The 41,851-nt window shown below is 48.4% G+C and carries 38 protein-coding genes and 2 other annotated features (1 of these 40 cut by a window edge); all 38 genes read right to left on the bottom strand.

Annotated elements, in window-relative coordinates:
- Nucleotides 1–508: 508 nt before the first annotated feature.
- Nucleotides 509–2,173, bottom strand: coding sequence for a LysM peptidoglycan-binding domain-containing protein (locus tag JO375_RS04285; protein WP_229523288.1), 1,665 nt, complete (start codon nucleotides 2,171–2,173; stop codon nucleotides 509–511).
- A 158-nt stretch (nucleotides 2,174–2,331) separates the two neighbouring features.
- Nucleotides 2,332–3,216, bottom strand: a complete 885-nt coding sequence (gene ilvE / locus JO375_RS04280; RefSeq protein WP_229523287.1) for a branched-chain-amino-acid transaminase — start codon at nucleotides 3,214–3,216, stop codon at nucleotides 2,332–2,334.
- 17 nt (nucleotides 3,217–3,233) lie between these two features.
- Nucleotides 3,234–4,133, bottom strand: coding sequence for a prephenate dehydratase (gene pheA / locus JO375_RS04275; protein WP_229523286.1), 900 nt, complete (start codon nucleotides 4,131–4,133; stop codon nucleotides 3,234–3,236).
- On the bottom strand, nucleotides 4,130–5,098 hold the full coding sequence (gene thrB, locus JO375_RS04270) for a homoserine kinase (protein WP_229523285.1): 969 nt from the start codon (nucleotides 5,096–5,098) through the stop codon (nucleotides 4,130–4,132). Before thrB ends, pheA begins: the two co-directional genes overlap by 4 nt.
- 27 nt (nucleotides 5,099–5,125) lie before the next feature.
- Nucleotides 5,126–6,412 carry a homoserine dehydrogenase gene (locus tag JO375_RS04265; RefSeq protein WP_229523284.1) on the bottom strand — a complete coding sequence of 429 codons (1,287 nt, stop codon included), beginning with the start codon at nucleotides 6,410–6,412 and terminating at the stop codon, nucleotides 5,126–5,128.
- A gap of 43 nt (nucleotides 6,413–6,455) precedes the next feature.
- Nucleotides 6,456–6,893 carry an ACT domain-containing protein gene (locus JO375_RS04260; RefSeq protein ID WP_229523283.1) on the bottom strand — a complete coding sequence of 146 codons (438 nt, stop codon included), beginning with the start codon at nucleotides 6,891–6,893 and terminating at the stop codon, nucleotides 6,456–6,458.
- Nucleotides 6,894–7,050: 157 nt separating this feature from the next.
- Nucleotides 7,051–8,361 carry a GTPase ObgE gene (gene obgE / locus JO375_RS04255; protein ID WP_229523282.1) on the bottom strand — a complete coding sequence of 437 codons (1,311 nt, stop codon included), beginning with the start codon at nucleotides 8,359–8,361 and terminating at the stop codon, nucleotides 7,051–7,053.
- A gap of 13 nt (nucleotides 8,362–8,374) precedes the next feature.
- A complete protein-coding gene (locus JO375_RS04250; RefSeq protein ID WP_229523281.1) occupies nucleotides 8,375–9,133 on the bottom strand; it encodes a Spo0B domain-containing protein in 759 nt (252 codons plus the stop codon).
- A gap of 126 nt (nucleotides 9,134–9,259) precedes the next feature.
- Entirely contained in the window at nucleotides 9,260–9,577 is a 318-nt protein-coding gene (gene rpmA / locus JO375_RS04245; RefSeq protein WP_229523280.1) for a 50S ribosomal protein L27, read from the bottom strand.
- A gap of 17 nt (nucleotides 9,578–9,594) precedes the next feature.
- Nucleotides 9,595–9,921 (bottom strand): ribosomal-processing cysteine protease Prp, encoded by a 327-nt coding sequence (locus tag JO375_RS04240; protein ID WP_229523279.1) that lies wholly within the window; start codon nucleotides 9,919–9,921, stop codon nucleotides 9,595–9,597.
- A 13-nt stretch (nucleotides 9,922–9,934) separates the two neighbouring features.
- Entirely contained in the window at nucleotides 9,935–10,246 is a 312-nt protein-coding gene (gene rplU, locus JO375_RS04235; protein WP_007431690.1) for a 50S ribosomal protein L21, read from the bottom strand.
- 13 nt (nucleotides 10,247–10,259) lie between these two features.
- Nucleotides 10,260–10,347, bottom strand: a sequence feature (ribosomal protein L21 leader region).
- Between the two features lie 98 nt (nucleotides 10,348–10,445).
- Nucleotides 10,446–11,630 (bottom strand): Rne/Rng family ribonuclease, encoded by a 1,185-nt coding sequence (locus JO375_RS04230; protein WP_229523278.1) that lies wholly within the window; start codon nucleotides 11,628–11,630, stop codon nucleotides 10,446–10,448.
- A gap of 50 nt (nucleotides 11,631–11,680) precedes the next feature.
- A complete protein-coding gene (locus JO375_RS04225; RefSeq protein ID WP_229523277.1) occupies nucleotides 11,681–12,559 on the bottom strand; it encodes a M50 family metallopeptidase in 879 nt (292 codons plus the stop codon).
- Nucleotides 12,552–13,397 (bottom strand): peptidoglycan DD-metalloendopeptidase family protein, encoded by an 846-nt coding sequence (locus JO375_RS04220; RefSeq protein WP_229523276.1) that lies wholly within the window; start codon nucleotides 13,395–13,397, stop codon nucleotides 12,552–12,554. Before JO375_RS04220 ends, JO375_RS04225 begins: the two co-directional genes overlap by 8 nt.
- Before the next feature lie 203 nt (nucleotides 13,398–13,600).
- Nucleotides 13,601–14,398, bottom strand: coding sequence for a septum site-determining protein MinD (minD, locus tag JO375_RS04215; RefSeq protein WP_229523275.1), 798 nt, complete (start codon nucleotides 14,396–14,398; stop codon nucleotides 13,601–13,603).
- Between the two features lie 3 nt (nucleotides 14,399–14,401).
- A complete protein-coding gene (minC, locus tag JO375_RS04210; RefSeq protein ID WP_229523274.1) occupies nucleotides 14,402–15,064 on the bottom strand; it encodes a septum site-determining protein MinC in 663 nt (220 codons plus the stop codon).
- An 82-nt stretch (nucleotides 15,065–15,146) separates the two neighbouring features.
- The gene (gene mreD / locus JO375_RS04205) at nucleotides 15,147–15,677 is read right to left on the bottom strand and encodes a rod shape-determining protein MreD (protein ID WP_229523273.1); all 531 of its coding nucleotides are present in this window, start codon (nucleotides 15,675–15,677) and stop codon (nucleotides 15,147–15,149) included.
- Nucleotides 15,677–16,495, bottom strand: a complete 819-nt coding sequence (gene mreC, locus JO375_RS04200; RefSeq protein WP_322098692.1) for a rod shape-determining protein MreC — start codon at nucleotides 16,493–16,495, stop codon at nucleotides 15,677–15,679. Before mreC ends, mreD begins: the two co-directional genes overlap by 1 nt.
- A 55-nt stretch (nucleotides 16,496–16,550) precedes the next feature.
- Entirely contained in the window at nucleotides 16,551–17,585 is a 1,035-nt protein-coding gene (locus JO375_RS04195) for a rod shape-determining protein (protein WP_229523272.1), read from the bottom strand.
- 113 nt (nucleotides 17,586–17,698) lie between these two features.
- Nucleotides 17,699–18,391, bottom strand: a complete 693-nt coding sequence (radC, locus tag JO375_RS04190; protein WP_229523271.1) for a RadC family protein — start codon at nucleotides 18,389–18,391, stop codon at nucleotides 17,699–17,701.
- A gap of 13 nt (nucleotides 18,392–18,404) precedes the next feature.
- Nucleotides 18,405–19,013 (bottom strand): Maf family protein, encoded by a 609-nt coding sequence (locus JO375_RS04185; RefSeq protein ID WP_229523270.1) that lies wholly within the window; start codon nucleotides 19,011–19,013, stop codon nucleotides 18,405–18,407.
- A 22-nt stretch (nucleotides 19,014–19,035) separates the two neighbouring features.
- Nucleotides 19,036–19,278, bottom strand: coding sequence for a DUF4321 domain-containing protein (locus JO375_RS04180; RefSeq protein WP_229523269.1), 243 nt, complete (start codon nucleotides 19,276–19,278; stop codon nucleotides 19,036–19,038).
- A 121-nt stretch (nucleotides 19,279–19,399) separates the two neighbouring features.
- The gene (locus JO375_RS04175; RefSeq protein ID WP_229523268.1) at nucleotides 19,400–20,608 is read right to left on the bottom strand and encodes an SPOR domain-containing protein; all 1,209 of its coding nucleotides are present in this window, start codon (nucleotides 20,606–20,608) and stop codon (nucleotides 19,400–19,402) included.
- 180 nt (nucleotides 20,609–20,788) lie between these two features.
- Nucleotides 20,789–22,156, bottom strand: a complete 1,368-nt coding sequence (gene murC / locus JO375_RS04170) for a UDP-N-acetylmuramate--L-alanine ligase (protein WP_229523301.1) — start codon at nucleotides 22,154–22,156, stop codon at nucleotides 20,789–20,791.
- Between the two features lie 6 nt (nucleotides 22,157–22,162).
- A complete protein-coding gene (locus JO375_RS04165; protein WP_229523267.1) occupies nucleotides 22,163–23,539 on the bottom strand; it encodes a bifunctional folylpolyglutamate synthase/dihydrofolate synthase in 1,377 nt (458 codons plus the stop codon).
- 36 nt (nucleotides 23,540–23,575) lie between these two features.
- Entirely contained in the window at nucleotides 23,576–26,242 is a 2,667-nt protein-coding gene (locus JO375_RS04160) for a valine--tRNA ligase (protein WP_229523266.1), read from the bottom strand.
- 53 nt (nucleotides 26,243–26,295) lie between these two features.
- Nucleotides 26,296–26,582, bottom strand: a binding site (T-box leader).
- A 99-nt stretch (nucleotides 26,583–26,681) separates the two neighbouring features.
- Complete coding sequence (locus JO375_RS04155; protein ID WP_322098691.1) at nucleotides 26,682–28,004, bottom strand: LysM peptidoglycan-binding domain-containing protein; 1,323 nt, start codon at nucleotides 28,002–28,004, stop codon at nucleotides 26,682–26,684.
- Between the two features lie 125 nt (nucleotides 28,005–28,129).
- Nucleotides 28,130–29,044: an RluA family pseudouridine synthase gene (locus JO375_RS04150; RefSeq protein ID WP_229523264.1), complete on the bottom strand. Its 915-nt coding sequence runs from the start codon at nucleotides 29,042–29,044 to the stop codon at nucleotides 28,130–28,132.
- A complete protein-coding gene (hemL, locus tag JO375_RS04145; protein WP_229523263.1) occupies nucleotides 29,041–30,345 on the bottom strand; it encodes a glutamate-1-semialdehyde 2,1-aminomutase in 1,305 nt (434 codons plus the stop codon). Before hemL ends, JO375_RS04150 begins: the two co-directional genes overlap by 4 nt.
- Nucleotides 30,346–30,376: 31 nt before the next feature.
- Complete coding sequence (gene hemB, locus JO375_RS04140; RefSeq protein ID WP_229523262.1) at nucleotides 30,377–31,375, bottom strand: porphobilinogen synthase; 999 nt, start codon at nucleotides 31,373–31,375, stop codon at nucleotides 30,377–30,379.
- A gap of 42 nt (nucleotides 31,376–31,417) precedes the next feature.
- A complete protein-coding gene (cobA, locus tag JO375_RS04135; protein ID WP_229523261.1) occupies nucleotides 31,418–32,974 on the bottom strand; it encodes a uroporphyrinogen-III C-methyltransferase in 1,557 nt (518 codons plus the stop codon).
- Between the two features lie 4 nt (nucleotides 32,975–32,978).
- Nucleotides 32,979–33,905 carry a hydroxymethylbilane synthase gene (gene hemC, locus JO375_RS04130; RefSeq protein WP_229523260.1) on the bottom strand — a complete coding sequence of 309 codons (927 nt, stop codon included), beginning with the start codon at nucleotides 33,903–33,905 and terminating at the stop codon, nucleotides 32,979–32,981.
- A 1-nt stretch (nucleotide 33,906) separates the two neighbouring features.
- A complete protein-coding gene (locus JO375_RS04125; RefSeq protein WP_322098694.1) occupies nucleotides 33,907–34,554 on the bottom strand; it encodes a precorrin-2 dehydrogenase/sirohydrochlorin ferrochelatase family protein in 648 nt (215 codons plus the stop codon).
- Nucleotides 34,555–34,562: 8 nt separating this feature from the next.
- Nucleotides 34,563–35,390: a cytochrome c biogenesis protein CcsA gene (gene ccsA / locus JO375_RS04120; protein ID WP_229523258.1), complete on the bottom strand. Its 828-nt coding sequence runs from the start codon at nucleotides 35,388–35,390 to the stop codon at nucleotides 34,563–34,565.
- Nucleotides 35,391–35,406: 16 nt separating this feature from the next.
- Nucleotides 35,407–36,801, bottom strand: coding sequence for a glutamyl-tRNA reductase (gene hemA / locus JO375_RS04115; protein ID WP_229523257.1), 1,395 nt, complete (start codon nucleotides 36,799–36,801; stop codon nucleotides 35,407–35,409).
- A gap of 604 nt (nucleotides 36,802–37,405) precedes the next feature.
- Nucleotides 37,406–38,017 (bottom strand): ribosome biogenesis GTP-binding protein YihA/YsxC, encoded by a 612-nt coding sequence (yihA, locus tag JO375_RS04110; RefSeq protein ID WP_229523256.1) that lies wholly within the window; start codon nucleotides 38,015–38,017, stop codon nucleotides 37,406–37,408.
- Between the two features lie 18 nt (nucleotides 38,018–38,035).
- Nucleotides 38,036–40,372, bottom strand: a complete 2,337-nt coding sequence (gene lon, locus JO375_RS04105) for an endopeptidase La (RefSeq protein ID WP_229523255.1) — start codon at nucleotides 40,370–40,372, stop codon at nucleotides 38,036–38,038.
- Between the two features lie 110 nt (nucleotides 40,373–40,482).
- Nucleotides 40,483–41,851: the 3' portion of an ATP-dependent protease LonB gene (gene lonB / locus JO375_RS04100; protein WP_229523254.1), read on the bottom strand. It continues 359 nt past the right edge of the window; only the last 1,369 of its 1,728 coding nucleotides appear in the window; its start codon lies off the right edge, out of view; it ends in the stop codon at nucleotides 40,483–40,485.

The following is a 41,851-nucleotide window of genomic DNA, read 5'->3' as shown; positions in this document are numbered from 1 at the left end:
CTCTCCATTAAAGACCGGCCGAAGCCGGTTTATTGAAAGAGCGATTAGCTCATGTTGAATCTGACGAGATAAAATATCTCATAATGGATTTCGCGAACAAAATCCATACTCACTCGTTGTTCAGTTTTCAAAGATCAAACATTCATAATTTCTTGTTTTGTTCCAGTTTGTTTCATCGTCGCATCTCAGCGGCGACTTAAATAATATATCATGTTTTTAAAATCTTTGCAACACTTTTTTTTGAAGAATAATTTTCGAAGTATTCAACTTTATAATGTGCAGCTTGCTATCTCGTAAAAGACAGCTTTAAGAATATATCACACAAACATACTTGTGAGCAATACCTTATTTCAATTTATTTTTCACTCTATATTTACAGTTAAATAAAGAGACCATCATCCCCCCAAACTGAATAATGGTCTCCTTAACATTTACTCTTTTGATTTTGGACTTCATTAAACTAGGGAATTGCTAAGCAGTTCTTACCCTCTTTTATTTAGGTTGATTGTCAGTCCCTAATCCATGGGTTTCTGCGCGAGCGGGCATTATAGGATGAAGAACGAGATGCTGCTGCCGACTTGCGCTTTTTTTGCTTCGCTGCAGCGCCATTTTTACCAGATACTTTTGCTTTAGACTTTTCTTCTCTCGCAGTCGAGGCATCTTTTATTTTATCTTTACGCCCGTTGCCCTCTTTTGATTTGGTAGAAGAGACAACTTCATTCTGGGAGGCAATAGTCACATTGTTTGCATTCTCCTGTGCTCCCGGAGATGCTGGTGCAAAGTTGGCATTTCCCTCCCTGCCATCATAGTCTGGCATAAACATGTAGGGTGTTGTATATCCCTCTAATGGATATGCAGGAGTATTCCCATGTACGAACGGTTGATAGGGAGAGTTGGCTGACTGTTGTCCTTGTAATTGGCTGTAGTCGGGCATGTATCCACCCGAATGCGAGCTATATTGAGGGGCTCCCCATGAATGGCCCCATTGGCTTCCCTGGACTGCACTCTCATAATGCTGGTTCGAGTAATCTTGATGCATGTAAGAAGGATAGACAGGATAAGATGAATTTTCGTACGCTTCATGACTCATGTAGTATCCTGGGTGACAGCATTCTGAATAGGCAGGATACGGTGTTGGATAAGCATTGATCGGAGCTGTTTGCATGGGTCCCCAATCCCATGAGTGATCACAGTCATGATAATAGCCCTTATTTGGAGCTGCAGAAGGTGAAACATTTTCTGCAAAGGAGGTATTTACAGAAGCACTTCCCCAAGACTGAGGAGACTCAATGCCCGGATACCATGAGTTCGGCATTGTATTTAGATGTGAGCTGTTGTCAAATGTCGACTGTTGTACTGGCCATGGGGAATTCATCATGGGCTTCGTGATCGTGCAACCGCAGGATTTTTCTGCTACAGGCTGCTTCTCCATTTTTACCGGAAGCTGAGGCTGAGGCTGGGGTGGAGCTGGTTGGGTAATTATAAGCTGCACTTGAGGTGGAGCAGGATTCACAGGAGATATGTTAACCTCTGGTAATTTCAGTTCCGGAAGCTTAGGAAGATTCACTATTTCTTTTGGCTGGGTCATTTCTTCTTTAGGGGGAGGCACGTTCTCCACGTTCTCCACATTCTCGACGTTCTCTGTTTTTGGCTGAGTCAGCTCCTCATTTGGTTTAGTAAGCTCTTCATTGGGTTTGGTAAGCTCCTCATTCGATTTGTTAAGTTCCTCATTCGGTTTGGTCAACTCTTCCTTAGCTGGAGACTCCGGTTTGGGTTGCTCTACCTCTGCTTTGGCTGCAGTATTTTTTTTATTATTTTCAGCAGGATCATCGGCTTGATTTTTGAAATGGGGAATATTAACAGTTTCTCCAACCAACAGAGCATTGGGATTCTTAAGGTGGGAATTAGCATCAATAATGAGCTTAAGCGGTACGCCCCAAGCCTTAGACAACTTCCACAAGGTATCTCCTTGCTTAACCTTGTGCTGATACATTGTTGACGATTGTGTTTCCATTGCAACAGGGTCTGTCGGAATTTTGATTTTCTCGCCGATGCTCAGCTGATTAGGATCAGCCAATTGGGGATTGGCAGCAATCACTTTCTCCAGCGTCACATTATACTTCTGTGCCAGCAAGTACAAAGTGTCACCTTTTTTGACGATGTGTATTTTCACAGGCCACAAACCTCCTAGCTTTCGTTCGGGCGGGATAAACGCCCGGCTTCTGTTATTACATCCTATGCACCTCCCGGGCGAATGACCCCATACAAACAAAAAAATCCTTTCAACCAAACACTCTTGTGAGCATTCAGTCAAAAGGATTCACTGTTATTTTAGTTTTGCCATACTTTATAGCCATCCTGATCCACGATCTTCCGGAACTCGGCCAGCAGCTCCAAAGTCACTGGACCAGCAGCGCCGGAACCGATCGTACGTCCATCTACTTCATAAGCTGCAATCACTTCCGCTGCGGTTCCGGTGAAAAAGACCTCATCCGCTACGTATACATCATGCAATGTAAAAGGCTGCTCTTTGAGCGTATATCCAAGCTTGGCGCACAAATCGATGATCGCATTACGGGTAATCCCCTCAAGTGCCCCCAAATAACAAGGCGGTGTATAGAGCACTCCGTTTTTGACAATGAAAATGTTGTCCGCGGAACCCTCTGTCACATAACCCTGGGAATTGAGCATAATAGCCTCACCCACACCAGCATAGTTCGATTGGATCTTCACCAGAATATTGTTGAGATAGTTCAACGATTTAATTTTCGGATTCAAGGCATCCGGGATGTTGCGGCGCTGGGAGACAGAAATTGTCTTCAGGCCGGTCAAATATGCTTCCTCCGGGTAAATAGCGAGCTGCTCCACAATAATGATGACACTTGCCTTCGCACACCGAAGAGGATCGAGGCCTAAATTCCCAACCCCACGAGACACAATCAGACGGATATATCCGTTGCGCATTTCGTTAAGGCGGATCGTTTCAGCCATCGCTTCCAGCATTTCATCCTGAGACAACGGAATGGTCAACTGAATGGATTTTGCAGAGTCATACAGACGATTCAAGTGCTCTTTACATTTGAAAATATTTCCGTTATAAATACGAATTCCTTCAAATATACCGTCTCCGTACAAGAAGCCATGATCGTACACGGAGACCTTTGCATTTTCCTTCGTTACATGCTGCCCATCCAGATAAATCCATTGTTCTGCCATTATTATGACACCTCCGATTATTGTTCCTTTACAATAGGTTCGATTGCTGCTTCAACATACTTGTAGCTTGGATAAGAGCCGAGAATGCGCACATGACACCCTAAAGCCTCAATCTCTGCAAAGGCTGCCGGAAGCAGGACGGAATGCAGAGATTCTAAAATTTCAATATAAAAATAATAATTCCCTAATTGCTTTTTGGTTGGACGCGACTCGATGCGGGACAGATTCAACCTGCGCCACGCAAACGCGGATAACACCTGATGCAGTGCTCCTGGAAAATCCCGTGGCAGTGTGACCAGAATACTGGTCCGCTCACCATCAGGGATACGCGGGAGATGGATAGGTTGATGGCCAATCAGGACAAAACGGGTAAAGTTGTTGTCGTGATCTGTCACCTTGCTGGCCAAAATATCCAGTCCGTGATTGAAGGCGGCAAGTCTGGTCCCAAGTGCGGTCCAGCCTTTGTCAGGATTGTGCTTAACAATTTCGACAGCTTCCGCCGTACTTCCTGCACTCTCCAAATCAGCTTGAGGAGTAGAGGCCTGTATGAACTCTTTACACTGGGGAAGTGCTACGGGATGAGATATCATTTTGACCACTCTGCTCAAATCCAGCTCGCCCCGGTCATTGATAAATTCACTGCGATGTCCAATAAGATTTTGAATGGAAGGATATACCCATTCCGCCTGCATCTGAATATCTACTTCATGTACAAGCCAATCCATGTGCAAACTTACAGAGCCATCAATCGTATTCTCAATAGGAATGACGCTAAAGTCTGCTTTCCCCTTGTCTACTGCCTGAAACACGTCTGATATATGCTTGAAAAACAGGAATTCACAGGGCATGTCTCCCAGCAAATACTTAATTGCCTCATGAGAAACGGTCCCCTCTGGAAGAAGTGCTATTCGTTTCATTTCACAAGCTCCCCTTTAATCATATCCACAAAAGGAATTGTATCCCCTTCCGTATATACTTTAACGCCTTCACTCTCTGGGTGCAATTTTAAAACAGAGGCCTGGATATCCTGCTTACTCATCGTCTCCGTTAAATACCGTTCCAACTCCGCTTTCCGATTTTCCCGGCGATCACTCAACGCGAGTAGTGTCGGTCCAGCCCCGCTGAGTGCCACGCCCAGAGCACCATGATGGTGCGCATTCTCAAGGATTTCCGTCATACCCGGCACAAGCTCCGCACGGTAAGGCTGATGAAGCCGATCACGCATCGCTTCAGCGATCAACTCTGTTCGGCCCGATGCCAGAGCTGCCACAAGCATTGAAGCATGACTAACATTGTATACGGCATCCTTCAAGGATACCTGGGCAGGCAGCACTTCTCTGGCCTTGGACGTGGATAGCTGAAACTCTGGAATGACTACGATAGCCTCCAGATTGGCATCCGGCTCAATCCGTATGTGCTTGGCATGATCGCCATCCCACACGGCAGTAATAATACCGCCAAACAGGGAGGCTCCAACATTGTCCGGATGCTTTTCAATGGCAGTTGCCATGTCAAACAGCTTGGAGGCTGGCAAAGGTGAGCCGATCATCGTGTTGGCAGCCACTAGAGCGCCTACAATGGCAGAGGCACTGCTGCCCAAACCACGGGTAAGCGGAATATCCGAGTACATCGATATATCCAGTTCAGGAACAGATACACCAGCTTCCTGAAAAACCATTTGCGCTACCTTGTAAATCAAATTTGTTTTATCTTGGGGAACCCCATTCATTTCATCTCCGTACAGATGGAAAGCTGTCTGTTCGGCCTCTTTCAATTCAATCCAAGCATATAAGGACAACGCCATGCCCAATGTATCAAAACCGGGTCCCAGGTTGGCGGTACTCGCAGGCACACGCACCCTGGCTGTTTTCAAAACGGTCATACAGACAATTCCTCCTGCTTTTATGGACTATCCTTCTACCCGATATACACTCTTGATGCGACGAATCACGTCCAAAGTTTCAAAATGCTCCAATACCTTTTTCATACTCGCTTTGCTGGCCAAATGCGTTACAATAATAATTTCCGCATCGGGATTAGCCTCATTCGGCTGCTGTACAACAGATGCCAAACTGACGTCGAATTCAGCAAATACCTGCGTAATCCGCGCCAATACCCCGGCTTTATCAGCCACATGCAGCAGCACAAAGTTTTTGAAATATACGTCTTTGTCATTGCTGATTTTTTTGGGTTTGTAAGGCACGATTGCTTTAAGCCCGTTCACACCGAGCTTGAGATTTTTCACAACAGCTACCAGATCAGCCACAACTGAAGTAGCCGTCGGCAATTCACCTGCGCCCGCACCATAAAACATCGTTTCACCCACTGCTTCACCATGCACATACACCGCGTTAAATACCCCGTTCACCGAAGCCAATGGATGCTGCTTGCGTACCATAGTCGGCTGAACGTTGATCGTAAACTCATCACCCTGACGTTCCGCAATACCAAGCAATTTCATTTCATAGCCCAGCTTTTTGGCAAAAACGATGTCCTCACTGGTCACCTTCGAAATCCCACTGACACTGACATCCTTGAGTTCTACATTAGAACGGAAACCAAGCGTGCCGAGAATCGCCATTTTACGAGCGGCGTCCAGCCCCTCTACATCCGAGGTTGGATCGGCTTCAGCGTATCCAAGCTCCTGTGCTTCCTTCAGAACCTCCTCGTACGAAGCTCCCTCCTGGCTCATTTTAGTTAAAATGAAATTTGTCGTACCATTCACAATACCCATAATACGGGTGATACGGTCAGAGGAGAAACCTTCAATCAAGGTACGAATAATCGGAATCCCGCCCGCTACGCTGGCTTCATAAAAAATATCACACTGCTTTTGCTGCGCCTTAGCTAATACCTCAGAGCCATGCAGAGCCATTAAGTCCTTATTGGCTGTAACAATGTGCTTGCCACGCTCCAACGCCTCCAGAATGTATCCCTTCGTCTGATCAACCCCGCCCATGACTTCGATAATGACATCAATGCCAGGATCAAGAATGACTTCCCATGGGTCCTCAGTAAGCTTGGCGGTATCCACTTCAATGGAGCGATATTTGTCTATATTTTTTACAGCTATTTTCTCAATAATGATAGGTGAACCAACTTGTCTGCTTAAATCTTCCTGATTCCCTTCTACGATTCGAACAACTCCCGTTCCTACCGTGCCTAAACCTAGCAATCCTACTTTGACCGGTTTCATCCATTCCCCTCCTGCTAACTTTTATCTAATGGGCGGTATAGCCCTAGCTCTGTCCAATCAGGCGAACGCGTTTGACGCCAGAGATGCTCTCAAGGCCTTCAAGCAGAACACCCAGTTCTTCACTGAGTCTGGACATTTCCACCGAGATGACAACGTTGGCTCTGCCTTGCAGCGGAATACTCTGTTGGATGGTCAGTACATTGCCTCCGTAATCTGCCACCCTGCCAAGCACCCTGGACAGCATGCCGGATTGATGTTCCAAATCAATAGAAATATTGACAATTCGCTCACGCTCCAGCTGGTTAACCAAGTGGATGCCATCTTTATATTTATAAAAGGCGCTCCGGCTTAGCCCTACTTGTTCCACGGCCTCATGCACGGTTTTAACATCTCCTGAAGCCAGCAGCAGCTTAACCTGTATTGTCTTCACAATCGCTTCAGGCAAAATATCTTCCCGTACCAAGTAATAGCGCTCTTTCACGAACGTCCTCTCCTCAAAGACTTATGTTTTTGTATAGAGGACATTATATCGGAACTCCTGAAAATCAGCAAGCTAACTATACAAAAAACGGCTACTGTCATCTAAAGGGATGATCCCCAATAGTACAGTAGCCGTCATTTCAGGCTATAAATTATTTTTAGTAGTAGCTGCTGCCTTCCACAAATTCGAACTCGAAATCGGCAATGCGTACAGATGTACCATCGGTGGCACCGCGCTTACGCAGCTCGGCATCCACACCCATGTGCCGCATCGTTCTTGCCAATTTCAAAATGGCATCATGCGAATTCAGCTGCATGCGTTTCATCATACGCTCAATTTTAGGGCTGTGTACGACGAAGGTTTCGTTTTCACGTACAATCGTAAAGCCTTCGTCTTCTGTCGTATTTAGCTTGAACACCTTGCGCTCATTCACGTCTGCTACTTCCTCAACGACCGGCTCGTCCGGTATTTGATCCAGCAAATCAGCAGCCCGGTAGAGCAATTCTTTAACACCTTGGCGTGTCAGCGAGGAAATGGGCATAATCTCCAGGTCCGGACGAACTGCAGCGACTTGCTCTTTGAATTGCGCCAGTTTTTCATCCGCTTCCGGCATATCCATTTTATTCGCCGCTACAATTTGTGGACGCTCCGCCAAGCCTGCATTATATTGCTTCAATTCGTCGTTAATTTTAGTCCAATCCTCAAATGGATCGCGTCCCTCGGAGCCTGCCATATCCACGACATGGATAATAATGCGCGTCCGCTCAATATGCCGCAAAAATTCATGCCCAAGCCCAACACCTTCATGAGCTCCTTCAATCAATCCAGGCAGATCAGCCATTACAAAGTTACGATGGTCACCCACATCCACGACGCCCAAATTCGGGGTAATCGTTGTAAAATGATAGGCGCCAATCTTCGGTTTTGCAGAGGACACAACTGACAGCAAAGTAGATTTCCCTACGCTTGGGAAACCAACCAGGCCTACGTCAGCCATCACTTTCAGCTCAAGGGTAATATAACGCTCTTGTCCCTCTTCACCGTTCTCAGCCAGTTCAGGCGCCGGATTACTAGGCGAAGCAAAACGGATATTCCCGCGTCCTCCGCGTCCACCTTTGGCTACGATTACCTGTTGTCCATGGCGTGTCATATCTGCCAGCACTTCACCCGTATCATCATCTGTGATGACCGTTCCTGGTGGTATGCGTACAATCATGTGCTCCGCATTAGCTCCGTGTTGAGATTTGTTGCGGCCCTTTACACCGCGCTGGGCTTTAAAATGCCGTTGGTACCGAAAATCCATCAAGGTACGCAGCCCTTCATCTACACGGAAAATCACATCTCCACCGTTTCCCCCGTCGCCACCAGCCGGGCCGCCTTCAGGAACGTATTTTTCACGGCGAAACGCAATCAAGCCGTCTCCACCGTCACCGCCTTTAACAAAAATCTTCGCTTTATCTACAAACATGGTTACACCTTCCTTATGTCTGGCACTCCATCCGAATCTGAAGCATATCGCCTGTAGGGAGCTTCTCTGTTCGAATGCGTTCACTTCCGTGCACGGATCTGATCTGCTTTAATAAATTCGAATCATCAGGCATTCCACTTCCTTCGAAGCGGACAATAACATCATTGTGATCCATACCGAAAAAGAGTGTCAATCTGCGCACTTCTCCCCAAGACGACCGGTCGCCGCCGTATTGATATGCACGCACCGTTTCTATGACAATCGAGGCAAGCGACTCGCCGTCTTCGGGAGACATGACAGTGTCCAACCTTAACTGCTCCTCAACCTGCACTGACAACTGTAAATTCCCGGCGTTCACACGAAAGGATTGCAAATAAAATACCAGTGAAGGAACACCCAGCTTGGATATTTTACTGTCTTCGGCCACGCGCTCTTTTATTGTTTCCACATAAGCAGCTGATTTATCATGCTTATTCATACGAATATAGCCATAAAGCACCTGTAGGTCATTCATCCAGTCATGCCGATGATGGTTTAGCGTTGCGATAGCTGTACGCTCCAACGAGCGCAAAATAGCTTTTTGCTCATTCTCAGCCAGTCTATGTATGTACCACATGCCAAAGCAAGCAGCAGCAACAGACCACACAGCTAATATGATAATCGTTAAACCTTCAGGATAGAGCAGTGAAAAAACCAAAGGAATCAGAATAGAACCCAACGCCAAATAAGGCGCTCTTATCCGCTGGAACATGGCTTCTCTCCGTTCTGCCATAATTAAATGGATTTTTGAATAACCCTTAGTCCAGTATAGCACAGACTAACTTTCCAGTTCATTACCATCATACAAAAAAGCCTCCGACAAAAGTGCCGGAGGCTTTTCAGCGTATCTAAGCCGCTATTAAGCTTCTACAGTAGCCGCTACTGGAGCAGCGTCAATCGGGTAGATGCTCACCTTTTTACGATCACGGCCCCAACGTTCAAACTTCACAACGCCGTCCACTTTCGCGAACAGAGTGTCGTCCTTACCGATGCCCACGTTCGCACCAGGGTGAATTTTCGTTCCGCGTTGACGAACCAGGATGCTACCGCCGGTTACTGTTTGACCGTCAGCACGTTTCACGCCAAGACGTTTCGATCTGCTGTCACGTCCGTTTTTCGTGGAACCTACACCTTTTTTCGATGCGAATAGTTGAAGATCCAATGTCAATTTCAACATGATGTCTACCTCCTTCTTCATTTATTTTCTATTTGAATATACTTCCCATATGATTCAGCAATACTGGTCAGCATAATCACCATGGACTCCAACAGCAGTTGAACCTGTGCGTTTGTTACATGATGACTATCAGGAGAAAGATACGCGCTCAAAAAGCCGTTCTTCATTTCTGTGTCCATCTCAACGTTCGTAAGAGCTTCGATCGAATTGACAGTTCCTACAGTTACCGCTGAAACACCCGCACATACGATATCCTCGCCAGACTTGGCGTAATTCGCATGTCCTTTAATAGAAAATCCCTGTATGCTGCCATCTTCCAGTCGTGTAATGCGCACGATAATCACTTATCGCACCCTCTTACGCTTGGATTTTTTCAATCGTCACTTTCGTGTACGGTTGACGATGACCTTGCTTCACATGGTAGTTCTTTTTAGGTTTGTATTTGTATACAATGACCTTTTGCCCTTTACCATGCTTCTCAACTTTAGCTGTTACAGAAGCTCCGGAAAGAAGCGGTGTACCTGCTGTCAAGCCATTGTCGCCAGACACTGCCAGAACACGGTCGAACGTTACAGTTTCACCATCGTTCGCTTCCAACTTCTCGATGAACAATACGTCGCCCTCTTGAACTTTGTATTGTTTACCACCTGTTTCAATAATTGCGTACATTTGCTTGCACCTCCTTATTTCTCAGACTCGCCTAATAGCAGGTGGCAGCTTCCCTAAAGATACTGCGCTTCAATACCTGATCGGAGCGGTTACAGCATGTGCAGCAAAACTTACGCATCACACATACCAAGCGATTATAGCACAGGCTGCATCGACATTCAACCTCTAGTCTTGAAATGATGTTGATTTTCAGTTTGCTTTACATGAGCGTCTTTTCCTGACGCGCCTTTTTACGAGTCATTTCCAGAAGACCTAGCCGCGTCCATCCCACAACATATGATTTGGTCCGATCCTTCTTCAGCTTGGCTTCCAGAACAGAGGATACTTCCCGGCGGTTCTCCTCTTTTTCCATGTCAATAAAATCAATGATAATAATCCCGCCAATATCGCGTACACGCACCAGTCGGGCAATTTCCTCTGCTGCTTCGATGTTAGTCCGGGTCACTGTCTCTTCCAGATTACTGCCGCCCGTAAACTTTCCGGTATTCACATCAATAACGGTCAATGCTTCTGTATGATCAATAACAATGTATCCGCCGCCCTGAAGCCATATCTTTCGTGCAAAATCGTGTTCTAGCTGCTCATTGATACCATAGGCATTGAATATCGTGTCCTCTGCATTATGGAATAGGCGCACACGCGCTTTCCCCGGACTAATCTGTTGCAGCATGATTTCCGCTTCCTTCGCTTGCTCCTCGCTGTCAATGACCAGTTCATCCTGTTCCGGTGTAAACACATCCCGAATCAAACGCTGAACGATGCTTAAATCGCGGTGTAATTCACATGGAGCCGAGTGTTCACCAGCTTTACGCTGAATGACCGCCCACTGCTGACGCAGCTGGTTTAGATCATTTTCAATCGCCTCTATCCCCATTTCCTCAGAAACGGTACGAATAATGATCCCTTCCTCGTCCGTGCGCAGCTGCTCTCCCATTGCCTTCAAACGGGCACGCTCTCCTTCACGCTCGATCTTCTTGGATACAGCTACATAATCGGCGCGGGGCATGTATACGATCCAGCGGCCCGGCAGTGAGAAATGAGTCGTCACTCTGGCTCCCTTGCCGCCAACTGCCTCTTTTAATACCTGCACTACAATTTCCTGACCCACCTTTAACAGTTCCGAAATAGAAGGCTTTACCTGCGGCTGCTTGTCCAAATGAGCGTGAAGTACATCATCCACATATAAAAAAGCATTCTTTCGTTGGCCAATGTCAACAAAGGCGGCTTGCATACCTGGCAGCACATTGACTACTCTCGCTTTAAAAAAGGAACCTAAAATCCCCCGTTTTCGCGGCAGCTCAGCAGCATATTCAACTAATCGTCCCTCTTCCAACAGCGCCATTTGGGTCATCTGCTGCTGGCATTGCACAATCATTTGCTTCATGGTTTTTCAACCTCTCTGGATACAGCCTCTTCCTCAGCTTAAAAAATAATTTATTTGGGCTTGGACTCCCCGCCATCCGGCGGACGTGCCGCAAAATAAGAGCGGATCAGACGTTGCTCCGTCAATACAGCGACAACTCGTCCCTGTTCATTCATGACGTAGACCATATGATACCGGTCTCTTCTAAAAAGACGCAAAACAGGCTCCAAATGTTTCATAGGCAAGGATACAATGGGCAAGGCTATGCTTCCCTTCGCTGCTTGACGGTAAAAGAGCTCGTCCCTGCCCAGCAAAAAACGTATAAAACGATAAGGAATATTACGATAATCCACAATATTAGAATAAAGCAAAAAAATCCCTATTGCCAGCATATTTAAATGCACAGATCCATTTTTTTCTAACAGCGGCAAAATTCCATAGATACAAAATAGCAGGCTCGTTACGATGCTGGCTCGAAAAGTCCACACTAATGTACGGTGATAGGCAAAGGACAAGCTGATCAACGCCTGCAGCACTTTCCCGCCATCCAGCGGTAAAATCGGCAACAAGTTGAACAATGCAATAACTGCATTTCCCTGAATAACATAATCAACATAAACATGCTCTACCCCGCTCATATTTCTGAGCCCTAAAAGGATGATGATCATGATTCCATTTTGCAGAGGTCCAGCCAACGCGATGACGATCTCCTTCCACGCATTGAGCCTCCCCTGATCCTCGATTACCGCTACTCCTCCAAAGGGCAGCATCTGTATGGAAAGCACTCGCGCGCCCAACAACGAAGCGGCTGTCGCATGGCCCAGTTCATGAATAAACACCAGCGCAAACAAGGTCATGATCTCAACAAAATGTCCAGTCAGCACAGAGGTCAGCATGACCAGCACAAAAAGCGGATGCAGTGATAAGGTCACACCCCGGACATTAATCAAGAGCTACCACTTCCGCCGGGTCAATGAATTGATCCCCCCTCTGCACTGCAAAAAACAGAGTCACCGCCTCATTACCTCTACGACTTGCTGGCAGGACACCCATTTCGTCTCCCTCCTGAACCCAGTCGTTTACCTTTAGGGTAGAACGGGAAAGCCGGCCATATGTTGCTGTAATACCGCCAGTGTGGCGAACGGTAATTGTAATTCCACTTTGGGGATGCTTCAAGATGTCCAATACACGTCCTGCATCTATACTTTTAACAGCGATTGCCCCGTTGCCAGTAACATTCGGCGTAATTTCCACTCCTTTGAGGCTAAGAGCAAACGGCTGTGTTATAGCGCCTTCGAGTGGGGGAGAGGCCTTCCGGTACGCGTCCACTTTGTGTGTTTCAGCCTCCTCTCCAAAAATCGGTAAAAAGGAAGGAGCCCCGTCAAAATAAGTTTCATACCACTGTCTGGCTGCTGCAAAATCCATATCCTTATTCAAGGAATCCGCGATAAACATTCTCAAATTGACGGCGGAGGGAATATCCCAGCGAAACAATCCCCACACCATCCCAAATAACACAGCTGCCATGACTGATCTCCGCCAAAAAGAGGTCCAAAAAGACGGACTACGATTCTCTCCAAAAGATTGACGCCAGCGTTGCTGTTCATTTTTCCACTCGGTTTCCGGGTCTCTGGGCTGGTTTGCACTGATTACGGGCATTGAATTCATTTCTCTATATCCGTGCCTGTCCTGGTATACACCGGAGGAATAGATTTCGGATTGTCTTCCCGCGATTAGCTGCTGTATACGTTCTTCTCTGCGCTGCTTGATTCCGGAATTTTGATTCATCCTGTTCAGCCCCCTCAGCGAGGTATGTTTGATACATCTTATGAGGACGGGCTTCAACTTATGTTGTCTGGTTCAGGATTACGCCCCTGAAAAATCAAAAAAACCGGCGCGAATACACCGGATCTATTGATATTCAGGATGGCAAGACAAACCAAAAACACTTAAATAAGATATCACTTATTTAAGTGTTCAAGTTACTTTATTCATCCGCCCACACCAAAAAATTTTTTAAAGCGTGTCATCATGCTTTTCTTCTGGTCTATCTGCATAAGAGGCACCGTATCGCCCAAAATCCGTCTCGCAATGTTGCGGTAGGCAATCGCCGCTTGTGAATCCGGGTTCATGACAGTAGGTTCTCCTGTGTTGGCGGATTTGATTACCATTTCATCGTCAGGCACAATTCCGACGAGATCAATGCTAAGCACTTGTAAAATTCCATCAATGTCCAACATATCCCCGGACTTAACCATGCTGTTACGAATGCGGTTAACCACCAGCTTGGGTGAAGTCACATGTGAGCTTTCAAGTAAGCCAATTACCCGGTCAGCATCGCGTACAGCCGCATTTTCCGGGGTGGTTACGACAATAGCCTGATCCGCTCCGGCAATGGCATTTTTGAAGCCTTGCTCAATCCCCGCAGGACAGTCGATCAATATATATTCAAAATCCTTTTTGAGTTCCAAAATAATATCCTTAACCTGATCAGGCGTAACCGCACTCTTGTCTTTAGTTTGAGCCGCAGGCAGCATATAAAGCTCCTCAAAGCGCTTATCCTTGACCAGAGCCTGGTTTAAACGGCAGCGGCTTTCAGCTACATCCACCAGATCATAAATAATCCGGTTTTCCAGACCCATTACAACATCCAGATTGCGCAAACCGATATCGGTATCCACCAGGCACACCTTTTTGCCGAGCAATGCAAGTGCTGTTCCTATATTGGCTGATGTCGTCGTTTTACCGACGCCGCCTTTTCCTGAAGTGACGACGATAGCCTCTCCCATGTGCTACACCCCTTTGAACACGTTAAAATCGCGGCCCAGACGCACGATATTGCTTATTTTATCTATTTGCATAGCGCCATCCTTGAGATACGCAAACTCCATGCCCGATTCGCGTGTCTCCCATTCGTCTGGCGGACGGCTGATCATTTCGGAAATTCGCAGTTGTGTCGGTGCAAAATAGGAGGCTGCGATAATCGCTTCGCTGTTCCCCTCCATTCCTGCATGCGCCATCCCCCGCAGTGCTCCTAGGACAAAGATATCACCTGTACAGGTTATAATCCCTCCTGGGTTTACATCTCCCAAAAAAAGCAGATCCCCGTTATGATGAAGCACTTGACCCGACCGGATAATCCCTGTCACCGTGAGAATCGGTGACTTACCCTGCACTTCCGCAGGCAGCCCGGGTGATTCTATAGATCGTATGAGCAGATTCCCCTTCTGCTTCAAAATCTCCAGAATACTTTCCTTCTGTTCCTCTGTCACTTCCCGGCTTCCCAGCTTAATATCCACATGAATGATCGGGCCTGTTAAAATATTTTGATGACTGTGCTCCAGCTTAAAACGCAGCTCACCTAGCAAATCCTCAAACTCACATTGATCGTCCAGCAGGAATACCAGGCCGTCTTTGATGCCTTTAATCGTGACATGATTCGATTTCACTGCCATTAGCCTGTCCCTCCTATTTCAATCATTTCGTCCCCGGGTCGTCAAATCCCTGCTACCCCGGACAAAATGTGTGAAAAAAGACCTAGGAAGCCTCTTCTTTTTTCACACGGGTACCCAAACGCTGCAATTGCTTGCGAACGGGGACATAAATAATGAGGGCAAACAGAAAATGAATAAATAAATCAGGAATCATATATTGGGCCAGTGCCCAGTCGAATGTTTGATGGTTCAACTGGAACAGCTGATCAATGGCAAAGAGCATGGAGTCCAGCAAAAAGCTTCCAATCAGCACAACTGCCATCATAATGGGCATCGGTGCACGTCTGGCTGTAAAAACAAGCCCCAGCAAGTATGCTGACAACCCCATAGCAAAAGAGTAGGGCCCAATAATAAACCCGTAATAAACTACGTCATGAATAAGTCCGAACGTAATCCCCAGCACCAATGCTACATGACGACTGTAATACACAGACACAAACAGGATTACGACGTACACGAAATTAGGAACCATTCTTGGATGCCAGCTATCGGGAAGAAGCCAAGGAAGAATCGTTCCTTCGGCTATAAACAGCACGAACAGCAGCAATATTAAGACCTGACCGCGCATCTTCATTATTCCGGTACCTCAGGCGTGTACAAAACAAACAGCTCCTTCCAATCCACAAAGCTGGCTGCCGGTTTAATAATCGCTGTCCTTGTTTGGCCGAACTCCCCGACCTGAATTTTTTCGACAGTACCGATCAACAGGTTTTTCCGGAATTTCCCGCCTCCGCCTGACGTAATAATCTGATCGCCTTTGGCAATAGGATCATTTTCGGAAATTTTTGTCATTTGGAACGTGTTGGTAACTGGATCGTAGCTTTCTACCATGCCAAATGTTTGTTCTTTCCCCAGTGCAGTAGCCGCAATTGCATACGAATTCGGATTTTTAGGGTCCAAAGTAGTCAGCAGCGTCACTGTGGAGGTGAAATTTGCAGTTCTGCTAATGACTCCTACAAAGCCTTCCAGTGATCTTACTTCCTGACCGACTCGCGCTCCGTCCTTCGCTCCAATATCGATCACAAGTGTTTTGGAATCATTGCTTACGCTATTAACCTGGGCGATACGCCAATCGTAGTTGTTTTTTGCTTTTTGTTGCTGAGTAAACTGCAATTCGTTCTGCAATCTGGCATTCGTTTCTTTATAATTGCGAGTTTGAATTTGCTCTGTGGTTAGCTGTGCCACCGCAATTTTCAAGCGTTCGTTTTCTTTATAAATGCTCCGCATATTTCCGATATCTTCAAAGAAGCCCGCTATTGCAGAAGCGGGCCTGTAAAAGATACCTTGCACAAAGCCAATTGAATCTCTGGCGAACTTCTCAGGCCAGGTTAAGGAACTTCTCTGTCCAAGTGTAATCCCCATAAGGGCAATAAACAGAACGATTCCGATCAATAGAACAAATAGTCTTTTATTGCCAAACAGCTTAAACAGTTCCTACACCCCCGATTCAACGTTTGGAACGGACGGCAGAACTGCTCCGCGATTTGAACAAATGAATGTTTTCCAGCGCTCTGCCTGTACCGATCGCCACACAGTCCAGAGGATTCTCCGCTACGATCACCGGCATTCCGGTTTCAGCCGCGAGCAGCTTGTCCAGATTACGTAAAAGTGCTCCACCGCCAGTCAGAACAATTCCTCGGTCCATGATGTCCGCCGCTAACTCGGGAGGACATTTCTCCAGTGTTACCTTGACAGCGTCCACAATCGCATTCACCGTATCCGACAAGGCTTCACTTATTTCATCAGATGTAATCGTTATTGTCTTCGGCAAACCTGTCACCAGGTCGCGACCGCGGATTTCAGATGTCTCCACCAGTTCCAATGGCATAGCGGAACCAACTTCCATTTTCAACTGCTCTGCAGTCCGCTCGCCAATCATCAGGTTATATTGACGCTTCACGTACTGAATGATGGACTCATCCATCTCGTCACCAGCCACACGCACGGAACGGCTCGTTACAATTCCGCCCAGGGAGATGACTGCAACCTCGGTTGTACCTCCACCAATATCGACAACCATGCTGCCTGTAGGCTCCCATACAGGAAGATCAGCGCCAATTGCAGCTGCAAACGGCTCTTCAATGGTATAAGCCTCGCGCGCGCCTGCCTGCTTCGTTGCATCCTCAACTGCACGCTGCTCCACTGCAGTAATGCCTGAAGGCACGCACACCATCACATTCGGATGACGCGGGAACAAAGAGCGTTGGGCTTGTGCCTGACGGATAAAATATTTGATCATTGTTGCTGTCGTATCAAAATCAGCAATGACGCCATCCTTCATCGGACGAATCGCACGAATATTGCCCGGTGTGCGGCCGATCATTTTTTTCGCGGATTCACCCACAGCTTCAATCGTTTTTGTATCTGTACGCAACGCGACTACAGACGGTTCACGAACAACAATACCTTTTCCTCTTACGTATACCAGCGTATTTGCCGTCCCCAAGTCAATTCCCAAATCTTTTGTAAAGCCACCTAGCATGATGTAATCTCCTTTTCTCTTCCCTGAAATCTGTTATCCATGTATAAACGGTTTATTCAGGCCGGCTTAGCCGGTCGTATTTTAAATGTTTGATTTAAATATTAAATATTATATTATATCAGACCTTGTTCCTTCAAACTTACAAAGGTCCCGTCCCCAATCACAATATGATCAAGGACGTCGATACCTACGATTCTGCCCGCCTCCATCAGGCGACGGGTCAATTGAACATCCTCCGGGCTTGGCTTCGGATCACCACTCGGATGGTTATGGGCACAAATAATCGAAGCACTGCTGCATTTGATCGCCGCCCGAAACACTTCACGAGGATGCACGATGGCTGAATTCAGACTGCCCATCGAAAGTGTTTCCTGGGCAATAACATGATTTTTAGTATTTAGGAACAGGCATACAAAATGCTCTTTCTGCAAATAACGAAGCTGTTCAAACAGCAGATCTGCCACATCTCGCGGGCAACTGATCACGGGGGTCTCCAAATGGCGGGACAACGCTAATCTGCGCCCCAGTTCGATACCCGCTTTTAACTGTATCGCTTTGGCATTTCCAATGCCTTTAATCTGGGTCAGCTCGCTCAGACTCATATCCACCAATTGGCGCAAGCTCCCCGCCTGCTGCAAAATACGTTGCGCTAAAAGCACCGACGATTCATTTTGTGTTCCTGTACGCAGTAATATTGCCAGCAACTCCGCGTTGCTCAAGGCTTCTGCCCCATATGTTATCATGCGCTCTCTTGGTCGTTCTTCATGGGGGAGGTCGCGAAGCATCGGTATTGGCGACTCCAACATATGTTCATCCCCTTTAAGGACGCAGCACATTCACTCCAAAATCGGACAGCATATCCGACAGCAGGGAAAGCGGCAATCCTACGACGTTAAAATAACAACCCTGAATCGATTCCACCAGCATGGCACCCATCCCCTGTATGCCATACGCTCCTGCTTTGTCAGACGGCTCGCCTGTATTCACATAAGCCACAATTTGCTCATGGCTCAAAGGCTTCATCATAACCTCCGTTTGGCGATGTCTGACAAGCTTTTGACCGGTTACAGCATGTATACAGGCCACCCCTGTATACACACGGTGTGTTCTTCCCTGCAAGGCCGTCAGCATACGAACCGCGTCCGCATGATCTACAGGTTTGCCCAGTACCACACCATCCAGCACGACAATGGTATCACTGCCAATGACCAGTCCGGCTTCTTCGGACTGGGCGGCAATGTTCGTGACCGCTTCGGCCTTGCGTACCGCAAGGGTCTCCACAATTTGCTGAGGCGTCCAGCTCTCAGGCGTGCTCTCATCCACATGACTTGGCATCACCTCAAAGGGAAGTCTTAAAAATGCGAGCAATTCCTTCCTTCTTGGTGAAGTCGATGCCAGAATAATGCGGGGCGTAATTTTCCCGTCCATAAGGGAGGCTCCTTTTCATCAATTAGAGCCTGCGATACAGCCAGAACGCGGCGATAATGCCGATCAGACTAAGCAGGCTCATTTCAAAATTTAACGTTATGTTGTAACTGATAATATCCAGATCCGCTCTCGGCGACCAGGATATCATAGTGGGGTGGGTCAGAAAGGAAAGGACTTTGAACGATTGAAGAGCTTTGGCAATCCATGCACCCAAAAGCCAACCGAGCAACAAAAACAATATAAGCATTCCTACATTTTTTTTCACTCTGATCTTCCCTCGCCATTTTTTGACACCTTCATTATTATACGGTGATTTGTACCGCAATACAAACAGAAATCCGGCATGGGGAACTATTTCCAATTCCTTGGCGAAATATGTGATTAGTCTATTGTTTTATGAACCGGATAAATTCATTCTCACGCAAAACATACGCCATCATGGAGGACTGAATCTCCCAAATGTGCTCCTTGGCTGTATTCTTGTTGTATTCTCCAAGTGCAGAGACCGCACTGTTCATTGCCTTCTCCAACGAAGCCGCAGAAGCAGCCGCTTCCTTCGGGAGACCGGAGGGAAGGACAGCAATACTTTGCGTCCACTGCTGATGCAGATCATTCAGCTCCTTCATTTCGGAGCTGGATACCGCAGTTGAACCGCCTTCTCCGAGCAAAGAAGAGCTAAGTCCACTAAATTTGCCCACTAATGTGCTGCTTAGCTGAAAAAAGGCGGTGAGCTTTTCACCTTCGCCCCCATAAGCGGCTTTTTCCAATCCGGGCAATTGAAGCTCACGAACATACAATTCAACGCCTTGCGTCTTCAATTGGTTGCTGAGCAGCTTGGCCTGCTCCCGGTCTGGCGATATCCCCGCATACACCCGATTCTGGTCTTCGGCATCTCCTCCGGCAGCAATGCCCACCTTCAGCAATTCTTCTTTTGCTTGCAAAGCGCGTTCCGGAGTGCTAAAGACCCCGTACTGCAGCATGTAATAAGTTTGCGGAGGAACTTGAGCCGCTACAACTGCTACAGGGGTAGAATTCTCTTTTACTGATGGTGTAGCTGTACCAACAGATTCATTAAAAACCGGTACGGCCTGCTCTGCCGAGGATTCTGATCCGGGGGCCACTCCTCCTCCGTTAAACAGCAGCAGCATAATATATCCAAACATCCCTCCAGTCACCAATGCACTGGCTACTGACCCGATCAACTTCCATCGGGAAGGGTGGGGCGGACGCTTTCGGTACTCGTAACCGAAATAATAAGTCTCCCTATCTCCCTCTTCTTCCTGACTATCAGGCAAGACATCTGCATCTGACCAGGAAGCCGCCGAATGACCGAAGGGATCGTCCCATCCCCCCTGCGCTCTCAAAGCCGGAGCAAAGCGCCGTCTTGTAATGCGTTTATTCGCGCTTGCAAGTTCATCGGGATTGGATTCTTGTATATGTTCCATATGTTCTGCCGTTTCGCTAATTCGTCGCTTGTTATCCTGCAGGTCATTTACAATCGGCCTGTTTTTATACGGAAGCACCTGTAGCTTTTCCTCCTGGCTTGGCTCTGGCTGTTGGTGATCGAACCTGAATGTCATCTTGGCCTTATTCACGAATGTACTCCCCTCCTTGTCCCATACTTCCTCATAGTCTGTTGTATGTATCACGCTAAGGAAATATGCCTTCAGCAATACAAAAAAAGGTACCCCGAGACACATTCGTGCCCGGAATACCTTGGGTATCGCTACAATCATCGACATAACCTATCTTGGTTGTACTAATTGCGCTTTACGTTAGTGAAGATGGCGTGCTAATGCGTCGGCTGCTTTCCAGATATCTCCTGCCCCCATCGTCAGTACAAGATCACCAGGCTGCAGCCGATCTTTCAACTCCTCGATCACGGCTTCCTTGGTCGGCAAGTAGATCGCATTGGCATTGCTGTTCTGGACAATCAAATCCACAAGCTTGGAGGAATGCACACCTTCAATTTGTTTTTCTCCTGCTGGTGAATAGATGTCGGTAATAATGACTTCATTAGCTTCACTAAACGCGCGGCTGAAGGCATCTAGCAGAAAAAAGGTACGGCTGTAGCGTTGCGGCTGAAACACAGCAATAATACGCTTGCCGGTTGCTTTCGCTGCACTAATCGTAGCCTCAATCTCTGTAGGATGATGCGCATAGTCATCAATAACCAAAATGTCATTGCCTTCACCCAGCACTTGAAAACGGCGCTTGGCTCCGTGAAACTCCAAAATCGAGGCTGCAATTTGCTCGAAAGGAATCCCTGCTTCCAGACATGAAATCACAGTCGCCATCGCATTGTACATATTATGTCTGCCCGGTACGGACAATTCGATGGTTCCGAGTTCTGTTCCCTTACGGCTCATGGTAAAGCTTAATCGACGATCGCCTAATTGAATGTCTGTCGCCATATAATCCGCCTCATGATCCACTCCGTAGGTAATAACCCGGGTTTGAAGCTGAGGAATGATCTCCCGGATGTTCTGATCATCTGCACATACAATAGCTGCACCATCTGGCCGTATTTGACTCAAGAACTGCACATAGGCATTTTTCAAGCGATTAAAGTCTCCACCATAATTCTCCAGATGATCGGCTTCGATGTTGGTTACAATACCTTGCCAAGGATGATATTGCAGGAAAGAGCCATCGCTCTCGTCCGCCTCGGCAACGACAAACTCGCTTTTTCCCGCTTTGGCATTCGTACCTAAATTCGTGATTTCGCCACCAATGATATACGTTGGATCAACATTGCATCTCTCCATAACCAGAGCAATCATCGAAGAGGTTGTCGTTTTACCGTGCGCTCCTGCAACAGCCACTCCCTTGCGTTCGTTAAGCAAACGAGCCAGCATCTGTGAACGGTGCAGCGTTGGAATATTCAATTCTTCTGCTGCCACCCGCTCCACATTGTCACGGGGCAATGCTGTTGAATAGACGACGATATCCGCACCTGCAATATGTTCAGGGGTGTGTCCAATATATATTTTTGCGCCTTTTGCCGCCAATTTCTCTGTCAGCTCTTGTGATGCCACATCTGAGCCGGTTACGGTATATCCCATCTCCAGCATAACCCGAGCAATCGCGCTCATCCCGTAGCCGCCGATACCGATAAAATGAACATGTTCCGAAGTAATCAACAAATTTCACCAACCTTTTTCCGAATCGGTTTGATGCATAAGGGTAGCCCGTACATCCGAAATGAGATACAGCGTACCGGACACCACCCCCAGATCTTCCGCTTCCGTATGTGACTGCAGCAGGGCAAGAGCCTTTTTCCAGTCACCTTCTACAATAATTTCCAAATCCGTTTTGGCATAAGACGGCCGCAGCTTCTCCACGAGATGAGCCAATTCAGCGGCATCCATTTTGCGACGAAAAACAGGCTCGGTCAGGATAAGCGTATCCACTAGTGGCAGTATATGCTGCAAGTATGCTTCATGATGCTTGTTTGACAGCATCCCCATCATTAAAACCAGTTTTCTGTATGAATAAAGCTGGGGAAGACTCTTGGCAAGCGTCTGTGCCCCTTCTGGATTATGAGCCCCATCAATGACAATTCTCGGCGAGGTGCTGACCTGTTCGAGACGTCCGGCCCAGGCAGCCTGTTTAAAGCCCTCCAGCAGTTCGTCATCCTCCAACACAAAGGCCATATACTGACGAAGGACCTCAAGTGCCATCATAGCTCCTGCCGCATTGGCACATTGATGCTCACCTAATAGCGTGATGCCGATTTCCATACTCCGGAAGGGACCAGCGAATGAGAACGTCTGGCCTGTTTCGTCCCCGTTCAGCCGTTCATACGTAAACTGTTCACCTGCCAGATACAAGGCAGATCCCCTTCTTACAGCCATTTCCCGTATAACCCTCATTGCCTCAGGCTGGGAAACGCAGCTTACGACAGGAACACCCGGCTTGATGATTCCAGCCTTTTCTCCTGCAATCTGCTCAAGCGTATCTCCCAGGATATCTGTATGGTCATAGCCTACATTCGTAATAATCGAGACGATAGGATTCACGATATTAGTTACATCCATCCTTCCCCCGAGACCTGTCTCCCATACCACAACATCCGGAAAAGACACTGTCGCATAGTATAGAATAGCCAGCGCTGTCGATACCTCAAACATCGTAGGTGATCCTAATTCACCGGCTGCTATTTCTTTTACCAATGGGTACAAGCGGTTCGCAAGCAAAACCAGCGTCTCATCTGGAATATCGACCCCGTTGAATTGAAACCGATTCGTAAATCGTGTGATGTACGGAGACGTAAAGGTCCCGACATCATAACCGCATTTCATCAGGACAGAGGTCAAAAAGGCACAGGTTGACCCCTTGCCGTTGGTCCCGGCAACATGTACAAATTTCAAATGCCGTTGCGGCTCACCCAGCATGCTCATTAGTTGTTCGATCCGTTCCAGCCCCGGTCTGATTCCAAACGGAATTAATCCGTTAATCCATTCCACTGCTTCATCATAGCTCTGTAAAGGGGCAGCTTCGCTCCCCCTGCTTGTGTCTGACATTCTCTTCACCTTCAGGTCATTTTATAGTGAGTGAAATTATCCCTTGAGTTCTTCAATACGTGCGATAACTTTGGCGCGCTTTTCTGAGTAATCGGCTTGTTTCGCCTTCTCTTCCTCGATGACTTTGGCAGGTGCCTTAGCCACGAAACCTTGATTGGAAAGTTTTTTCTCCACGCGCTCCACTTCACTGTTCAAATGCTGAAGCTCTTTTTCCAGTCTGCTAATTTCCTGGGCAATATCAAGCAATCCGGCCAATGGCAGGTATAGTTCTGCACCGCTGACTACAGATGTCATGGCTTTATCTGGAGCAGAGAATTCCAATCCCGCGTCGAATTCGGACGTATTACAGAATCGGCGTACATATTCCGCATTGCGGTTAATGATATCGAGAACGGCTTGCTCGCCGGGTTTTATGAGCAATTCAACCTTTTTACTCATCGGCACGTTGACCTCAGCGCGGATATTGCGCACAGCGCGAATTATGTTGATCAGTAAATCCATTTCAGCTACCGCATCCTTATCCTCAAAGGCCGGATCATACATAGGCCATGCCGCCAATGTAATTGTTTCGCCTTTATGCGGAAGATGCTGCCATATTTCCTCGGAGATAAACGGCATGAACGGATGAATCATGCGCAGTGTCCGATCCAGTACATATGCCAGTACAGACTGTGTTTTCTTTTTCGCTTCTGCGTTGTCACCATACAAGGAAAGCTTCGCAAACTCAATGTACCAGTCGCACAAATCATCCCAAATAAAGTTATACAGAAGGCGGCCTGTCTCGCCAAATTCATAAGCATCTATTAGACGCGTAATATCTCGTGAAGTTTCGTTCAGACGATGGAGAATCCAACGATCAGCAGTGCTCAGGTCACCGGTAATGTCGATATCCGCTGCGGTAACACCTTCCAGATTCATCAGCGCAAAGCGGGACGCATTCCAGATTTTATTGGCAAAGTTACGGGCTTGCTCTACCCGTTCCCAACGGAAACGAAGGTCTTGTCCCGGCGTACTGCTGGTCGAAATCATATACCGCATGGCGTCTGTACCATATTTGTCGATTACATCGAGCGGGTCCACACCATTGCCGAGGGATTTGGACATTTTTCTACCGTCCGCATCACGCACCAGGCCGTGCATCAGCACGTCTTTGAACGGGATCTCTTCTGTAAACTCCAGTGCGGTAAAAATCATCCGCGACACCCAGAAATAAATAATATCATAGCCTGTAACCAAAACATTGGTCGGATAGTAGCGTTTGAGGTCCTCGGTCTGCTCAGGCCAGCCCAGTGTCGAAAACGGCCACAAACCGGAGCTGAACCATGTATCCAGCACATCCTCATCCTGTTTCAGCTTTCTGCCGGCGTATTCTGGCAGGTTTGTAGGGTCCTCCACCGAAACAATAATTTCTCCGGTTTCTTCGTCATACCAGGCCGGAATACGATGTCCCCACCACAGCTGACGGGAAATACACCAGTCACGCACATTTTCAATCCAGTGCAGATACGTACGCTCAAAGCGGTCGGGCACAAAATTCACACCGTTGCCAGCTTTTTGCGCTTCAATCGCCTTGGCCGCCAAAGGCTTCATCTCTACAAACCATTGTGTAGACAGATAAGGTTCTACAACTACACCTGTACGTTCACTGTGGCCTACCTGATGCACATGCTCTTCAATGCGAACGAGTACGCCCTGTTCCTTCAAATCAGCCACGATTTGCTTGCGGCAATCACTGCGATCAAGGCCCTGATATTTGCCTGCCTCGGCATTCATCGTTCCCGTTTCGTCCATGACCGTAATTTGCGGAAGCTGGTGACGTTGTCCCATTTCAAAATCGTTCGGATCATGAGCCGGTGTAATTTTAACCGCGCCGCTACCGAAATCTTTATCCACATAATCGTCGGCAATAATCGGAATTTCCCGCCCAATAATCGGAAGCACAAGTGTTTTGCCGATCATTTGCTTGTACCGCTCATCCTCCGGATGCACAGCAACAGCTGTATCGCCCAACATGGTTTCAGGACGGGTAGTGGCTACAGTAATAAACCCGCTGCCGTCTTTAAGTGGATATTGGAGATGATACAGATTTCCGTTCACCTCTTTGTATTCCACCTCAATGTCCGACAATGCCGTACGTGCAGCAGGGTCCCAGTTGATAATGCGTTTACCACGATAGATCAAGCCTTTTTTGTACAGTTTTACGAATACTTCACGTACCGCTTTGGACAGTCCTTCATCCAGCGTAAAGCGTTCACGGGAATAGTCGAGAGAAAAACCCATTTTCTCCCATTGATTATGGATGTTATCCAGATAAAGTTCCTTCCATTCCCATACCTTCTCCAAAAACTTCTCACGGCCCAGGTCATAACGTGTCAGACCTTCTTCACGCAGTTTCTGCTCTACCTTGGTTTGCGTAGCAATCCCTGCATGGTCTGCCCCCGGCAGCCACAGGGCGTCGTATCCCTGCATCCGCTTGGCACGGATAATAATATCCTGCAGGGTAAAGTCAAGAGCATGTCCAATGTGCAGCATCCCCGTTACATTTGGTGGTGGAATAACGATTGTAAAAGGCTCTGCTTCCGGATGCTGCCCGGCGCGGAAATAACCTTTCTCCATCCACGTTTTATACCATTTTTGCTCTGCTGATTTCGGATCGTATGTTGTTGGCATTTCCAAGGTTGTCTTGTTGTCTTGTTCTGACATATCAGGATACCTCCATGATTTTTCAATTGGCAAAATAAAAAAGCCCTCCATCCTCAAAGGACGAAAGGCTGTTCTTTCGCGGTACCACCTTTGTTTCACCCCTCGTGTATGTATCCACTGATCCATTACACATTGGTGTGACACTTTATGCAGATAACGGTTGCGGACCGGCCTTATTCTACCGTGAACCTCGTACCTTCCGTCGGAATGCAAATGAGGAACCGTTCAAACAGGCGACTCCCGGGTGACTTCGGCCAGTAGCTTCCTGCGGAACCTCACAGCGCTGCAATTCCACTCTCTGAAGGGCTTGCTGCCTACTCTTCCCGATCTCAGTCTTTTAATAGCTATACCACATCATACATTTCCCAGTGACTGTAGTCAACACCCATTTCTCATTGACTATAGTCAGCACCCGCTGTGTATTTTTTCAGCGACTGGATCAAGGGATATACAATACCTGCCCTTCTTCCACATGATGCTCTGCCAGTCTGTTATACAATTGAAGCTCCCGTGAACTGAGCTGATAGCGATCAGCTATCGTTTCCAGTGTATCCTCACGTTGCACAATACATAAGCGGACCTTGCGGAAAGGCGTTTCATCCTGCGTATGGAAAAAAAGGTTTTTCCACTTGGTATTCTCTCGCTCTTCCTCAGTTTTCTGAACCTCATCCTCGGGCTGCTGCTCCAACTGCTGCTGATATTCCGCTTCCTTCACCGAACGGCTGGATTGGAGCAGTGAGGAGTAGACAACCGGGTCCGGCTCGTCTGCTCCTTCGTCCTTTTTGCTGCTAAGGGCCACGCGCATCTCCGGCTTCTCTTCATGAAAAGTGTCATGGGCTGTATACTGCACCTGTTCTGACGCTTCAGGTCTAAAATCATCGGCCTGGCTCGCTTCCCATTGCGGTTCCTGACAGGCCTCCGGTTCCGCGGAAAGATGGGAGGCAGCCTGCAAGGGATTATGAACCGCATCAGCAGATACAGAAGATACCTTCGGCTCACGTCCTGTCGATGCTTTCTCTTGCTGAAATCCCCATACTTCCGGTGCAGCATGCTCGTGCTTTTTTTCAGAAGGGCTGTTTTCACCCGCTTTACCCGTCCAGGGATCATCCAGTCGATCTGGATCTATTGCTGGCTCGTATGCTTGCTGTGCTGATAACAATTTCTGCTCCGTATGGTCCTGTGACGGCTGTTCCCGGGAAGCAAACTCCTGTTGTACAGGCACTTGGTAGGAAGTTTCAGACTCCGTAATGTGATCAGGCTCAGATTCTGCGGCAGAGTCGACCTCTTCCTGTCGATACTCTCCAGCTGTAGATGGGGATGGAATTGAAGGCTCAGGGGCATGCACCACGGTGAACTCTTCATCCAGCCAAACGGCTGTCTCCTCGGCATGCGAGCTTTCCACTCCGTGCAGTGAAAGAACGCCAGTAATGTTCAGACTGCGCAAAGAGAGCAGGTCCACATCAAAATTTTCAATCTCAACAGAAATATCTTCCAATCGTCCTACCCGGTTCAGTGGAATGGTAATTTCCACAGGAATCAAATGATGAAGCTCGCTCTTCACCTCTTCAGGTGTGCGGTACACGCCCTCCAGCAGCAAATGCCCTCGCAAAGCGGCATGGTCGCCGTGGGTTACAACCTGAATGCGAGGCAGAAGCTCAATTTCCTCCAGCTCAGCAATTCCGGCCGCTTCCTCCGTCAAATGGATGCGTTCATAAATATCAAAACGCAAGCCTTGCGGCTGATCATTCTGTTGTTTATTCAAGGATGGCATCCTCCTTTGGGCAGCCTCCGCACATCCTCTGACTCCTGTCAGGCGCACGGAAACTCCATATTGCAAACCGTTTCTAGGTTCAAGTATATGCGCCAAAATAGAAGGCATGCCATCTTTTATAGCTGTTTGTGCAGCTTTTGCAAATCATCTGGCCAAGCATCCTCCACCGTAATGGTCTCGCCGCTTAACGGGTGACGGAAGGTCAGACGCTCTCCGTGCAGAGCCTGCCTCCCAAAATCGGCAGCACGCCCCCCGTATAATACGTCTCCAAGCAGCGGGTAGCCAGCATGACTAAGATGAACGCGAATCTGATGCGTCCGGCCAGTGTCCAATGTCAGGTATACAAGGCTGATCGCACTTGGACCGCTCCCCCATACCTCACCAAGTTCCACATGGGTAACTGCCTTTTGCCCGGTCTTAGATACACGGCGACGCTGCTTGTGATGCCTGTCCTTGCCAATCGGCCAATCTAATGTCCGCAGCGATGAAGGCACTTTTCCCCGTACCAAAGCTACATAACGACGGCCAATGTTCTTGGCACGCATTTGCTCGTCCAGTTTGAGCAATGCGAATTCATTTTTGGCATACAGCACCGGGCCTGTCGTATCCACATCCAAACGATGTACATGCCGTACTGCTGCATGAATGCCGTGGATCTCATAATAGGAGGCGACCGCATGATCCAGCGTCAGCGGGCCATCCTTTACACCGCCGTCTGGATGTACTGCCATGCCTGCCGGTTTATGTACGACCAGGCAAAAATCATCCTCATACAGTACCTTCAAATCATGCCAACGAGGTGTAACGCCAAGGTCCATGACAGGAAAAAGGGCCAGCCGCAGCCGGTCCCCTGTCCATTCAATCCTTTTTTCGTGCCGCAGCTTGCGCCACAGCTTGTCTGATAGTCCCAAACAGTTCAGCAACCAGTGATCGACAGCATCATCGGTGCGCTTTTCACCAGCTTCCAGTTCCCGTCCCGGTGTGACTTCCAGCCACGGTCCCCTTCTCTTCCAGCTACCTTGCCAGCTCATAGACGTTTGAGCGCACGATAGTTCGCTTCAATGGTAGCGTCAATGTCTTCAACCGTATGCACGCCCGATACGAACATGCCCTCAAATTGAGATGGGGCCACGCTGACTCCCTCATTCACCATTTCGGTAAAATAACGGCGGAAGTGATCCTGATTACTCGTCTTGGCCATATCAAAATTGACGACCTTCTCTTCAGTGAAAAATGGACACACCATCGAACCTACACGGTTGATCGAGATCGGTATGCCCAGCTCACGCGCGTTACGTTCGAATCCGGCCTGAAGCCGTGCCGCCCGTTCTTCCAGCCGATCATATACTTCTGGCGTCAGCAGCTTAAGTGTGGAATAGCCTGCAGCCATAGCCAATGGATTTCCGCTCAGCGTACCCGCTTGATAAATAGGCCCGGATGGGGCGATTTGCTCCAAAATGTCGCGACGTCCGCCGTAAGCACCTACCGGCAGTCCGCCCCCAATGACTTTGCCCAGACACGTAAGATCCGGTGTCACACCAAAGCGTCCTTGGGCAGAGTGAAGCCCCACCCGGAATCCGGTCATCACTTCATCAAAAATCAGCAGACTTCCATATTGCCGGGTTACTTCACGCAACCCTTCCAAAAATCCGGGCTGTGGGGGTACGACTCCCATATTGCCTGCTACCGGCTCGACAATAATTGCGGCAATTTCTTCGCCAAATTTTTCAAAAGCCAGCTTGACCGAAGCCAAATCGTTATAGGGGACGGTGATTGTATGTGTGGCCACAACCTCAGGCACACCCGGGCTGTCGGGCAGACCTAGTGTCGCAACACCAGAGCCCGCTTTAATCAGCAAGCTGTCCGCATGACCGTGATAGGAGCCTTCAAATTTAAGAATTTTGCTGCGTTTCGTAAATCCGCGTGCAAGTCGGATCGCACTCATGGTCGCTTCGGTTCCCGAGCTGACCATACGAACAAGATCCATGGAAGGAACACGTTCACATACGAGCTTGGCCATTTCCGTCTCCGCCAGCGTTGGTGCACCGAAGCTGGTTCCTTTTACAACCGCAACCTGTAAAGCTTTAACCACTTCAGGATGTGCATGGCCCATAATCAGCGGTCCCCATGAACATACATAGTCAATATAAGATTGACCATCGATATCATATACACGTGATCCTTCTCCACGGTCAATATATACTGGCGTTATGCCTACGGATTTAAAAGCTCGAACCGGGCTGTTAACGCCACCCGGAATATATTGTTTTGCCTCATCAAAAGCTGCTTTAGAGCGAGTATCCTTGCGCAATGTTCGCTGATCGCCGTTCATTTTGATCACTCCTGTCTTCTAAAAGGTACAATTATTGCTTCAACCATCTGGCCGCATCCTTGGCGGAATAGGTAATGATCATATCCGCACCCGCACGCTTCATACTTGTCAAAATCTCCAGCACCGTCGCTTTTTCATCAATCCAGCCCTGGAGAGCTGCCGCTTTGACCATCGCATATTCACCGCTGACATTGTAAGCGACCATAGGCAGATCAAACTGATCCTTAATAGTGCGCATCACGTCCAGGTAAGAAAGGGAGGGCTTCACCATCAGCATGTCTGCTCCCTCTAACACATCGGATTCTGCCTCTCGCAACGCTTCACGTGCATTGGCCGGGTCCATCTGATAGGATTTGCGGTCACCAAACTGCGGCGCAGAATCTGCCGCTTCCCGGAAAGGACCGTAAAATGCAGACGCATATTTGACGGAATACGACATAATTGGAATGTGTGAGAAGCCTTCCTGATCCAATCCTTGGCGAATGGCCTGTACAAAACCGTCCATCATATTGGATGGAGCGATAATATCCGCACCTGCTTTAGCCTGGGAAACCGCCGTGCGCACCAGCACTTCCAGGGATTCATCATTTAATACTTCGCCGCATATATCACCATTATGCTCATGCATATGTACCATACCGCAATGTCCATGATCCGTAAATTCACACAAACAAGTGTCGGCTACAACCAGCAGCTCGGGATAGCGGGACTTGATCAGCCGCGTAGCTTCCTGAACAATACCATCGTCCGCAAAAGCCGAAGTTCCCAAACTGTCTTTGGTTTCCGGTATGCCAAACAAGAGCACGGCGGGAATGCCCAGCTCACTAATTTCTTTCAGTTCCTCCTCCAGCTGATCAAGAGAAAAACGGTATACGCCAGGCATGGAGCTGATTTCCCGCTTTACCCCAGTGCCAAATGTTACGTAAATCGGCTGGATAAAATCAGCCGGATTCAATACAGTCTCACGCACCATGCTGCGAATTGCAGCCGACTGGCGCAAACGACGATGTCTCGTAAAAGGAACACCCATAATTGCAAACCTCCATTTTTATACATTCATTTGGCAAACAGCTTATCGTGTCACAATAGTACTTGATTGTTTCCAGTCACATAGGGCTTGGACCAGGCTTTCAATGGTTGCCTTCTCCGACATCAAGCTGACGTTCAAACCGGCCTGGGTAGCTGTCTGACCGGTTAAAGGGCCTATTACACAAATCGCAACTCCCTCCAGCAGCGACACCGGGTCATCAACCCCCATTTCCCTCAGCGCTTCCATAAAAAAGGTGACAGTTGAGGAACTGGTAAAGGTAATGGCATGGATGGCGCGTTCCTCTAGCAGCTTGAGCAGCTCATCATCCTGTGTGTTTGCCGCCAGCACAGTTCGATAGAGATCAGCCTCGGTCACCTCAAGCCCCATCTCTTTCAGCTTTTCCGGCAGCCAGGACCGGGCCAGATCACCTCTGGGGAGGAATGCATTCTGCCCTGCATTTAAATCCTGCTCAAACGCTTCGAGCAAGCCCTCTGCCTGAAACGGCCCTTCGATCTGCTCCGCCACCAGTCCGTGTGCACGAAGTGCGGCAGCTGTAGCCGGTCCGACTGCGGCAATCCGCGCTTTAGACAACGACCGCACGTCCTTGCCCTGTTCCTTCAAATGGGTAAAGAAATATTCCACACCGTTAACACTGGTAAAAAACACCCAGTCATATTCCGGCAGCCTGGCAAATGCTTCTTTAATTTGCTGCTTCGTCGGCTCGTCCGAAGGAATCACCGTCTGGATGACAGGAAACTCGTACGGCTCGCCGCCAAGTTCCTCAATCCGGTGAACCAGGCTGCTGGCCTGCGCGCGTGCGCGTGTGACCAAAATCCGCTTGCCGAACAAAGGCATATCCTCGGCCCATTTTAGCTGTTCACGCTGATTGACCACTTCACCGACCACGATGACAGCGGGAGGCTGAAAATTTGCAGCCTTCACCTTGGCCTCAATATCCGCCAGTGTACCCACCAGCGTATCCTGCTCGGCACGGGTTCCCCAACGAACCAAAGCAACAGGTGTATCGGGCGACTTGCCGTGCTTTATCAGCTGCTCACTGATATAGCCGATCTTTGCCACACCCATCATAAAGATCAGTGTGCCCGTTGCGTTCGTTACTTTATCCCAATGAATACTTTTGTCGAGTTTATCCGGACTTTCATGCCCCGTAATGATAGACAGCGATGAGGCCATATCCCGGTGTGTAACCGGAATACCTGCATAAGCAGGAACACTGATTGCTGAGGTGATGCCGGGTATGATTTCATAAGAAATACCGTGTTTACGCAGCAGTCCGGCTTCTTCGCCGACCCGCCCAAAGATAGTGGGATCTCCCCCTTTGAGCCGGACAACCGTTTTTCCTTCCAGGGCAAGATCCACCAGCAGCTGATTAATATCCTCCTGCTTCATGGTGTGACGATCCGGCAGCTTGCCGACATATATTTTTTGGGCACCTGGCTTCATCAGCGCCAACAGACGCGGGCTTGCCAATCGGTCATATACAATGACATCCCCCAGTTGAATACATTCCCACCCTTTGACCGTAATTAATCTCGCGTCTCCGGGTCCTGCGCCAACTAAATATACCTTTCCTGCCATATCCTCAACCCCTTACCTGCGCCAAAATCTGTTCTGCTCCTTTGGCAATCAAACTGGCTGCTACCGCTTCTCCCAGCTTCTGAGGATCAGTCCCCTGGAGCGTTTCCTTCAAAACAACCTCACCATCCGGCGAGCCTACCATGCCCGTGAGACGGATTTCCTGGCCAGCCCAGACTGCATGTGCCCCAATCGGAACTTGGCATCCCCCGTTCAGTACGCCAAGGAAGGTTCGTTCGGCCATAACCGTAGCCGAAGTATCCCGGTCATTGTAAAGACGCAACAATGTCAGCAACTCTTCATCGTCAGCGCGGCATTCAATACCAAGCGCTCCCTGCCCAACTGCTGGCAAGCAAGCTTCTTCCGGTATATAGGACGTAATTCGCTTTTTCCAGCCCATCCGGTGCAAGCCCGCCGCTGCCAAAATAATGGCATCAAAGCCTTCCGTCTCCAGCTTTTTCAGACGGGAATCAATATTTCCGCGTACAGGCTCCAATTGCAAATCAGGGCGCATGGCCTTGATTTGACTGGCTCGGCGCAGGCTGCTCGTGCCTACTTTTGCCCCTTGAGGCAAATCCTCCAAGTTCTTTGCGCCAAGTGAAACGAGGCAATCCCGCGGGTCCTCCCGGCGTGGTACAGCGCCATTGACAAGACCCTCTGGCAATTCGGACGGCATATCCTTCATACTATGCACTGCCATATCAATCTCACCTGCCAGCATGGCCTGTTCAATTTCTTTGACAAAAAGGCCTTTTCCGCCTACCTTGGACAAGGTTACATCCAATATTCGATCGCCCTTGGTCAGTATTTTTTTGACGACAAACTGCAAATCCAATCCATGCTCCGCGCACAGCGCCTTCAAATCCTCAATGACATGCCCGGTCTGAGTTAGCGCAAGCGCGCTCTGTCTGCTGCCTACCACAATTGTTCGCATGTTATTCCTCCTGATTTTGCGCAATCCATTGGTCTATCTCTTTTTCAGTCCAAGCGGTAAATTCATGACGCCGTATTTGATCCAAAATACCGCTGCTTGCCAGTCGCCTCAGCAGCTTGGCTCTTTGCTGCGGTGAATTGACAGTACGTTTGATCACCTGCCGCATATCGTACATAAAATCCAGATACGTCTCATATTCACTCCCGAATAATGTATCCAAGGCTGAAGTAATATCCGCGGTCACAGCCGGGCCTGCTCCTGTGGTGGAGACACTGATCGTCAGCCTCCCTCGCCGAATGATGCCTGGCGTTATAAAATCAGCGTCTTCCGGCCGATCGGCTACATTTACCAGTATACCTCTTTGTCTGGCCTCATGGGCAACTGCATTATTCACTTCTCTCTGGTTCGTCGCCGCATATACAAGAAAGGCTCCCTGAAGGTCGCCCTCGCGATATACGCGATTTACCCAGTGGAGCTGCTTGTGATCGGCCAGAACCTGTAAATCCGGCGTTATATTCGGGCTGATAACGGTAATGCATGCCCCGCTTCCTATCAGCCCCTTTACCTTGCGTTCTGCTATTTTACCGCCGCCTACAACGCAACAGTTCTTATGGTTACAATTCAACGAAATCGGGACAAAATGCTGCAAACGGTCATTCACTCTCCCGTCCACTGGTGAAATACTGACCAGGAATTCAGCAAAAAGTTAAGAATCAAGAGTGCGTAGCCCACTAATGCCCACTTGGCCATTACAAGACCTGAACGCTGATTCCATCTTTTGCTCATTAAAAATACAATATACACACATAAGGCTATCGCTGTCACCAGCACTTTGGTATCCAGCAAAAGACGCCAGCGCTGCTCGGCAATAATAGATATGACTGCAACGACAATGGAAACTCCAAGTAATGGAGTACCGATCAGCAGCGCCTTATGCGTATACCGATCCATCATTTCGAGACTCGGCAAACGCCTGATCGTGTCGTTCCATTTCTTGATTTTCAATTTACGATGCAAGAACAGATACAGCCCCGAAAACACAGCTGCTACTGTCATCGCTACAAAGCCGAGATTAGCCAGCGCAATATGAATCAGGAGCAGCCCATGCACAGTATGCCAATTAGCGAGCGGGTCGTCCGTCGGCTGCATCCATAATTTATTGAGTACAAGCGCCGCGAAGCTAATAATATTAAGCAGCAATACCGCAAATTCAGCATGCTGATAACGTGATAAAATCAAAGAAATCAGCACTAAAATAAACGAGAACAGAAATAAAAAATCATAGGTCACGAAAATGGGCAGGTGCCCCTCATTCCAGGTTCTGATTCCCATATATACGAGCTGGAGCAACAGAACGACAACAAGAAGCCCTGTACCTGTCCGTTTGGCATTCACATTGCGTCGAATCCCATCCGAGAATACAAACAGAAGGCTCAGGGCAAAAACATAAATCATAGAATCATATATAAGCATGTCTAAAGCCACGTCTGTTCACCCGCCTTTACAGGCCGGCCGGCGCTAACGACGCTGGCGAAGCTTGGGACTGACCGGCTTTTTCGTGAACACCGACCTCCGGTCTCATTAACGCGGATGCATCGCTTTTATCTACTCTCTGGGCGGCGTCTTCCAAACGATCCTCCAGAGCAAAAATGTGGCTAAACATCTCTAATGCCTCATTTCCCTGCTTTTGGACAGCCAGCTCCTTCACCCGATTGATCGGATCATGCATCATCTGGTTCAGCATACTCTTCGTCAATCGGCTAATCACTTTGCGCTGCCGTTCATCCAGCTCTGGAAGCTTGTTGAACAAGCTTTCCAATGTATCCTGGTGTACGGACTCCGCTTTTTCCTGTAAAGCACGAATCACCGGACGCACTCCCATCGTTTTCAACCATTGATAGAACTCGCCAAGCTCGCCTTCGATCATATGCTCGATTTTGGCAGCCTCGGTACGACGCATCTCCAGATTGCTCTCTACGATACCTTCCAAATCATCAATATCGTATAGAAAAACGTTGTGTAATTCCCCAATAGCCGGGTCCAAATCCCGTGGAACCGCGATATCAATCATAAACAAAGGACGGGACTGGCGTCGTTTCATGCTGGCTTCTACCTGGTTTCGATCCAAAATATATCCTTGGGCGCCTGTCGAGCTGATGACAATGTCCACATCCGCTAAACGATTGATGCCTTCCTCCATCGTGACCGGCGTTCCGCGAAACTTGGAGGCCAGGTCTTCCGCGCGGGACAAGGTCCGGTTTGCCACAATAACCTCAGCTGCACCACCGCTGTACAAATGCTTCACGGTAAGCTCGCTCATTTTGCCTGCACCGAGAATCAGCACCTTCTTATCGGTAAATAGGCCGAAAATTCGCTTGCCCAGCTCCACGGCCGCATAGCTGACAGATACGGCGCTTTCTCCAATGGACGTCTCCGAATGGGCACGCTTGCCCAATGTGATGGCTTGCTTGAACAACATATTAAACCAAGTGGCCGTTATTTTTTGCGATTGGGCCTGAAGAAAAGCATTCTTCACCTGTCCCAAAATTTGAGTTTCCCCAATGACCATCGAATCCAGACCACAAGTCACCCGAAACAAATGCCGGATTGCCTGCTCGTCCTCATATATATATAAATGCTGTGTAAATTGATCCCGCGGAATGCCGAACCATTGCTCCATAAAACTGCGTATAAAATAACCGCACATGTGAAGGCGGTCTACCACAACATATATCTCAGTTCGATTGCAGGTTGCGACAATGACGCCCTCCAACACACTTTTGGTAAGTTTGAGTTGCTCCAGCGCTTTCGGCAAATCTTGTTCTGCAAACGTAAAACGCTCTCTGACTTCCACAGGCGCCGTACGATAATTCAACCCAACAACGACGATGTGCATTGTAAAATTCACCTGCCTAAACTGTAATAAGAGTAACCTGTCATCATAAACTATGTTAATTATATCACAGAAATCCGAGTCTCCTTGGGCTGCTTTATGAATTGTTTATGAAAATTGGATAGATTTCAAAGACGGTCACGCTCTGTATGACTCATTTAGTGTAGACTACTTTTAAAACAAATAACCATGGAAAATTCCATGGTTACGATATAGGACATGCAAATGGCTCTAATAAGAGACACATTACACTAACTCGATACGCCTACTCTCCGGTGATTCTACCTAAAGCTCTCCCAAACCACAAATCAGCTTCTTTGTATTTCAACGAGATTAAAAATAACATCTATACAGAGCAAATGCAATCATTTTTTTGGCATAAAAAAGCCCCTTCCAGTAATAAAAGGACTGCTCTGCATAACGATTCATTCCAGTATGTCCAATCCGATCAGGCTTCCAATGCAAACAACCTGGAGCAGCTCATCCGAAGCTGCTGGTCAATCTGTTCCAGCTCGGAGAACGTTTGAGCCAGATTTCACTGATCCAGCAACGAATTGATGATTATAGCACATTACGAAAAAGGACGCCCTCAAAGGGCGCCCTGCACTTACACTTCAGCCTGGCCTTCGTTCTCATTCCCTATATAGCTAGAAATGACAGACCACAGTTCTTCCTTGCCCATGCCTTCTTCGGATGAAAAGGGGATAAACAATGCACCGGGAAGTATTCCGAGTTCCTGCTTAATTACCTTATAATGTTTTTCACGCCGTGTTTTCGGGATTTTATCTGCTTTGGTACCTACAACGCATACCGGAAGTCCGTGATGACGCAGCCAATCATACATCATAATGTCATCCTTGGACGGAGGATGGCGCAAATCAACCATTTGAAGCACCAGTTTGAGCTGCTCCCGTTCCAGCAAATAAGACTCAATCATCTGCCCCCAAGCTTGGCGGGACGTTTTGGATACTTTAGCGTAACCGTAACCGGGAAAATCGACAAAATAGAGATCATCATTAATCCGGTAGTAATTGAGCTGTTGTGTTTTCCCGGGCGTAGAACTGGTACGCGCTAAATTTTTACGGTTTATCATCCGGTTGATCAGCGAAGACTTTCCCACATTGGAACGCCCTGCCAGAGCTATCTCTGGCAAAGCGTCCACAGGAAACTGCTTTGGGCCGACCGCACTAATAATAAATTCTGCTTTTGTTACTTTCATTGTGTTCTTAATTCCTCTCTAATGTACCCTTGCCTGTTCAACCAAAGCATGCTTTAGCACCTGATCCATATGGGCAACGGGGACAAATTCAACATCCTGCCGGATACTGTCGGGAATATCCTTCAAATCCCGTTCGTTATCTTTCGGAAGCAGAATTTTTTTGTAGCCCGCCCGGTGAGCCGCCAGCGACTTTTCTTTCAGTCCACCGATCGGCAGCACGCGACCACGAAGGGTGATTTCCCCCGTCATCGCCACATCCTTGGATACATGACGATTAGTCAAGGCGGAAATCAATGCTGTCGCAATGGTGATTCCCGCAGATGGCCCATCCTTCGGAATGGCTCCCTCAGGAATATGAATGTGGATATCATTTTTCTCATAAAAGTCCGGCTCAATCCCCAAATCGACCGCTTTGGAGCGAGTATAGCTGAATGCGGCCTGTGCGGATTCCTTCATCACATCACCAAGCTTACCTGTAAGAATCAGTTTACCGGTACCGGGCACAACCGTCACTTCGATCATTAGCGTTTCGCCGCCAACCTCTGTCCATGCCAGACCTGTAACCGTGCCAATCTGATCCTCCAGTTCCGCTACACCATAACGGAATTTGGCAATGCCCAAATAATCTTTCAGATTATCCGGTGTAATTTGAATCGGCCCTTCCCCACCGGATACCACTGTCTTCGCAGCCTTGCGGCACAGGGAAGCCAATTGCTGCTCCAGATTACGCACACCAGATTCACGGGTGTATTCACGAATGACACGCAGCAGCGTATCCTCCCCCATGACCAACTGATCCTCTTCCAAGCCATGCTCTCTCTTCTGTTTGGGCAACAGGTACCGATTGGCAATCTCCAGCTTCTCCAGTTCGGTGTAACCGGGAATATAAAGTGTCTCCATGCGATCCATCAGTGGACGCGGGATATTGTGCGCAGCATTTGCAGTCGTCACAAACATTACGTTGGACAGATCAAATGGCAGCTCGACAAAATGGTCGCTGAACGTATTGTTTTGCTCGGGATCAAGTACTTCCAGCAATGCCGCTGAAGGGTCCCCCCTAAAATCGGACGCCATTTTATCAATTTCATCCAGCAAAAAGACCGGATTAGACGTCCCTGCCGTCTTCATTCCCTGAATAATACGCCCCGGCATCGCGCCAACGTAAGTCCGGCGATGGCCACGTATTTCAGCTTCATCCCGCACACCGCCGAGGGAAATGCGGACAAATTCACGCCCCATGGATTTGGCAATGGAACGAGCCAGCGAGGTCTTGCCGACCCCTGGCGGGCCTACGAGACACAGAATCGGTCCCTTAATGGTCTTCACCAGCTTGCGCACAGCCAAATATTCCAGTACTCGCTCTTTGGGTTTATCCAGTCCGTAGTGGTCATGGTTCAGTATCTCTTCGGCCTTGGCAATATCCAGGTCGTCATCGGTAAACGTATTCCATGGCAAGCTTAACAGCCAATCGACGTAATTGCGGATGACGCCCCCCTCGGCAGAGCTTGCAGGCATTTTCTCCAGACGATCGATTTCCTTTTCGACCTTCTCCTTGACTGGAGCAGGCAGCTCCAGCTCACTCAGCTGGTTGCGCAGCTCTTCAACCTCTCCTGCACGACCTTCCTTCTCGCCAAGCTCCTTCTGAATCGCCTTCATTTGCTCACGCAGATAATATTCCTTCTGCGTCTTTTCCATCTGCTTCTTCACACGCTGGTTGATTTTACGCTCCAGCTCCAGTACCTCACGCTCGTTATTCAAAATATCCAGAAGCTTCTCCAGACGCTCAGAGACATCGATGGTCTCCAGGATATCCTGCTTTTCTTTAATTTTGAGCGTCAGATGGCTTGTGATGACGTCTGCCAGCCGTCCGGGCTCCTCAATATCAGACACCGCAGCGAGCGTCTCGGGTGTTACCTTCTTGGACAAATTGATATAATGCTCGAACTGGGTCAATACGGTGCGCATCAGCGCATCCGTCTCAGGCTGTACGCTTTCGGCCTCATGCAGCTCCTTGGCCAGTACCTCGTAATATTCTTCGTTGTCCATATATTGAATAATCTCGGCACGTTCCAGCCCTTCTACCAGTACTCGTATCGTTCCGTTAGGAAGCTTGAGCATCTGGCGCACCTTGGCTACGGTACCGATTCGAAAAATATCCTCTTGTGCAGGTTCTTCAATATTGACTTCTGATTGAGAACACAGGAGAATCAAATTGTCTTCAACCATCGCTTTTTCCAAAGCCTTAACTGATTTTTCTCGGCCCACATCGAGATGCAGAACCATGCTCGGGTAGACCAGAAGTCCTCTTAAGGGCAACAAAGGAAAACGACGACCTTTTGTCTTGGCGGGTCCCATCGCTTTCGCACCTCCAGTGATTCTCAGGTTCCGGATTTTTACAATCCTCACGTTGTTATCTTCATATTTTATCAAATGTTAAATGAAAAAACCAATGAAAGGGTCATTAATTAGCAAGATCCTGTTTCAGAAATTGCACCATTAAGTGTGCCATCCGCCTGCAGCAAGGAAGATTGGGATGGCCGAAAGACCTCAATTGGCGTATGCACAGGTAAATCTGACGTCATTTCTTCCCCGAACACGTGACGGAACACTTCGGTAATCGACTGTACGGGGATCACTTGCAAGCCCTCAATATTGGCAAAAAGAACTTGCCAGTTTTCCTGGGGAATGATCACTTTTTTGGCTCCTGCCTGAAAAGCCGCCTCGACCTTGGCCAATACGCCGCCAATCGGTTTGACACGGCCGTGGATGCTAACCTCGCCGGTCATTGCAATTTCGTGATCCACCGGAATTTCCCTCATGGCGGATGCAATAGCTGTCGCCATCGCGATCCCTGCCGACGGGCCATCCACAGGTGTTCCCCCTGGAAAATTGATATGCAAATCGTAATTCGACGGAGACAATCCGAGTGTTCGCAATACAGTCAATACATTTTCCACAGAACCTTTAGCCATACTCTTACGTCGCAGCGTACGGGAGCCTCCTCCGATTTCCTCCTCGTCCACTACCCCTGTAATATTATAGGTTCCGGTTCCTTCGGGTACGGGAACTGCCGTAACCTCAATTTCCAGCAGCATCCCCATATTCGGTCCGTATACGGCTAATCCGTTAACAAATCCGATTTGCGGCAAACCCGGTACTTTTCGGTCAGGGCGCGGCTGGATTTGACTGCTTCCCGCTACCCATTCCACATCGGAAGCGTTGAGAATCTCCCGTTTCTCGGTAAGTGCCAGCCCGGCAGCAAGCTGGATCATATTGACTGCCTCCCGGCCGTTCGTAGCATAACGCTGTATGACTTCGACCGCCTCGGGACAAGGTTCAAAGCCCAGCTTCTGGACAGCATCCTCAGCAATGCGAGCAATCTCCTGTGGCTGAAGGGCACGGAAATATATTTCCATACACCGGGAACGGATGGCGGGCGGCAGCTCATGTGGTGAACGGGTCGTCGCACCTACCAAACGAAAGTCAGCTGGCAAACCATTTTGAAAAATATCGTGAATGTAGGCAGGAGTATGCGTATCTTCTGAATTGTAATATGCGCTCTCCAAAAATACCTTGCGGTCCTCCAGTACTTTCAACAGCTTATTCATCTGCGTCGGGTGCAGCTCGCCAATCTCATCAATGAACAGCACACCTCCATGCGCCTTTGTTACAGCTCCAGGCTTAGGCTGCGGAATACCTGCCACCCCCATAGCTCCCGCCCCTTGATAAATGGGATCATGCACCGAGCCTATTAACGGGTCCGCAATACCACGCTCATCAAACCGTGCTGTCGTGGCGTCAATCTCCGTAAATTTTGCATCGGCTTTGAATGGA

The organism is Paenibacillus farraposensis (assembly GCF_020736845.1).
GTDB classification, from domain to species: Bacteria; Bacillota; Bacilli; order Paenibacillales; family Paenibacillaceae; genus Paenibacillus; species Paenibacillus farraposensis.
Note: the sequence above shows the minus strand (reverse complement) of the source record. Positions and strands in the feature narration are given on the sequence as shown.

Bases quoted from the DNA above. Each gene is read 5' to 3' on its own strand.
- rpmA (WP_229523280.1), bottom strand. From the start codon at position 9,577: ATGTTGAAATTGACATTGGATCTTCAACTATTCGCATCGAAAAAAGGT.
- JO375_RS04250 (WP_229523281.1), bottom strand. From the start codon at position 9,133: ATGGCAGAACGGAGAGAAGCCATGTTCCAGCGGATAAGAGCGCCTTAT.
- hemC (WP_229523260.1), bottom strand. From the start codon at position 33,905: ATGCGAACAATTGTGGTAGGCAGCAGACAGAGCGCGCTTGCGCTAACT.
- ilvE (WP_229523287.1), bottom strand. From the start codon at position 3,216: ATGGCAGAACAATGGATTTATCTGGATGGGCAGCATGTAACGAAGGAA.
- JO375_RS04165 (WP_229523267.1), bottom strand. From the start codon at position 23,539: ATGTCAGACACAAGCAGGGGGAGCGAAGCTGCCCCTTTACAGAGCTAT.
- hemB (WP_229523262.1), bottom strand. From the start codon at position 31,375: ATGGGTGTTCCTTTTACGAGACATCGTCGTTTGCGCCAGTCGGCTGCA.
- rplU (WP_007431690.1), bottom strand. From the start codon at position 10,246: ATGTACGCAATTATTGAAACAGGTGGTAAACAATACAAAGTTCAAGAG.
- hemL (WP_229523263.1), bottom strand. From the start codon at position 30,345: ATGAACGGCGATCAGCGAACATTGCGCAAGGATACTCGCTCTAAAGCA.
- minD (WP_229523275.1), bottom strand. From the start codon at position 14,398: ATGGGAGAGGCTATCGTCGTCACTTCAGGAAAAGGCGGCGTCGGTAAA.
- JO375_RS04185 (WP_229523270.1), bottom strand. From the start codon at position 19,013: ATGGACGGGAAAATTACGCCCCGCATTATTCTGGCATCGACTTCACCA.
- JO375_RS04230 (WP_229523278.1), bottom strand. From the start codon at position 11,630: ATGAAGCAAATGATTGTGCAATGCCAGCAGCAGATGACCCAAATGGCG.
- JO375_RS04160 (WP_229523266.1), bottom strand. From the start codon at position 26,242: ATGTCAGAACAAGACAACAAGACAACCTTGGAAATGCCAACAACATAC.
- JO375_RS04150 (WP_229523264.1), bottom strand. From the start codon at position 29,044: ATGAGCTGGCAAGGTAGCTGGAAGAGAAGGGGACCGTGGCTGGAAGTC.
- hemA (WP_229523257.1), bottom strand. From the start codon at position 36,801: ATGCACATCGTCGTTGTTGGGTTGAATTATCGTACGGCGCCTGTGGAA.
- lon (WP_229523255.1), bottom strand. From the start codon at position 40,372: ATGGGACCCGCCAAGACAAAAGGTCGTCGTTTTCCTTTGTTGCCCTTA.
- pheA (WP_229523286.1), bottom strand. From the start codon at position 4,133: ATGAAACGAATAGCACTTCTTCCAGAGGGGACCGTTTCTCATGAGGCA.
- cobA (WP_229523261.1), bottom strand. From the start codon at position 32,974: ATGGCAGGAAAGGTATATTTAGTTGGCGCAGGACCCGGAGACGCGAGA.
- JO375_RS04265 (WP_229523284.1), bottom strand. From the start codon at position 6,412: ATGAAACCGGTCAAAGTAGGATTGCTAGGTTTAGGCACGGTAGGAACG.
- yihA (WP_229523256.1), bottom strand. From the start codon at position 38,017: ATGAAAGTAACAAAAGCAGAATTTATTATTAGTGCGGTCGGCCCAAAG.
- JO375_RS04195 (WP_229523272.1), bottom strand. From the start codon at position 17,585: ATGCTAGGTGGCTTTACAAAAGATTTGGGAATTGACTTGGGGACGGCA.
- radC (WP_229523271.1), bottom strand. From the start codon at position 18,391: ATGTTGGAGTCGCCAATACCGATGCTTCGCGACCTCCCCCATGAAGAA.
- minC (WP_229523274.1), bottom strand. From the start codon at position 15,064: ATGGCAGTGAAATCGAATCATGTCACGATTAAAGGCATCAAAGACGGC.
- mreD (WP_229523273.1), bottom strand. From the start codon at position 15,677: ATGAAGATGCGCGGTCAGGTCTTAATATTGCTGCTGTTCGTGCTGTTT.
- JO375_RS04220 (WP_229523276.1), bottom strand. From the start codon at position 13,397: ATGAATCAAAATTCCGGAATCAAGCAGCGCAGAGAAGAACGTATACAG.
- thrB (WP_229523285.1), bottom strand. From the start codon at position 5,098: ATGACCGTTTTGAAAACAGCCAGGGTGCGTGTGCCTGCGAGTACCGCC.
- obgE (WP_229523282.1), bottom strand. From the start codon at position 8,361: ATGTTTGTAGATAAAGCGAAGATTTTTGTTAAAGGCGGTGACGGTGGA.